Origin of the sequence: Sphingobium sp. PNB (genome assembly GCF_019873065.1) — a bacterium.
Classification (GTDB): domain Bacteria; phylum Pseudomonadota; class Alphaproteobacteria; order Sphingomonadales; family Sphingomonadaceae; genus Sphingobium; species Sphingobium fuliginis.
On record NZ_JAINEZ010000026.1, the window covers coordinates 1 to 56,224 of the forward strand.

Annotated in this window: 53 protein-coding genes (1 of these 53 cut by a window edge); 32 read left to right on the forward strand and 21 right to left on the reverse strand. The window is 66.5% G+C overall.

What is annotated here, in order from left to right:
• Positions 1-74: 74 nt before the first annotated feature.
• Positions 75-755 carry an EI24 domain-containing protein gene (locus tag K7W03_RS10910; RefSeq protein ID WP_061939873.1) on the reverse strand — a complete coding sequence of 227 codons (681 nt, stop codon included), beginning with the start codon at positions 753-755 and terminating at the stop codon, positions 75-77.
• Between the two features lie 110 nt (positions 756-865).
• Between K7W03_RS10910 and K7W03_RS10915 the strand changes: the two genes are divergently transcribed.
• Positions 866-1,867 carry an adenosine kinase gene (locus K7W03_RS10915; RefSeq protein ID WP_222886321.1) on the forward strand — a complete coding sequence of 334 codons (1,002 nt, stop codon included), beginning with the start codon at positions 866-868 and terminating at the stop codon, positions 1,865-1,867.
• Positions 1,868-1,906: 39 nt separating this feature from the next.
• Here K7W03_RS10915 and K7W03_RS10920 read toward each other — a convergent pair whose 3' ends face one another.
• From K7W03_RS10920 to tsaD, 3 genes are all read right to left on the reverse strand, one after another.
• Entirely contained in the window at positions 1,907-3,427 is a 1,521-nt protein-coding gene (locus K7W03_RS10920) for a lipopolysaccharide biosynthesis protein (RefSeq protein WP_371873103.1), read from the reverse strand.
• 63 nt (positions 3,428-3,490) lie between these two features.
• A complete protein-coding gene (locus K7W03_RS10925) occupies positions 3,491-4,477 on the reverse strand; it encodes an NAD(P)H-dependent glycerol-3-phosphate dehydrogenase (RefSeq protein ID WP_226870055.1) in 987 nt (328 codons plus the stop codon).
• Complete coding sequence (tsaD, locus tag K7W03_RS10930; protein ID WP_222886322.1) at positions 4,474-5,508, reverse strand: tRNA (adenosine(37)-N6)-threonylcarbamoyltransferase complex transferase subunit TsaD; 1,035 nt, start codon at positions 5,506-5,508, stop codon at positions 4,474-4,476. Before tsaD ends, K7W03_RS10925 begins: the two co-directional genes overlap by 4 nt.
• Positions 5,509-5,553: 45 nt before the next feature.
• On the opposite strand from tsaD, the gene hemC reads away from it, so the two are divergent.
• From hemC to K7W03_RS10950, 4 genes are all read left to right on the forward strand, one after another.
• Positions 5,554-6,492: a hydroxymethylbilane synthase gene (gene hemC, locus K7W03_RS10935; protein WP_222886323.1), complete on the forward strand. Its 939-nt coding sequence runs from the start codon at positions 5,554-5,556 to the stop codon at positions 6,490-6,492.
• Positions 6,489-7,157 carry a uroporphyrinogen-III synthase gene (locus K7W03_RS10940; protein WP_222886324.1) on the forward strand — a complete coding sequence of 223 codons (669 nt, stop codon included), beginning with the start codon at positions 6,489-6,491 and terminating at the stop codon, positions 7,155-7,157. Before hemC ends, K7W03_RS10940 begins: the two co-directional genes overlap by 4 nt.
• A 10-nt stretch (positions 7,158-7,167) precedes the next feature.
• Positions 7,168-8,052 carry a hypothetical protein gene (locus tag K7W03_RS10945; protein ID WP_025548244.1) on the forward strand — a complete coding sequence of 295 codons (885 nt, stop codon included), beginning with the start codon at positions 7,168-7,170 and terminating at the stop codon, positions 8,050-8,052.
• A 123-nt stretch (positions 8,053-8,175) separates the two neighbouring features.
• Positions 8,176-8,925, forward strand: coding sequence for an esterase/lipase family protein (locus tag K7W03_RS10950; RefSeq protein ID WP_222886325.1), 750 nt, complete (start codon positions 8,176-8,178; stop codon positions 8,923-8,925).
• Positions 8,926-9,084: 159 nt separating this feature from the next.
• Here the strand turns inward: K7W03_RS10950 and gltX are convergent, their stop codons facing one another.
• Positions 9,085-10,413 carry a glutamate--tRNA ligase gene (gltX, locus tag K7W03_RS10955; protein ID WP_222886326.1) on the reverse strand — a complete coding sequence of 443 codons (1,329 nt, stop codon included), beginning with the start codon at positions 10,411-10,413 and terminating at the stop codon, positions 9,085-9,087.
• A 5-nt stretch (positions 10,414-10,418) separates the two neighbouring features.
• Positions 10,419-12,080 (reverse strand): NAD+ synthase, encoded by a 1,662-nt coding sequence (locus K7W03_RS10960; RefSeq protein WP_140042793.1) that lies wholly within the window; start codon positions 12,078-12,080, stop codon positions 10,419-10,421.
• A 131-nt stretch (positions 12,081-12,211) separates the two neighbouring features.
• Between K7W03_RS10960 and K7W03_RS10965 the strand changes: the two genes are divergently transcribed.
• Positions 12,212-13,147 carry a ribose-phosphate pyrophosphokinase gene (locus K7W03_RS10965; RefSeq protein WP_025548240.1) on the forward strand — a complete coding sequence of 312 codons (936 nt, stop codon included), beginning with the start codon at positions 12,212-12,214 and terminating at the stop codon, positions 13,145-13,147.
• Positions 13,148-13,240: 93 nt separating this feature from the next.
• Here K7W03_RS10965 and K7W03_RS10970 read toward each other — a convergent pair whose 3' ends face one another.
• Both K7W03_RS10970 and K7W03_RS10975 read right to left on the reverse strand, forming a co-directional pair.
• Entirely contained in the window at positions 13,241-13,477 is a 237-nt protein-coding gene (locus K7W03_RS10970) for a hypothetical protein (RefSeq protein ID WP_025548238.1), read from the reverse strand.
• 55 nt (positions 13,478-13,532) lie between these two features.
• Entirely contained in the window at positions 13,533-13,961 is a 429-nt protein-coding gene (locus K7W03_RS10975; RefSeq protein ID WP_222886327.1) for a VOC family protein, read from the reverse strand.
• 127 nt (positions 13,962-14,088) lie between these two features.
• On the opposite strand from K7W03_RS10975, the gene hisN reads away from it, so the two are divergent.
• Positions 14,089-14,874 (forward strand): histidinol-phosphatase, encoded by a 786-nt coding sequence (gene hisN, locus K7W03_RS10980; protein WP_025548235.1) that lies wholly within the window; start codon positions 14,089-14,091, stop codon positions 14,872-14,874.
• A 116-nt stretch (positions 14,875-14,990) separates the two neighbouring features.
• Here hisN and K7W03_RS10985 read toward each other — a convergent pair whose 3' ends face one another.
• Entirely contained in the window at positions 14,991-17,186 is a 2,196-nt protein-coding gene (locus K7W03_RS10985) for an AsmA family protein (protein ID WP_222886328.1), read from the reverse strand.
• A 158-nt stretch (positions 17,187-17,344) separates the two neighbouring features.
• On the opposite strand from K7W03_RS10985, the gene rpmI reads away from it, so the two are divergent.
• The 7 genes from rpmI (at position 17,345) to K7W03_RS11020 (ending at position 23,397) form a co-directional block, all read left to right on the forward strand.
• Positions 17,345-17,548: a 50S ribosomal protein L35 gene (rpmI, locus tag K7W03_RS10990; RefSeq protein WP_007689506.1), complete on the forward strand. Its 204-nt coding sequence runs from the start codon at positions 17,345-17,347 to the stop codon at positions 17,546-17,548.
• 14 nt (positions 17,549-17,562) lie between these two features.
• A complete protein-coding gene (gene rplT, locus K7W03_RS10995) occupies positions 17,563-17,925 on the forward strand; it encodes a 50S ribosomal protein L20 (RefSeq protein ID WP_022682430.1) in 363 nt (120 codons plus the stop codon).
• 199 nt (positions 17,926-18,124) lie between these two features.
• Positions 18,125-18,745: a LysE family translocator gene (locus K7W03_RS11000; protein WP_222886329.1), complete on the forward strand. Its 621-nt coding sequence runs from the start codon at positions 18,125-18,127 to the stop codon at positions 18,743-18,745.
• Positions 18,746-18,805: 60 nt separating this feature from the next.
• Entirely contained in the window at positions 18,806-19,153 is a 348-nt protein-coding gene (locus K7W03_RS11005; protein WP_140042790.1) for a GIY-YIG nuclease family protein, read from the forward strand.
• Between the two features lie 22 nt (positions 19,154-19,175).
• Positions 19,176-20,279 carry a phenylalanine--tRNA ligase subunit alpha gene (gene pheS, locus K7W03_RS11010; RefSeq protein WP_025548230.1) on the forward strand — a complete coding sequence of 368 codons (1,104 nt, stop codon included), beginning with the start codon at positions 19,176-19,178 and terminating at the stop codon, positions 20,277-20,279.
• A complete protein-coding gene (gene pheT, locus K7W03_RS11015) occupies positions 20,276-22,690 on the forward strand; it encodes a phenylalanine--tRNA ligase subunit beta (protein ID WP_222886330.1) in 2,415 nt (804 codons plus the stop codon). Before pheS ends, pheT begins: the two co-directional genes overlap by 4 nt.
• Positions 22,687-23,397, forward strand: coding sequence for a DUF4386 domain-containing protein (locus K7W03_RS11020; RefSeq protein WP_137709661.1), 711 nt, complete (start codon positions 22,687-22,689; stop codon positions 23,395-23,397). Before pheT ends, K7W03_RS11020 begins: the two co-directional genes overlap by 4 nt.
• Here the strand turns inward: K7W03_RS11020 and K7W03_RS11025 are convergent.
• On the reverse strand, positions 23,345-23,869 hold the full coding sequence (locus K7W03_RS11025) for a hypothetical protein (protein ID WP_025548227.1): 525 nt from the start codon (positions 23,867-23,869) through the stop codon (positions 23,345-23,347). The two genes, K7W03_RS11020 and K7W03_RS11025, sit on opposite strands and share 53 nt — an antisense overlap.
• Before the next feature lie 160 nt (positions 23,870-24,029).
• Between K7W03_RS11025 and K7W03_RS11030 the strand changes: the two genes are divergently transcribed.
• A complete protein-coding gene (locus K7W03_RS11030; RefSeq protein ID WP_137709662.1) occupies positions 24,030-24,914 on the forward strand; it encodes an aldose 1-epimerase family protein in 885 nt (294 codons plus the stop codon).
• A 66-nt stretch (positions 24,915-24,980) separates the two neighbouring features.
• A complete protein-coding gene (locus K7W03_RS11035; protein ID WP_044661177.1) occupies positions 24,981-26,546 on the forward strand; it encodes a peptide chain release factor 3 in 1,566 nt (521 codons plus the stop codon).
• A gap of 58 nt (positions 26,547-26,604) precedes the next feature.
• Here the strand turns inward: K7W03_RS11035 and K7W03_RS11040 are convergent, their stop codons facing one another.
• The 5 genes from K7W03_RS11040 to K7W03_RS11060 all read right to left on the reverse strand — a co-directional run bounded on the left by K7W03_RS11040 (position 26,605) and on the right by K7W03_RS11060 (position 31,965).
• Positions 26,605-28,437 (reverse strand): ABCB family ABC transporter ATP-binding protein/permease, encoded by a 1,833-nt coding sequence (locus K7W03_RS11040; protein WP_222886331.1) that lies wholly within the window; start codon positions 28,435-28,437, stop codon positions 26,605-26,607.
• Positions 28,438-28,592: 155 nt separating this feature from the next.
• On the reverse strand, positions 28,593-29,432 hold the full coding sequence (gene dapD / locus K7W03_RS11045) for a 2,3,4,5-tetrahydropyridine-2,6-dicarboxylate N-succinyltransferase (RefSeq protein ID WP_099186397.1): 840 nt from the start codon (positions 29,430-29,432) through the stop codon (positions 28,593-28,595).
• Positions 29,429-30,100: a pyrimidine 5'-nucleotidase gene (locus K7W03_RS11050; protein WP_222886332.1), complete on the reverse strand. Its 672-nt coding sequence runs from the start codon at positions 30,098-30,100 to the stop codon at positions 29,429-29,431. The genes dapD and K7W03_RS11050 overlap by 4 nt, the downstream gene beginning before the upstream one ends.
• A gap of 103 nt (positions 30,101-30,203) precedes the next feature.
• Entirely contained in the window at positions 30,204-31,082 is an 879-nt protein-coding gene (locus K7W03_RS11055) for an LOG family protein (RefSeq protein WP_025551839.1), read from the reverse strand.
• A gap of 187 nt (positions 31,083-31,269) precedes the next feature.
• Positions 31,270-31,965 (reverse strand): extensin family protein, encoded by a 696-nt coding sequence (locus K7W03_RS11060; RefSeq protein ID WP_044661234.1) that lies wholly within the window; start codon positions 31,963-31,965, stop codon positions 31,270-31,272.
• Between the two features lie 161 nt (positions 31,966-32,126).
• Between K7W03_RS11060 and K7W03_RS11065 the strand changes: the two genes are divergently transcribed.
• The 3 genes from K7W03_RS11065 to K7W03_RS11075 all read left to right on the forward strand — a co-directional run bounded on the left by K7W03_RS11065 (position 32,127) and on the right by K7W03_RS11075 (position 36,221).
• Positions 32,127-33,299, forward strand: coding sequence for a phosphoserine transaminase (locus K7W03_RS11065; RefSeq protein WP_222886333.1), 1,173 nt, complete (start codon positions 32,127-32,129; stop codon positions 33,297-33,299).
• A gap of 129 nt (positions 33,300-33,428) precedes the next feature.
• The gene (serA, locus tag K7W03_RS11070; protein WP_025551844.1) at positions 33,429-35,009 is read left to right on the forward strand and encodes a phosphoglycerate dehydrogenase; all 1,581 of its coding nucleotides are present in this window, start codon (positions 33,429-33,431) and stop codon (positions 35,007-35,009) included.
• An 81-nt stretch (positions 35,010-35,090) separates the two neighbouring features.
• Positions 35,091-36,221, forward strand: a complete 1,131-nt coding sequence (locus tag K7W03_RS11075) for an ATP phosphoribosyltransferase regulatory subunit (RefSeq protein WP_222886334.1) — start codon at positions 35,091-35,093, stop codon at positions 36,219-36,221.
• Here the strand turns inward: K7W03_RS11075 and K7W03_RS11080 are convergent.
• A complete protein-coding gene (locus K7W03_RS11080) occupies positions 36,215-37,018 on the reverse strand; it encodes an alpha/beta hydrolase (protein WP_226870064.1) in 804 nt (267 codons plus the stop codon). The genes K7W03_RS11075 and K7W03_RS11080 overlap by 7 nt on opposite strands.
• A gap of 327 nt (positions 37,019-37,345) precedes the next feature.
• Here K7W03_RS11080 and K7W03_RS11085 point away from each other — a divergent pair, with 327 nt between their 5' ends.
• Positions 37,346-38,635, forward strand: a complete 1,290-nt coding sequence (locus K7W03_RS11085; protein ID WP_044661237.1) for an adenylosuccinate synthase — start codon at positions 37,346-37,348, stop codon at positions 38,633-38,635.
• Positions 38,636-38,869: 234 nt separating this feature from the next.
• Positions 38,870-39,052 carry a hypothetical protein gene (locus K7W03_RS11090; RefSeq protein ID WP_222886335.1) on the forward strand — a complete coding sequence of 61 codons (183 nt, stop codon included), beginning with the start codon at positions 38,870-38,872 and terminating at the stop codon, positions 39,050-39,052.
• Between the two features lie 88 nt (positions 39,053-39,140).
• Here the strand turns inward: K7W03_RS11090 and K7W03_RS11095 are convergent, their stop codons facing one another.
• Both K7W03_RS11095 and pdxH read right to left on the reverse strand, forming a co-directional pair.
• On the reverse strand, positions 39,141-40,472 hold the full coding sequence (locus K7W03_RS11095; RefSeq protein ID WP_025552151.1) for a dicarboxylate/amino acid:cation symporter: 1,332 nt from the start codon (positions 40,470-40,472) through the stop codon (positions 39,141-39,143).
• A 174-nt stretch (positions 40,473-40,646) separates the two neighbouring features.
• Positions 40,647-41,222 (reverse strand): pyridoxamine 5'-phosphate oxidase, encoded by a 576-nt coding sequence (gene pdxH / locus K7W03_RS11100; RefSeq protein WP_222886336.1) that lies wholly within the window; start codon positions 41,220-41,222, stop codon positions 40,647-40,649.
• 123 nt (positions 41,223-41,345) lie between these two features.
• Here pdxH and K7W03_RS11105 point away from each other — a divergent pair, with 123 nt between their 5' ends.
• From K7W03_RS11105 to K7W03_RS11130, 6 genes are all read left to right on the forward strand, one after another.
• Positions 41,346-42,284 (forward strand): DnaJ C-terminal domain-containing protein, encoded by a 939-nt coding sequence (locus K7W03_RS11105; RefSeq protein WP_137709620.1) that lies wholly within the window; start codon positions 41,346-41,348, stop codon positions 42,282-42,284.
• A 14-nt stretch (positions 42,285-42,298) separates the two neighbouring features.
• A complete protein-coding gene (locus K7W03_RS11110; protein ID WP_061940081.1) occupies positions 42,299-43,270 on the forward strand; it encodes a YihY/virulence factor BrkB family protein in 972 nt (323 codons plus the stop codon).
• On the forward strand, positions 43,267-44,073 hold the full coding sequence (gene fabI, locus K7W03_RS11115; protein ID WP_025552145.1) for an enoyl-ACP reductase FabI: 807 nt from the start codon (positions 43,267-43,269) through the stop codon (positions 44,071-44,073). Before K7W03_RS11110 ends, fabI begins: the two co-directional genes overlap by 4 nt.
• Positions 44,074-44,162: 89 nt before the next feature.
• Positions 44,163-45,251, forward strand: a complete 1,089-nt coding sequence (gene aroC, locus K7W03_RS11120; RefSeq protein ID WP_222886337.1) for a chorismate synthase — start codon at positions 44,163-44,165, stop codon at positions 45,249-45,251.
• Between the two features lie 327 nt (positions 45,252-45,578).
• A complete protein-coding gene (locus K7W03_RS11125; RefSeq protein ID WP_222886338.1) occupies positions 45,579-47,357 on the forward strand; it encodes an SLC13 family permease in 1,779 nt (592 codons plus the stop codon).
• Positions 47,358-47,468: 111 nt separating this feature from the next.
• Positions 47,469-48,257, forward strand: a complete 789-nt coding sequence (locus K7W03_RS11130) for a PhzF family phenazine biosynthesis protein (RefSeq protein ID WP_044661243.1) — start codon at positions 47,469-47,471, stop codon at positions 48,255-48,257.
• 75 nt (positions 48,258-48,332) lie between these two features.
• Here the strand turns inward: K7W03_RS11130 and K7W03_RS11135 are convergent, their stop codons facing one another.
• Complete coding sequence (locus K7W03_RS11135) at positions 48,333-49,454, reverse strand: serine hydrolase domain-containing protein (protein ID WP_222886339.1); 1,122 nt, start codon at positions 49,452-49,454, stop codon at positions 48,333-48,335.
• 38 nt (positions 49,455-49,492) lie between these two features.
• Here K7W03_RS11135 and K7W03_RS11140 point away from each other — a divergent pair, with 38 nt between their 5' ends.
• The 4 genes from K7W03_RS11140 to K7W03_RS11155 all read left to right on the forward strand — a co-directional run bounded on the left by K7W03_RS11140 (position 49,493) and on the right by K7W03_RS11155 (position 53,384).
• Positions 49,493-49,807 carry a hypothetical protein gene (locus tag K7W03_RS11140; protein WP_025551869.1) on the forward strand — a complete coding sequence of 105 codons (315 nt, stop codon included), beginning with the start codon at positions 49,493-49,495 and terminating at the stop codon, positions 49,805-49,807.
• A gap of 84 nt (positions 49,808-49,891) precedes the next feature.
• Positions 49,892-51,664, forward strand: a complete 1,773-nt coding sequence (gene recQ / locus K7W03_RS11145; RefSeq protein ID WP_222886340.1) for a DNA helicase RecQ — start codon at positions 49,892-49,894, stop codon at positions 51,662-51,664.
• A gap of 107 nt (positions 51,665-51,771) precedes the next feature.
• Positions 51,772-52,200, forward strand: a complete 429-nt coding sequence (locus K7W03_RS11150; RefSeq protein WP_025551865.1) for a TIGR01244 family sulfur transferase — start codon at positions 51,772-51,774, stop codon at positions 52,198-52,200.
• Positions 52,200-53,384, forward strand: a complete 1,185-nt coding sequence (locus tag K7W03_RS11155; RefSeq protein ID WP_222886341.1) for an NAD(P)/FAD-dependent oxidoreductase — start codon at positions 52,200-52,202, stop codon at positions 53,382-53,384. Before K7W03_RS11150 ends, K7W03_RS11155 begins: the two co-directional genes overlap by 1 nt.
• Positions 53,385-54,169: 785 nt before the next feature.
• Here K7W03_RS11155 and dmeF read toward each other — a convergent pair.
• Both dmeF and K7W03_RS11165 read right to left on the reverse strand, forming a co-directional pair.
• Positions 54,170-55,153 (reverse strand): CDF family Co(II)/Ni(II) efflux transporter DmeF, encoded by a 984-nt coding sequence (dmeF, locus tag K7W03_RS11160; RefSeq protein ID WP_140042832.1) that lies wholly within the window; start codon positions 55,151-55,153, stop codon positions 54,170-54,172.
• Positions 55,150-55,422 (reverse strand): metal/formaldehyde-sensitive transcriptional repressor, encoded by a 273-nt coding sequence (locus tag K7W03_RS11165; RefSeq protein ID WP_025552137.1) that lies wholly within the window; start codon positions 55,420-55,422, stop codon positions 55,150-55,152. Before K7W03_RS11165 ends, dmeF begins: the two co-directional genes overlap by 4 nt.
• A gap of 75 nt (positions 55,423-55,497) precedes the next feature.
• On the opposite strand from K7W03_RS11165, the gene crtY reads away from it, so the two are divergent.
• Positions 55,498-56,224, forward strand: the 5' portion of a protein-coding gene (gene crtY, locus K7W03_RS11170; RefSeq protein ID WP_222886342.1) for a lycopene beta-cyclase CrtY. 434 nt of this gene lie beyond the right edge of the window; 727 of the gene's 1,161 nt are visible here — the first part of the coding sequence; it begins with the start codon at positions 55,498-55,500; the stop codon falls past the right edge of the window.

Genomic DNA, 56,224 nt, shown 5'->3' on the forward strand with positions numbered 1-56,224 from the left:
GGGCGGCGGCACGACGCCTCCGCAAGCGGCGAGGGTCAAGAGCGAAGCCAGGACGAACGCCGGATGAGGACGAGTCATGGCATGTTCCTTCGGGCACCGTGCAGCATGTGGACCGCCATAGCCGCGCTCCAGATCGGTGCAAGCAGGTTGAGCAGCGGCACGAGGAAGATCAGCGCCGAAGCGAGGCCCATGAGCCACCGGCTGCCGCGCGGGATCGGCGGCAGGTCGGGATGGCGGGGCTCGACCATGTCGGCCATGTCCCGGCCCAGCAGGGCGGCGTTCAGGATCAGGAACAGGCCCAGCGTGCCGATGCCCGTCACCAGCAGCAGCAGATAGGCCGGCAGGGCAAGCAGGTTCCAGCCGACGGTCCGCAGGATGGAGCGCAGCGCGAAACGAAGGCTGCGGCCCCAGCCGACCGGCCGGGCGCGGGCTGCCGCCGCGGGGTAGCTGTCCCGTTCTACGGCAATGACGATGTCGTCGGCAAACAGGCTCATGATCGCCATGGCGGTGGCGCGGAACAGCAGCCAGCCCGCGGCGATCACGCCGATGGCGGTCGCGGTCGCCTCCGCCAGCCCGCCCCAGCCCGCGCCCGGCAGCCAGCCATAATGCAGGCGGGCGGCGTGGATGCCGGTCCACAAGGCGGCGGCGAGGACCGCGAAGGCGAGCAGGGTCAGGAGCAGCGTCCTGAACAGCAGCCGGAGGGCGGCACCGTGGAAGATGGAAGGGAATGCGCGAAGGACGGCGGCAAGGACCATGACACCGCTATTCCCGCCCTGGCGCGCAGCGTCAATCAGCGCCGTTGCGCAGCGCGCCCCGGATCGGTAGAGACGGCGGGATTTTTCCCCTTATTCACGAAGGATTTTGCGTGACCGCTGCTGCCCCCACGCTTGATGTTGTCGCCATCGGCAATGCCATTGTCGACGTGCTCGCCCGGAGCGACGACGCTTTCCTGGCCGAACATGCGCTGACCAAGGGCGGCATGCAGCTGATCGACGCGGAAACGGCGGAAAGCCTTTATGCCGACATGGGCGCGGGCAAGGAGATCAGCGGCGGATCGGCGGCGAACACGCTGGCGGGGCTGGCCGCGCTGGGCAAGAAATGCGGCTTCATCGGGCAGGTCAATGACGACCAGTTGGGCGCCGTCTTCGCCCATGACGTGCGCGCGCTCGGCATACGCTACGATACGCCGGCGATGCAGGGCGACGTGCCGACGGCCCGCTGCCTGATCCTGGTGACGCCCGATGCGCAGCGGACGATGAACACCTTCCTGGGGGCGTCGCAGTTCCTGCCCGAGACGGCGCTGGACCTGGACCTTATCCGTTCCGCGTCCATCCTCTATCTCGAAGGCTATCTCTGGGATCCGGAGCAGCCGCGCGCGGCGATGCGCGCCGCCATCGACGCGGCGCGGGGCGCGGGGCGGAAGGTCGCCTTCACCCTGTCGGACAATTTCGTGATCGACCGCCACCGCGCCGACTTCATCAACCTGATCGACCAGGGGCTGATCGACATCCTCTTCTCCAATGAAGGCGAAATCCAGTCGCTGGCCGGGGTGCATGATTTCGACGCCGCCGTGGCCGCCATCGCCGCGAAAGTGCCGATGCTGGTCTCGACCCGCAGCGAAAAGGGCGCGATCGCCATGGTCGACGGCGTGCGGTACGAAGCGCATGCGGCGCCGGTGGCCGAAGTGATCGACACGACCGGTGCGGGCGACCTGTTCGCGGCGGGTTTCCTGGCGGGCCATCTGGAGGGGCTGGAGGTCGAGAAGTGCCTGAAGCTGGGGGCGGCGGCGGCGGCCGAAGTGATCTCCCACTGGGGCGCGCGGCCGGAGGACGACCTGAAGGCGATCCGGGCGAAGACGCTGGAGTAAGATGGGAGGCCGGGCGAAAGTCCGGCCTTTTCCTTTGCGTCAGGCCGGCTTCTGCTTTCGGAACAGCGCGCGGTCGTCGGGGCCGAACCCCCAGCGCCAGATGACGAAGCCGTAGACGCCGAGAATGGTGAAGACGCCGAAGACAAGCTCCACCCACTCGAAATGAGGTGGCAATGCGACGAAAGCCGCGCCAACGATGCAGGCGACGCCGGAAGCGCTGAGCAACGGCCAGCGCCAGGCGTTGACCCTGGCGCCCAGCAGGTTCGACAGCAGGCGCGCCTTGACCAGCGCACTGACGCCCAGCGCTATGCTGAGCGCCAGCGCCGGCGCGGCGGCGATGGCCATGTCGTGCAGGCCCAGGCGCCGCGCCACGAAGATCAGAGCGAAGCTGAGCGCCGCCTGAAGCCCGATCATCAGCAGCGAGATCATCAGATTGCGGTGCCGCGCGATATAGACCAGCGCCGATTCGCTGACCACGGCGGTCGCCGCCACGACTTCGGCCAGCAGCAGGAAGGCGAGCGCGCCCGTTCCGCCGACGAAATGCGGACCGACCAGCCCCATCACCGCTTCGCCCGGAATGCCGAGCGCAAGCGCGATGCCCGCCTGCGCCGCGATGATCCAGAAGCCGACCTGGCTCACCTGCCGCGCTATGGCGGTGAGATTGCCCTCCGAAAGATTGCGGGTGATGACCGGGCCCAGGATCGGGTCGAAGCTGGTCTTCAGTTTCTGGGGCAGGGAGGCGACCTGTTGCGCCACATAATAGATGCCGACCACGGCGGGGCTGACGAACAGGCCGAGGATCGCCATGTCCAGCCGGCGCGACCCCCATTCCACGCCGTCCGCCGCCGCCAGCGGCAGATTGCGGCGCGCCAGCCGCCACAGCCGTCCGAAATCCGGGCGCCAGCCATAGGGAATGCCGTAATGGCGGGTCATCGGAATGATCGAGGCGACCAGCGCGGCGATCATCGAGACCACATAGGAGAGGATCAGGCCGTCGCGGGTCGAATAATAAGCGAAGCCGAAGGCGCCGATGCTGATCGCCCAGGGTTCGATGATGGACCGGGCCCGCACCGTGGCGCCGATGTCGAAGCGATAGGCGCAGGCGGCCAGCGCCACGTCGGACCCGGCGACCGCGATCACGATCAGGGCGAGCAGGCGGTCGAGGCCGTTGATGCCGCTGTTCGGGAACATGGCCTGGGGGAAGGCGACCAGGAGCGCGCTGCCGATCAGGGAGGCGATCAGCGTCACCACCATGGCGTCGGTCACGACATGGCTGTGCGGCCGCTCGGTCTGGGCGAGCGCGCCCGCGAGGCCGCGTTTCAGGCCGAGCGTCGCGAGCTGGGCGACGAACTCCACCACCAGCACCGCATAGGCGAAGCGGCCCAGCGCGTCGGCGCCATACCAGCGGCCGGCGATGAACAGGAACGGCAGGCGCGCCGCGAGGCGGAGCAGGAAACCGAACACATTGGTCCGTCCACCCTTGGCGAGCGCCGCAATATCGTCCTGCTGCGCGGGAGAGGCCCCTTCAGCCGCCAAAGAATTATGATCCCCCTGTGACATCAATGCTGTCGCGTCATTTTGTGGAGCCGGACTGTAGCAACAAATGATGATAGGGCGATGAATTTATTCGGCGCGCAGCGGACGGGCGAGCAGCGCATCCATCACCTGGGCGAGCGGCGCGGCATCTTCCAGCAGGGCGCAGACCGCCTCGACCACGGGCATTTCGACATGGGCGGCGCGGGCGGCTTCGCGCAGCACGGGCGCGGTAAAGGCCCCTTCCGCGACGGTCCGGCGGTTGGCCAGCAGGTCGCTGGCAGCCCGCCCCTCCCCCAGCCCCTTGCCGAGCGAGAAGTTGCGGCTGTTGGTCGAGGAACAGGTAAGGACGAGATCGCCCAGTCCGGAAAGTCCAGCCAGCGTTTCGGCGCGGGCGCCCCTGGCCAGACCGAAGCGGGTCATTTCGGCAAAGCCCCGGCTGATCAGCGAGGCGCGGGCATTGAGGCCCAGGCCCGCGCCCTCCGCGACGCCGCAGGCGATGGCGAGGACGTTCTTCACCGCCCCGCCAATCTCCGCGCCGACGACATCGTCGGACAGATAGGGGCGGAAGGCAGGGCGCGCGATGCGGCCCGCAATCTTCGCGGCAAGAGCGGCGTCGGCGCAGGCGAGGGTGATCGCGGTGGGCAGGCCCCTGGCGACCTCATGCGCGAAGGTCGGCCCCGAAAGGACGGCGATAGGCGAGGTCGGCTGCGCTTCCATCGCCACCTCGGACATCAGCAGGCTGGTGCCCGCCTCGATCCCCTTGGAACAGAGGACGAGCGGCGTGCCCGCCGGCGCCTGCGCCACGACGGTGCGCAGATGCTGGGCAGGGCTGACGATCAGCAGCAGATCGCGGTCGGCCATGGCGGCCATGTCGCCGGTCGCCTCGATCGAGGCGCTAAGCGGGATATTGGGCAGGTAGAGCGGGTTCTGGCGGTCGCCGTTGACCGCGGCGACGACTTCGGGTTCCAGCGCCCAGAGGCGGACATGCCGGCCGTCCGCCGCCAGCGTCTGGGCCAGTGCGGTGCCCCAGGCGCCTGCTCCGATGACGCCTGCCTTCAGGGAGGGAGCCTTCATGCTTTCACTCCTGCGCCGCGCGCCTTTTCCGCGCCGGGGTCCAGCGGCCAGCGCGGGCGCGCCGGAACGGTGAGGTCGTCGATAAGGCCCGCCGCATAGCGTTCCGCCCCGGCCCATGCGATCATCGCCGCATTGTCCGTGCAGAGCCAGAGCGGCGGCGCGACAAAGGGCAGATCGTGCTTTGCGGCGAGCGCTTCCAACGCGGCGCGGATCGACTGGTTGGCGGCGACGCCCCCCGCGACGACGAGGGCGGTGATGTCCTGAAGGCCCGCCAATTGCCGCTCGGTGCGGTCGATCAGGCAGTCGATGACGGCCTGCTGGAAGCTGGCGGCGATGTCCTCGGTCGAATATTGCCCGGACTGGGCCGCGCGCATGACCGCGCTCTTGAGGCCAGCGAAGGAGAAATGCGGCTCGGCGGTGCCGACCAGCGGGCGTGGCAAGGGAACGGCCCCCGGATTGCCATCGGCGGCGGCTTTCTCCACCGCCGGCCCGCCGGGATAGCCCAGTCCGAGCAGCTTGGCGGTCTTGTCGAAGGCCTCGCCGCTGGCGTCATCGATGGTGGTGGCCAGGCGGGCATAGTCGCCCGGCCCCCGCACATGCAGCAACTGGCAATGGCCGCCCGACACCAGCAGCAGCAGATAGGGGAATTGCAGCGTCGGATCGGCCAGGCGCGGCGAAAGGGCATGGCCTTCCAAATGGTTGACCGCGATCAGGGGCTTGTTCGCGGCATGGGCGAGCGCCTTGCCGGTGACGAGGCCGACCATCACGCCGCCGATCAGGCCGGGGCCGGCGGTGGCGGCGATCACGTCCACATCGGCAAGCGTGAGGTCGGCGTCCTTCAGCGCCGCCTCTATCAAGGGCGAAAGCGCCTCGACATGGGCGCGGGCGGCGATTTCCGGGACGACGCCGCCATAGGGGCGATGCGCCTCCTCCTGCGTGGCGAGGCGGTGGGCCAGGATCTTGCCCTCCGCCGTCACCAGCGCCGCCGCGGTTTCGTCGCAGCTTGATTCCAGGCCGAGGATGATCGTCATTGCCGCTTCCATCTAATGCCCGCGATCATTAGAGCAAGCGGGATCATGCAAAAGCCTTCCCGTCCGCCCCACACGCCCCTTCGCCTTGGCACGCGTGGCTCCCCGCTCGCGCTGGCGCAGGCCCATATGACGGTGGCGGCGCTGCGGGCGCGCCACGGCTGGGACGAGGGCGCGGTCGAGATCGTCGTGGTGCAGACCAGCGGCGACCGCATTCAGGACCGGGCGCTCGCGGAAATCGGCGGCAAGGCGCTTTGGACCAAGGAGCTGGACCGCGCGCTGGCCAGTGGCGAAATCGATTTCGCCGTCCATTCGATGAAGGATGTGGAGACGATCCGGCCCGCCGAAATCCGCATCGCCGCCATGCTGCCCCGCGCCGATGTGCGCGACCGCCTTGTGGGCGCGGACAGTTTCGCGGCGCTCCCCGAAAGGCCGCTGGTGGGCACCAGCTCGCCGCGCCGGGCGGCGCAGGTCAGGCGGCTTCGGCCCGACGCGGAGGTCATCCTGTTCCGCGGCAATGTCGCGACGCGGCTCGCCAAGCTGGAAAGGGGGGAGGCGCATGCCACCCTGCTGGCGGCGGCCGGGCTCGACCGGCTGGGCCAGGGCGATGTGGGCGTCACCATCCCCGTCGAGGTCATGCTGCCCGCGCCGTCCCAGGGCGCCGTGGGCATCGAGACGCTGAGCGACAATGAAACGGTGCTCGATCTGCTGGCGTCGATCAGCGACGCCGACACCTTCGATTGCGTGATGGCGGAGCGCGCAGTGCTGGCCGGGCTCGGCGGCACCTGCCATTCGCCCATTGCGGCGCTGGCCCGGCTGGAGGATGGGCGGGTCCATCTGCGGGCCGAGATCATCAGCCCCGACGGGCAGGAGACGGTCAGCGATGCGCTGCGGATCGGGCGGGGCGATGCCGCCGCCGCGGAAAGGATGGGACGCGCTTTGCTGGACAGGGCCAGTCCGACGCTGCGGGCTTTGTTCGAGGCGTGAGGCCTCTCGTCATCCTGCGGCCTGAACCGGGGGCGGGCAAGACCGCGGCGCGGGCGGCGGAACTGGGGCTGAAAACGCGGGTCTTTCCGCTGTTCGCGCCCCGGGCGCTGCAATGGGAGGCCCCTGCCCCGGAAAGATTCGACGCCCTGTTGCTGACCAGTGCCAATGCGGCCCGGCTGGCGGGGGAAGGGCTGGCCCGCTATCGGAAGTTGCCCGTCTATGCGGTCGGACAGGCGACGGCGAAGGCGCTGGAGGAAGCCGGATTCGCAGATGTCGTCGCCGGGGATGGCGACGGCACCGCCATTGCGCGGCGGATCGCGGCGGACGGGCATGGCGATGTGCTGCATCTGGCGGGGCGGACGGTGGCGCCGATCGACGCGGGCGCGCTGCGGATCGAGCGGGTCGTCGTCTATGAAATGCTGCGGACCGGCGATGAGGGATGGGCAGAGCGGCTGGAGGCCGGCAGCGTCCTTCTGGTCCACTCCCCGCGTGCCGGCGAATTGCTGGCGCGCCATGTGGGTCCGGGGCTGCGCAGATCACTCCACCTGATCGCCATCAGCCCTGCGGCGCTGGTCGCCTGCGGCACCGGATGGGCCAGCGCTCAGGCGCCCGATAAGCCCGATGATGAGAGGATGCTGGCCCTTGCCGTCGGATTATGCGAATGATTCGCCTCATATGGAAGAAAAGCCCTTGATGAGCGACACGGATGGCCCGTCCGGCGGCGTTGCGGCGCCGCCCCCGGCGCGACGCGGATCCTGGCTGCTGGTGCTGCTGGTCTTGCTCGCCTTTGCGGTCGGGGTCGTGCTGACCGTCCTCGCCCTGCCGCGCATCCAGCGGTGGAATGCACCGCAACGGCCGTCGGTGCTGAGCGATCCGTTGCTGAATGCCGCCGCGCCGGGCGTGCCGATGCGGCCGCTGTCCGCCGATGCCGGGCAGATGCTGGACGCGCGCGTCGTGCAACTGGAGGAACGGCTCAACCGCATCACGGTGGAGGCGCAGGCGGCGTCGGGCAACGCGGCGCGCGCGGAGGGCCTGCTGGTCGCCTTCGCGGCGCGGCGGGCGCTCGATAGCGGGACGCCGCTCGGCTATATCGAGGGCCAGTTGCGCCTTCGTTTCGGACAGGCGCAGCCGCGCGCGGTGGCGACCATCATCAACGCCGCGCGGGAACCGGTGACGCTGGCCGACCTGCGCGCCGGGCTGACGGCCCTGGCCGACCGGGTCACTGTCCCGCCCGCCGACGCGAGCTGGTGGGAAGCGCTGGAACATGAGGCGCGGGAGATCATCACCATTCACCGGGCGTCCACCCCCTCTCCACGGCCGCAGGCAGCGCTGGACCGGGCGCTGCGCTATCTGGACGGATCGCAGGTCGGCGCGGCTCTGGCCGAGGTGGAGCAGATGCCGGGGCGCGCGGCGGCCGACCGCTGGATGCAATATGCGCGGCGCTACATGGAAGCGCGGCGGGCGCTGGACCTGATCGAAACGGCCGCGATATTGGAGCCGCGCCAGTTGCGGGCGGCCGACGGCGCGCCGGTGGCGCAGACCTCTCCATTGGCGCCCTGATCCTTCCATAAGCCGCTGTCACAAACGGCGAACCGTTCATGCCCGTGGACAAATCTCCATGGACTCGGGAGCCTGTGTCATGAGAATGTCATTTTTCCTGTTGGAAGAAGGAAAGACATTTTCGTGCCGCCCTATGCCGACGCCATTGCCAGTTTCTGGAAGAGCCGCCTGGCCAGCGGATCTCGCGCGGCCGAGCGGCCGTCGCTCCAGCATCTGTTGGGCAATGCATCGGTGCCTTTCGATCTGGCGCGGACACGGGCGCAGGCCGCCCAACTGGCGCGGGCCATCCATGGCGACGGACGGCAGGTCCTGCTGATCCCGGGCCTGCTCGCAAGCGAGCAGCGTATGGAGCCTTTACGCGCCGTGCTGAACGCGGCGGGTTATGAGGCGCATGGCTGGGGCATGGGCCGCAATTTCGGACCCAAGCCGGACAGTCTGGAACAGATCGACCACCGGGTGGACGCCATAAGGCGTGAGACCGGAGCGCCCGTAACTCTGGTGGGCTGGAGCCTGGGCGGGCTGTTCGCGCGGGAATATGCTAAATTCGCCATGCATAAGGTCGGCGGCGTCGTGACGATGGGTACGCCCTTTTCCGGCGATCCCCGCGCCAATCATGCGTGGCGGCTCTACCAGCTCGTTTCCGGATTTCCGGTCGACCGGCCGCCCTTCACCTGCCGGCGTGAGGAAAAACCGCCGGTGCCGACCGTGGCGCTCTGGTCGCGTCGGGATGGCGTGATACTGCCCCAATGCGCCAAGGGGCGCGTCGGCGAGCGGGATCGGGCAATCGAGGTCGACTGCACCCATATGGGCTTCGCAGCCGCGCCGGAAGGAATTTTGGCCGTTGGCCGGGCGCTGGAGCTTATACAGCGGTAGGGCTTTCGGAGCGCCGGGATAGTGGCCCGGGTGGAGAGCGGACAGGCCTGCTTTCTCTCACCGGTCTTGCTTGGGACTGTGGCGCAAAAACAGGCATAAAGGGCTTCGACAAGCTCGGCCCGAACGGTCTTCTGGTCCGCTCCTCGCCAAATCTCCCGATCAGACCGACAGACGCGCCAAGGCTTCTTCCCGCCCGATCAGTGGCAGGAGCTGGCCCATGTCCGGTCCATGGTCCAGTCCGGTCAGTGCCCGGCGCAGCGGCAGGAACAGCGCCTTGCCCTTGCGGCCGGTTTCCGTCTTCAGCGCTTCGGTCAGGGTTCGCCAGATGGCGGCATCGAAGCTCGCCTCCGCCAGCCGGGCATGCGCCAGGGCCAGGAAGTCGCGATCTTCGTCCGCCGGGAATGGCGCGTCGATCGGGCCGGTGACGATCCGCCACCAGTCAGCCGCCCCCGCCACGGTTTCCAGATTGGGGCGGATGGCGTCCCAGGCCGCTTCGTCCATGCCCTGAGGCAAACGATCCGCAACAGCCGCATAGGGCAGCAGGTGGACGATCTTCTGGTTGAGGCTCGCCAGTTCCCCTTCATCGAAGCGTGCTGGCGCCCGGCCGAAATGGGCGAAGTCGAAGCTGTCGATCAGCGGTTGCAGGTCCGTAAAGGGTTCCACCGGCATGGAACTGCCCAGCCGCGCCAGCAGGGAGGCGATGGCCATCGGTTCAAGACCGCTCTCGCGAAAATGCGCGACGCCAAGCGATCCCAGACGCTTGGAAAGCTTGCCCTCGCTCCCGGTCAGCAGCGCTTCATGGGCGAAGGCGGGCAGTGTCGCGCCCAGCGCCGCGAACATCTGGATCTGCGTCGCGGTGTTGGACACATGGTCTTCCCCGCGCAGAACATGGGTGATGCCCATGGCGATGTCGTCGATCACCGACGGCAGCATATAGAGCCAGCTTCCATCGGCGCGGCGGATCACCGGATCGGACAATAGTTTCGGGTCGAAGCGCTGGTCGCCGCGGATCAGGTCGGTCCAGCCGATGGGCAGGTCATGATCCAGTCTGAAGCGCCAGTGCGGCCGACGCCCTTCGGCTTCATAGGCCGCAATCTGGTCCGCGCTCAGGGACAGCGCCGCCCGGTCATAGACCGGCGGCAGGCCACGACCCAGCAGCACCTTGCGGCGCAGGTCCAGTTCCTGCGCGGTTTCATAGGCCGGATAGACATGGCCCGACGCCTTGAGCGCTTCGAACTTTTCCTCATAGAGGGCGAAGCGGTCGGACTGCTTCTCCTCCCCGTCCCAATGCAGGCCGAGCCAGTTCAGGTCCGCCTTGATGCCGTCGGCATATTCGGGGCGCGAGCGTTCGAGATCGGTGTCGTCGAGGCGCAGCAGGAACTGGCCGCCATATTTGCGCGCGAACAGCCAGTTGTGCAGCGCGGCGCGGATATTGCCGACATGGAGGTTGCCGGTGGGCGACGGAGCGAAGCGGGTGATGACTGTCATGCGGTTTACAGCGTGCGGAAGGCGTTGGTGATCGGGTAGCGGCGGTCGCGGCCGAAATTGCGGATGCCAAGCTTCACGCCCGGGGGCGACTGGCGGCGCTTATATTCCGCGACATAGAGCAGCCGTTCGATACGGGCGACCGTGTCGCGTTCGAATCCGCGGGCGACCAGTTGCTCGACCGACAGTTCCTCCTCCACCAAACCGTAGAGGATGGGGTCCAGCACCTCATAGGGGGGCAGGCTGTCCTCGTCCTTCTGGTTGTCGCGCAATTCGGCGCTGGGCGGCTTGGTGATGACGCGCTCGGGCATGACGGGGCCATGGGGGCCGAACCCCTCGCCCAGCGACGGAACATTCTCGTTGCGCCAGCGGCAAAGGTCGAACACCGTCGTCTTATAGGCGTCCTTCAGCACCGAATAGCCGCCCGCCATGTCGCCATAGATGGTGGCATAGCCGACCGACATCTCGCTCTTGTTGCCGGTGGTGAGCAGCATATGACCGAATTTGTTGGACAGGCCCATCAGCGTCACGCCCCGGATGCGGGACTGGATATTCTCCTCCGTCAGGTCGCGCTGGCGGCCGGCGAAGACGTCGGCCAGCATCGCATCGAAAGCCTCCACCGCGGGTTCGATGGGGATGCTGTCGTAGCGGACGCCCAGCAGGCGGGCGCATTCGATGGCATCGTCCAGGCTTTCCCGGCTGGTGAAGCGCGATGGCATCATCACGCACCACACCCGGTCGGCGCCCAGCGCGTCCACCGCGACGGCAGCGGAAAGGGCCGAGTCGATGCCGCCCGACAGGCCAAGCACGACTCCGGGAAAGCGGTTCCCGTTCACATAGTCGCGCAGGCCCAGGACCATGGCGTTGTAGATGTCGGCGGGGCGATCATCGAGCGCGTGACGCTCGCCGGGAAGGCAGACCCACTGGCCTTCCCATTTTTCCCAGTGCGTCAGGACCAGCGCCTCTTCCCAGTCGGGAAGCTGGTGCGCCAGGCTGAGGTCGCCGTTCATGACGAAGGAGGCGCCGTCGAACACCAGTTCGTCCTGCCCGCCAACGCGGTTCAGATAGACGAGCGGCAGGCCGGTTTCACGAACCCGGGTCCCCGCGACGGCGTTGATGCGGCGGTCGTCCTTGTCGACCTCGAACGGGGAGCCGTTGGGGCTGATCAGGATTTCCGCGCCTTCCGCCCGCAAATGGGCGGTGACGAAGGGAAACCAGATGTCCTCGCAGATCGGGACGCCGATGCGAACGCCCCGGAAGTCGATGGGCGCGGGCAGCGGACCGGGGGCGAACAGGCGCTTTTCGTCGAAGGTGCCGTAATTGGGCAATTCCCGCTTCTGCCGGATGGCGGTGACCGCGCCATTCTCCAGCAGGGCGACGACGTTGAACAGGACGCCTTGCGACGCCACGACCGTGCCCACCAGCATGGCGGGGCCGCCGTCGGCGGTCGCCTGCGCCAGCCGGTCCAGCTCATGATTGGCCCGGTCCACCAGCGCGGGCTTCAGCACCAGATCCTCGGGCGGATAGCCGATCAGTTGCAGTTCGGGATAGACGATGAGGTCCGCTTCCATCGCCCGCGCACGCCATTCCAGCATCGCGTCGGCATTGGCGGACAAGTCGCCCACCGACTGCGTCATCTGGGCCAGGGCTATCACGAGTTTGTCGGTCATGGTCCGCGCCCCTAGAGCATTTTGCAGCAGCGCGCAAAAGCGCCTTTTCAGGAGGGGCCTCCGCCGCTAAAGGGGCCGCGTTCCGACAGCGTCACCAATTTGTCACGCCATTTAGTTCTAGGGGTTTGGCCATGAAGCTCATGACCGGCAATTCCAACAAGCCGCTCGCGGCCGCCATCGCCGACTATATCGAGATTCCCCTGACCGACGCGAGCGTCCGCCGCTTCGCCGACGAAGAGGTTTTCGTGGAAATTCACGAGAATGTCCGCGGCGAGGACGTGTTCGTGATCCAGTCGACCAGCTATCCGACGAACGACAATCTGATGGAGCTGCTGATCATGATCGACGCGCTGAAGCGCGCGTCGGCCAAGCGAATCACGGCGGTGGTCCCCTATTTCGGCTATGCCCGGCAGGATCGGAAGCCCGGCCCCCGCACGCCGATCTCGGCCAAGCTGGTCGCCAATCTCATCACCACCGCAGGCGCCAACCGCGTGCTGTCGGTGGACCTGCACGCCGGGCAGATTCAGGGCTTCTTCGACATTCCGACCGACAATCTGTTCGGCGCGCCGGTCATGTCGGCCGACATCCAGGCGCGCTTCGGCGACCGCAACCTGATGGTCGTGTCGCCGGACGTGGGCGGCGTGGTGCGCGCCCGCGCCCTTGCCAAGCGGCTGGACAACGCCCCCCTCGCCATCGTCGACAAGCGGCGCGAGCGCGCAGGCGAATCGGAGGTCATGAACATCATCGGCGACGTGAAGGGCCGCTTCTGCGTGCTGATCGACGACATCGTCGATTCGGCGGGCACGCTCTGCAACGCCGCAGCCGCGCTCAAGGCGGCGGGGGCTGAAGAGGTGGCCGCCTATGTCAGCCATGGCGTGCTGTCGGGCGGCGCGGTGGCGCGGGTCGAGGCGTCGGAACTCAAGGAACTGGTCATCACCGACTCGATCCAGGGTACGGATGCGGTCTGCGGCGCGAAGAGCATCCGCCATCTGCCGATCGCTCCCCTGTTGGGCGAGGCGATCAAGCGCATCGCGGACGAAAGCTCCGTTTCCAGCCTGTTCGACTGAGATCGCCGCGAGGAAGCCGAAAAAAGGCTGCCGATGGTCCCATCGGCAGCCTTTTTCATGTCCGTTCGGCAAAGTCGCGCGGCGCGACTTTGCTCAGTTGCGCGGAAACAACAGCAACGGCAGGCTGCACACCAGCGCCATCGCCAGGAAGATGCGCTGGCTGAGTGAAATGCCGAGCGGCTTGTCGCGCCACAACCAGGGGCAGGTCAGCAGGGCCAGCATGAACAGAATGTTCGCCAATGCGGGCGAACCGTCGGCCGGCAGATCCTGCCACAGCGCCAGCCCTCCGAACAGGGCCATGAAACTTACAATCCAGCCGACCAGCGCCACCAGCAACTCCTTCGAGACATGTCGAAGGGATAGGACGGCGCGAACCGGCGGAAGTTTAGGCGGAATGCGCCCAGGGGTCGTAAGTGCCGAAGCTCCAGACATTGCCCTCTGGATCGAGCGCTTCATAGCCGCGACCGGGATAGCCGTCATTGTCGTGCGGCTCGCTGACCACGACGGCGCCTTCATTCCGTGCGTGAAGGCAGTGGGCGTCGGCGTCGGGCACGACCACATAGATGCAGGTGGTGACGCCGCCCAGTTCCCTGGGCGTGCTCCAGCTATAGAGCGATTCCGTCGCTCCGTCGCGGACGCTGCCCAGCATGACCATGCCCTCCCCCAGCACCAGCTGGGCATGATGGACGATGTGCGGGTCGTCCACATCTTCGTAGCTGGCCTGCACTTCGAAACCAAAAGCCCGGCAGAGAAACCGGATGGCGGCGGGCGCATCGGCATAGCGCAGGCCGGGGATGACGGAAGAACCGGGCATCACATCCCTCCTTCAGGGAATCGGAGAGACCCAGCCTATCCTTTAACTTCGCCCGTCGCGACAGTCCTTTGCATTTTCCCGGCGGTCGACCGTTCCGCCAGGCGGGAAAATGCTCTAGGCCCATGGCATGACGACCCGCGACGATCTGGCCCTTGCCAACCGCCTTGCCGACGCCGCCCGCGCGGCGATCCGCCCCTTTTTCCGCGCGCGCTACGACATGGAATTCAAATCCGACAAGTCCCCCGTGACGGAGGCGGACAGGGCCGCGGAGGCAGCAATCCGCGCGATCCTGGAGAAGGAACGGCCGCAGGACGGCATCATCGGGGAGGAATATGGCGCGAGCCGCGAGGATGCGGAACGGGTATGGATCCTCGATCCCATCGACGGTACGCGCAGCTTCATCGCCGGGCGGCCGATCTTCGGCACGCTGATCGCGCTGACCCAGGCGGGTTGGCCGACCGTCGGGATCATCGACCAGCCCATTGCGGAGGAACGCTGGGCGGGAATGATGGGGCAGCCGACGACCTTCAACGGAAAGCCGGTGACCACCCGCGCCTGCCGCGCCCTGGACGAGGCGATCCTGGCCTCCACCGCGCCGCAGCTTTTCCCGGGCTGCAGCGGCGAGCATTTCTCACGCCTTGCGGGGCAGTGCCGCGACACCGTCTGGGGCGGGGACTGCTATAATTATGGGCTGGTCGCGTCGGGTCATGTCGACATCGTGGTCGAGGCGGGTCTCAAGCTGCACGATCTGGCGGCACTGGTGCCGGTGGTGGAGGGCGCGGGCGGGCGGATGTGCGACTGGACCGGCGAACCGCTCACGCATGACAGCGACGGTCAGGTGATAGCGCTGGGCGACGCCGCGCGGCTGGATGACGTGCTGGAGGCATTGGCCGAAGGGCATGAGGGTCATTAGGGCGCTAATTATTTCAGGTGGGTGTATTACTCGTCCAGCCCAGACGGCGATCTGTTAGCTGGGAAATTAGCCTGTCGCCGCTCAGCACCCCGCGATTGGTGCAGGGCGCCAGTGCATCAGAAGATGCCCAGGAATTTCTTCTTCTGGCTCTTATTTTCGCGGGCATTGCCCTTGCCGGCTTCATCCTTGGCCGTGGTGCCGCGGCCGACATCGTCGCGGGGCTTGCCGCCCTTGGTGCGCTGGGCGGCGGCCGTCGCGCCGGCAAGGACCGGACCGCAGGCGGCGCTCTTCGCATCCCCGACATCGACGAAGGCAAGCACCGAGGCAAGCGGCGTGGCGGCTATGCCGAGCGCCGCCGCCGCGCCGCCGCGCGCGACCAGTTCGGGGCTGATCACGTCGATGCCCGGCCTGGCGAAATATCCGGTGATGCCGACGGGCGACTGACCCGAGAACAGGCTGAACTTCTTGCCGTCGGCGCGGAAGGCGAGGTCCAGGCTTTCGTTGCGGAAGGAGAAGCCGCCCCGGCCCAGCATCACATTCTTGCGCGTGTCGATGATGATCGGATCGGCGGCGGCCACGCCGTTGCGCACGGTGAAGGCGATCAGGCCGCAATTGATCTCCACCGGGTCCTTCAGCTTCTTCTGGAACATCTTGGTGATGAAGGTGCCGATGTCGAGTTCCGCCAGTTGGACGTTGCGCGCCCACATGGAGCCCGCCGGCAGGATCACGGCGATGCGACCGTTGGACGTGCTGAGCGAATCGTGCAGCGTGTTGCCGAGGCCGGTCATCTGGACGCGCGCCTTGATCGTGCCGGTGGTGCCGGATTCCTCCACGCCCCAGCGGGAAAGCAGCTTGCCCATAGGCGTGGGCGACAGTCGGATGTCGTAGCTGGTGCGAACGGGTTCTGTCCGGGCATTGATGCTGATGTCGGAACTGACATGACCGCCCGACATGTCGAATGTCAGCGGCGACAGCCTGAGCAGGCTGCGGTCGAGCGAGAGCGTCAGGCCGATATTGGACACCGGCAGATTGTCGGCGCGGACCCGGCGGACGTCATAGCGGACGCGCGCATCGAAATTGCGCAGCGCCTCCACCCGCAGCGGCGCGTCGGGCAGGACGCGCGGCGTGCCGCCCACCGTCTGGATCGCGCCCGCCTTGCCCTGCCTCTCCAGCCGCTGGGGGTCATAGCCGATGAAGGGGCCGACATCGACGATGTCGAGGCTTTGGGTGGCGAGGTCGGCCTTCAGCAGCAGGCGATCGTCGGGCAGGGACACGGTCATGCGCCCCGCCAGGTCGCTGTCGCCGAAACGGCCCTTGAGATGGGTGAACCGCCACTCCTCGCCAGCCTTGGTCAGCGCGGAGGTGAAGCGATAGGCGCGCGTTTCGGGAATGGCGACGCCCAGGAAATCGAACAGCCGCGCAAGATTGGGGCCATGGGTGAGCAGGCGCAGGTCCGCCCCCTCGATCTCGGTCGCGCCGGGAAGCGTGCCGCTGACCTCCAGCACGGTCGCGCCAGCCTCGGCCCGGAGGGCAAGCCTGTTCCGGCCGCCCGTCACCGTCTGGTTGGGCGAGAGCAGGCCGCCGCGCAGCCTGAAGGGGCGGCCCCGCATCGTGCCGGTGCCGGAAAAGCGCACGTCGCTGGCAAAGCGGGTGTCCTGCGCCTTCACCGTCTCGAATCCGATGTCGGCGTCAAGCTGCATGCGGGGGTCGCGATAGCGCAGCGTCGTACCGGCCAGGAGGGCGCGGCGGATCAACGGCAGGTTGAGCGGCTCGCCCTTCCTGCCGGGATCGCCGAAGGTCCATGTGTTGCTCCTGCCGTCGCGCGACCATTCCAGATCGGCGGCGGCATTGCGCAGTTCGAGCCAGCGGACCTTGTACTTGTCCCCGAAGAGAAGGCTGAGGGGCGCGATCCGGCTATCGATCAGGTCGGCGCGGAAAAAGGCGGGCCGGCTGGCCCAGGGCGTATTGGCGACGGCGATATGCTCGGCGCGGAACTTGATGGTGATTGGGTCGAAATAGAGCTGGAAGTCGCCGCCGACGCGCACGGCGCGTTCAAGGCGGTTGCCGAGCATCCGTTCGAAGGGATGCTTGAGGAAGCGGCCCTTGGTGATGAAGAGCATGAGCCAGAGCGCGAAGAGAATGCCGACGATCCAGAGCAGGATGCGCACCGGCAGGGGGAGCCTTCGCCAGCCCCCTCTGGCGCGCTGGACATAATGGCCCGTGCCGCGGGGGCGCGGCATTTCGCTTGTCGGCCTATCCGGCCGATCGGGGCTTGCCGGCATGTCCGGCCGGAGGGGATCGGCGTCGGCCATGGCGGTTCAACGCCGATCCGCCTTTTTGGGTCCGAATCGCTTGCGTTCGGGGATGCTTCCGACTATGGGCCGCCCTTCGCGATATTTGGAAGGACCGCCCGGCTAACTAGGGCTGCCGTGGCTGCCCGTAATCGTCGCGCTTTGAAAAGGAGACGAAAATGCCCAAGCTCAAGACCAAGAGCGGTGTGAAGAAGCGCTTCAAGTTCACCGCTTCCGGCAAGGTCAAGCACGGCGTCGCTGGCAAGCGTCACCGCCTGATCAGCCACAATGCGAAATATATCCGCCAGAATCGCGGCACCTCGGTCATGTCCGACGCCGACGTGGCCCATGTGCGCCTCTGGGCGCCCTATGGCCTGAAGTAAGGGAGGGCTGACCAATGGCACGTGTCAAGCGTGGTACGACCACCAAGGCGAAGCATAAGAGGATATTGGATCAGGCGAAGGGCTATTATGGCCGTCGCAAGAACACGATCCGCATCGCCCGTCAGGCCGTCGAAAAGGCCGGCCAGTACGCCTATCGCGACCGCAAGGTCAAGAAGCGGACCTTCCGTGGCCTGTGGATCCAGCGCATCAACGCCGGTGTCCGCGCCGAGGGCCTGACCTATTCGCAGTTCATGCACGGCCTGAAGCTGGCCGGCGTGGATCTGGACCGCAAGGTCCTGGCCGACATTGCGATGCACGAAGGCGAGGCGTTTAGCGCCATCATCGCCCAGGCGAAGGCTGCGCTGCCCGCGGCCTGAGCTTAGAACGGTCGCAAGATCGTCCAAAGGGGCGCCGGGGCAGATGCCTTCGGCGCCCTTTTTGATTGGCGTGAACCCCCATCTCCGCTCACCCTGGGCGAAGTCGAAGGTTCTGCTGAGCCGCAGGCGAACGGTTTCGCCAGGCTCAAGCGCTGCTTCGGCTTCGCTCATCCCGAACGGTATTGAAGGAATATCCCTCATGTCGCTGTATGTCTGGTGGCTTTATGTCACGGCGGTTTTCCTGATCTCGGCCACGCCGGGACCGAACATGCTGCATGTGATGACGCAGAGCATTCATCATGGCCCGCGTCGGGCGCTTGCCACCATGGCCGGGCTGATGAGCGCGATCCTGCTGTGCCTGATCGCCTCCGCGCTGGGGCTGGGGGCGTTGCTGAAAGCCTCTCCGCGCCTGTTCGACGGGTTGCGCTATGCAGGTGTCGCCTATCTGATCTGGCTGGGCGTCAAGGCCTGGCGCGCGCCGGTGGGTGAAGCAGGCGAGGTGGGCGCCACGCGGGCGCGATCGCTGCGGGCGCTCTATGGCACCGGGTTGCTCACCGGCCTCAGCAATCCCAAGCTCATCATCTTCGCGGCCGCGCTGTTTCCGCAGTTCATCGATACCGATCGGCCCTTTGCGGTGCAGCTGGGCATATTGGTGGCGAGCTTCGTCGCCATCGAGTTCGGCTGGCAGTGCGTCTATGCGCTGGGAGGCATGAAGCTCGCCCGCTGGCTGGCGCCCGCGAACCGGCAGCGGTTGTTCAACCGGGGAACGGGGTTGATGTTCATCGGCTTCGGCGGGGCGTTGCTGGGGGCGCGGGCGTAAGTCCCCGCTTTTCCACCTCGTCATTCCCGCGAAAGCGGGAACCCATCTCCCGAGGAATGCATGAAACGCGAAATCAGCCCAATGGTCTACATATTGGCGAGCCGCCGAAATGGGACGCTGTACACCGGCGTTACCTCCGACCTTGTAAAGCGTCTATACGAACATCGAAACGGCTTGATTGAAGGCTTCACGAGCGACTACGGCGTCAAGCGCCTTGTCTGGTTCGAAATGCATGACGCGATCGATGGCGCGATATTGCGGGAAAAGCGGATCAAGAAATGGAACAGGCAATGGAAGATCGAGCTGATCGAGGCTGGAAATCCCGAATGGGATGATCTGGCCCTGGCTTTCGGCTTTGAACCCCTCCGCGAGAGGGCAGGAGATGGGTTCCCGCTTTCGCGGGAATGACGGGAAAGTGGAACGACGTTCGATGACTGAGATTGCCAATCTGAAAGCCGGCTTGATCGCGGATATTGCCGCCGCCGACACGCTCGACGCGCTGGAGGCGCTGCGGGTCGGCGCCTTGGGCAAGAATGGCGTGGTGACGGGGTTGCTCAAGACGCTGGGCCCGATGAGCCCGGAGGAGCGGCTGGAGAAAGGCCCCCCGATCCAGGATTTGCGGGAGAGCGTGACGGCGGCGCTGGCGGAAAGGAAGGCGGCGCTGGAGCAGGCGGCGCTCGATGCGAAGCTCGCGGCCGAGAAGATCGACATGACCCTGCCCGCCGACACCGGTCCACAGGGGTCCGTGCATCCGGTCAGCCAGGTGATGGATGAACTGGCGGAGATTTTCGCCGATCTGGGCTTCTCCGTGGCGACGGGGCCGGAGATCGAGGACGACTGGCATAATTTCACCGCGCTCAACATTCCGGAGACGCATCCGGCGCGGGCGATGCACGACACTTTCTACTTCCCCGACACCACCGATGGGAATGGGGACGGGAAGAAGATGCTGCTGCGCACCCACACCTCCCCCGTGCAGATCCGGACCATGATGAACGGCGAACCGCCGATCCGCATCATCGCGCCGGGCCGCGTCTATCGGTCGGACAGCGACGCGACGCATACGCCGATGTTCCATCAGATCGAGGGGCTGGTGATCGACAAGGGCATCACGCTCGGTCATCTCAAATGGACGCTGGAGACTTTCCTGAAGGCCTTTTTCGAGCGCGACGACATCGTCCTGCGCCTGCGGCCCAGCTATTTCCCCTTCACCGAACCTTCGGTGGAGGTCGATGTCGGCTATACGCTGGTGAACGGCCAGCGGGTGATCGGGGGCGACGGCGACGCGCCGGGCGGCGGCTGGCTGGAGGTGCTGGGCAGCGGCATGGTCAACCGGCGGGTGATCGAGGCCTGCGGGCTCGATCCGGATGAATGGCAGGGCTTTGCCTTCGGGACGGGCGTCGACCGGCTCGCCATGTTGAAATATGGGATGAACGACTTGCGCGCTTTCTTCGACGGCGATCTGCGCTGGCTGAAACATTATGGCTTTTCGGCGCTGGATGTACCCACTTTGAGCGGGGGAGTGGGCGCATGAAGTTCACGCTGAGCTGGCTCAAGACGCATCTTAATAGCGATGCCGACCTGCCGACGATCCTCAAGGGGCTGACGAACATCGGTCTTGAGGTCGAGGGCGTGGAGAATCCGGCGGAGAAGCTGGGCGCCTTCCGCATTGCGAAGGTGCTGACGGCGGAGCGTCATCCGCAGGCGGACAAGCTGCAGGTGCTGACCGTGGATGCGGGCGACGGCCCGTTGCAGGTGGTCTGCGGCGCTCCCAATGCACGCGCCGGCCTGGTCGGCGTGTTCGGGACCGAGGGCGCGGTGGTGCCGGTCAACGGCATGGTGCTGAAAAAGACCGCCATTCGCGGCGTCGAATCCAACGGCATGATGTGCTCGTTCCGGGAACTGGAACTGGGCGAGGATCATGACGGGATCATCGAACTCAGCGCCGATGCGCCGGTGGGAAGGGTCTATGCGGAATGGGCGGGGCTGGACGATCCGGTCATCGACGTGTCGATCACGCCCAACCGGCAGGACTGCATGGGCGTGCGCGGCATCGCGCGCGACCTGGCGGCGGCGGGGCTGGGCACGCTGAACGCGCTGATCGTGCCGACGATCGAGGCCGCCGGGCCCGGGCCGGACGTGCGGATCGAGGATGCGGAGGGCTGCCCCGCCTTCTTCGCCCGGACGGTGCGCGGCGTGAAGAACGGCAGTTCGCCCGAATGGATGGCGAAGCAGTTGAAGGCCATCGGGCAGAAGCCGATCAGCACGCTGGTCGACATCACCAATTACATCATGATCGATCTGGGCCGGCCGCTGCACGTCTATGACATGGCGACGCTGAAGGGCGGGCTGGTGGCGCGGCGCGGCAGGCCGGGCGAGCAGGTGCTGGCGCTGAACGGCAAGACCTACACGGTCGATGAGAGCATGACCGTGATCGCCGACGACGAAGCGGTGCACGACATTGGCGGCATCATGGGCGGCGAGCATTCGGGCGCCACGGAAGCCACGACCGACGTCCTGATCGAATGCGCCTATTTCACGCCGGAACGGATCGCGATGACGGGGCAGAAGCTGGGGCTGACCAGCGACGCGCGCGGACGGTTCGAGCGTGGGGTGGACCCGGCCTTCCTGGACGACGGCCTGTCGATAGCGACCTATCTGGTGACGCATCTCTGCGGCGGCGGCGCCAGCGAGGCGACGCGCGCCGGCAGTCCGCCGCTGGCCGTGAAGACCGTGACCTACGATCCGGCGCAATGCCTGGCGCTCGCCGGCGTCGACGTCGCGGATTCGGAGCAGAAACGCATTCTTGAAAGCCTGGGATTCGAGGTGGAAGGCAATGACGCCACCTTCGAATATCAGGACGGCGTGCCGGTCACGACCCCTGCCACATGGACCGTGACGGTGCCGAGCTGGCGGCGTGATGTCGACGGCTGGCCCGACATCGTCGAGGAGGTGGTGCGCATCGTCGGGCTGGATCAGGTGCCCTCCACCCCCCTGCCCCGCGCCCCCGGCGTCGCCAAGCCGACCGCCACGCCGGAACAGGCCATCGAACGGCGCGTGCGCCGGACTGCGGCGGCGCGTGGGCTGGCCGAAGCGGTCAACTGGTCCTTCATTTCGGAGAGGGAGGCCGCTGCCGTCGGCGGCGGGACATGGACCCTCGCCAACCCGATTTCGGAGGATCTGAAGGTCATGCGCCCCTCCCTGCTGCCCGGCCTGCTTTCGGCCACGCGGCGGAATGTGGACCGCGGCGCGGCTTCGGTGCGGTTGTTCGAACTGGGCCGCCGCTATCTGGCGGACAAGGAGCGGCCGACCGTCGGCTTCGTGCTGGCGGGCGAGAAGGTGGCGCGGGGCTGGCAGACCGGGAAGGCGCAGCCCTTCTCCGCCTTCGACGCCAAGGGCGAGGCGATCGCGCTGCTCACCGCCGCGGGCGCGCCCGTCGCCAATCTCCAGAGCTTCGGCGAGGCCTCGGGCGCCTATCATCCGGGCCAGTCGGGCACGTTGCGGCTGGGGCCGAAAACGGTTCTGGCGGAGTTCGGCGTGCTGCATCCCAGCCTCGCCAGGCAGTTCGGGCTGACCGGCGCGGTGGTCGCGGGCGAGATCTTCCTCGACGCGATCCCCGCCCGACGGGCCAGCGGCTTCATGCGCCCGCCCTATGCGCCGCCAGCCTTGCAGGCGGTGAAACGCGATTTCGCGTTCCTCGTCGATCAGACTGTCGAAGCCGACGCACTGGTCCGTGCGGTCAGGAACGCGGACAAGAAAGCGATCGTTGACGCGCGGCTGTTCGACGTCTTCGTCGGCCCCGGCGTGGATGAGGGCAAGAAGAGCCTTGCCGTCGAGATCACGCTGCAACCCGGCGACAAGAGCTTTTCCCAGGAAGAGCTGGACGCGATCAGCGCGGCCGTGGTGAAGGCGGCGGAAAAGCTGGGCGGCACTCTGCGGGGATGAGGCTGTTCGCCGGGATCGAGGGGAAAGCGCGGCTTGCCGGTCTCTTCCTTCTCGGCGGCATGGCGGCGCGCGGCGTGGGTGAGGCCATGATCCGCGCCGCTCTGGTCGTGCCCGGTTCCGGGCCGGAAACGGCGCGGAACATAAAGGACTTTCCCTGGGCCTATCGCGCGGCGGAGGCGACCGATCTGGCGATGGCCTGCGCCATGCTGGGGGCGACCGTACTGCTTTATGCGCTGTTCGCGCCGGGCGGGAGGCATGTTGCGCGGATGGCGGCTTTGCTTTCCGTCATCGGCATTGCGACGCTGGGGGCAGGCAGCCTTCTCTCCATCGCGCCGCTCATCCTGCTGGACTGGGCGCCGCATCCGGGCATCGGCATGGCGCAGACCTATTCGCTCGTGGAACTGGCGCTGCTGCTGCGGGATCAGGTTCAGCACGTCGCACGCATCTTCCTGGGGCTGTATCTGCTGCTGATCGGTCTGCTGGCTTTCCGCTCGCGGCGGTTTCCCCGCGCATTGGGCGCGGCGCTGATGTTCGGCGGCTCGGTACAGGCGGTGGCGCGCCTGATGGCGCTGATCGCGCCGGATCTGGCCGACGCGACGGTGATTCAGGCGGACATCGCGGCGGTGCTGGCGGAGGCTGTCTTCGCGCTATGGCTTATTTTTTCGGCTCGTCGGCCTTTTCCTGCGCCGTCGGCGGCGGACTCATGATCTTGCAACCCTTGGCGTCGGCCAGGCCGCGCAAATAGCCGCGCCGGGCTATGCCGGCGGTGACGGCGGCTTCCAGACGACGCTCGGCAGGGGCGGCGCCGCTGATCTCCCGCACGAGGCCGCGAAAGGGGATGATCGAATTGACGATCGTCTTGCCGACGGCTTCGGCTATCTTGCCGGTGCGGTTCTCATTCGCCTTCTGCCCCACGGTGAAGTCGGGGCCAAGCACCGCGTTGAGTTCGTCGAGCGAGGTCTTGAGCGCCTTGCAGCTCCGCAAGGGCGGGCGCTTATAGGGGTCTTCGACCGCCTGCTGGAGCACATCGGGAATCTTGTCCTTGTCGATGCCGACATCCCGCGCGGGCTGGGTCGCGATGGTGCCCGCCTTCTTCAACGTGTCGTCCTTCTTCTCCTGTTCCTGCGCCAGAGCGCCCGTCGAACAGAGCAGCAGCGCAGCCACGCCGATCCATTTCATCCGATTTCTCCCTGCTGCTTCTTCAACCCCTTGAGACTGGGCGTGGTTCCGCGCCGGCCTGGCCGCTCCGGACTCTTTCTTTTCCGCGATTTCCTGACCGGCGGTCGGTTCCGGTCGCCGGGAAATCGCTCTATGCCGGACGGCAAGGAGATTGCAGCATATGGCGGACGAATTCATCACCATCGGTTCAGGCGATCTGAGCGCCGTCGTCAACCCGCTGGGGGCGGAGCTCTGGTCGCTGAAGGACCGGCAGGGGCGCGAGTTGATGACCGATGCGGACCCGCGCTGGTGGACGGGACACGCGCCGTTGCTCTTCCCCTTCGTCGGGCGATCGCGCGGGGATGCCTATCGCTTCGAGGGGCAGGATTACGCGATGCCGCAGCATGGCTTTGCGCGGCGCAGGGCTTTCGCGCTGGTGGAGCGGAGCGGCGAGGCCGTGACCTTCCGGCTGGAGGCGGATGCGGAGACGCGGGCGGTCTATCCCTTCGACTTCCGGCTGGACATGCGCTTCGCGGTCGAGGGAGCGGCGCTGCGGATGAAGGCGACGGTGGCCAATATCGGCGAGGGCGACCTGCCCTTCTCCTTCGGCTATCATCCTGCCTTTGCATGGCCGCTGCCCTATGGCGGGGCGGCGGAGGATCACCGGGTGCTGTTCGAGAAGGCGGAACCCGCGCCGATCCGCAAGGTGGGGGACGAGCCGGGCCTGATCGCGCGGGAAAGCATTGCTTCACCCGTGGATGGCCAGGTGCTGGTGCCCACCCATGCGATGTTTGAGGGCGACGCGCTGGTCTGGGACCGGCTGGAGAGCCGCAGCCTGTTCTGGGGCGTGCCGGGCGGCAAGGGGCTGAGGATCGATTTTCCCGATACGCCCTGGCTGGGGCTGTGGCAAAAGCCGGGGGCGCATTATCTTTGCGTGGAACCCTGGGCGGGGATGGCCGATCCGGTGGGTTTTACCGGAGATGTTTGGGAGAAGCAGGGGATCATGCGGCTGGCGCCGGGGAAGGAACGGGCCTTCCGGATGGACGTGACGGTGGTGGGCGGCTGAATTCGAGTTGCCTTCCAAAAACGGCCTTACTGGCGCGGCGGCAAAGAATCGCTATATGGGCCGCCCATGAGCATTCCTTCCCGCCGTACCTTCGCCATCATCTCGCACCCTGACGCGGGCAAGACCACGCTGACCGAGAAGCTGCTGCTGGAAGGCGGCGCGATCCATCTGGCGGGGGAGGTCAAGGCGCGCGGGGCGAACCGGCGCGCGCGGTCCGACTGGATGAAGATCGAGCAGCAGCGCGGCATTTCCGTGACCAGCTCCGTCATGACCTTCGAACGCGACGGGGTGACGTTCAACCTGCTCGACACGCCGGGGCACGAGGATTTTTCCGAGGACACCTATCGCACGCTGACGGCGGTGGACTCGGCCGTGATGGTGATCGACGCCGCCAAGGGCATCGAGCCGCAGACGCGCAAGCTGTTCGAGGTGTGCCGGCTGCGCAACGTCCCCATCATCACCTTCGTCAACAAGGTGGATCGTGAAGGGCGCGACGCCTTCGCCCTGCTGGATGAAGTGGCGGACGCGCTGGCGCTGGACGTGTGTCCGATGAGCTGGCCGGTCGGCATGGGCGGCGAGTTCGAGGGGATTTACGACTTCGCCCGGAACCGCCTGCGCCAGCCTTCGGGCGCGAGCAAGGAATTTGAGGGGAAGGAAGCCTCCTTCTCCGGCATCGACGATGATGCTCTGGCCGGGCATCTGTCCGGACAGGGGCTGGCGCGGCTGCGGGAGGAGGCGGAACTGGCGGTGGGCGGCTATGCCGATTTCGACCTTGCCGCCTATCGCCATGGCGACCTGACGCCGGTCTATTTCGGGTCGGCGCTCAAGCTGTTCGGCGTGACCGAACTGATCGACGCGCTGGCCGCCCATGCGCCGCCGCCGCGTGCCCAGCCCGCCGAGCCTGCGCCCGTCGAGCCGGAGAATAGCGAAGTCACCGGCTTCATCTTCAAGGTCCAGGCCAATATGGACCCGCAGCATCGCGACCGGATCGCCTTCATGCGGCTCTGTTCGGGCAAGTTCCGGCGGGGCATGAAGCTGACGCCAAGCGGCAGCGGCAAGCCGATCGCCGTGCATTCCCCGATCCTCTTCTTCGCGCAGGACCGCGAGATTGCGGACGAGGCCTTTCCGGGCGACATCATCGGCATTCCCAACCATGGGACGCTGCGCGTCGGCGATACGCTGAGCGAGAAGGCCGGGGTCCGCTTCACCGGCCTGCCGAACTTCGCGCCTGAAATCCTGCGGCGCGTGGCGCTGAAGGACCCGACCAAGACGAAGCAGCTCCGCAAGGCGCTGGATGACCTGTCCGAAGAGGGCGTGATCCAGGTCTTCTATCCGGAAATCGGATCGAACTGGATCGTCGGCGTGGTCGGGCAGTTGCAGCTCGACGTGCTGATCTCCCGGCTGGAGGCGGAATATAAGGTCGCGGCCGGGCTGGAGGCTTCGCCCTTCGACACGGCGCGATGGATTTCGGGGGACGACGCCGCGATCAGGGACCTGGTGTCGTTCAACGGCGCCAATATGGCCAAGGATCGCGACGGCAACCTGGTCTTCATGGCGAAGAGCGCCTGGGACATCGGCTATCAGCAGGAGCGGCACCCCAAGGTCAAGTTCAGCGCGACCAAGGAGCGTTGAACGGGGTACGGCCGAATTTGGCCAATCCAAGACATTCCCCTCCCGTAAACGGGAGGGGTTAGGGGTGGGTGCGAGCGCAGCGAGCTTCTGACTTAGCCGTTGCAAAACAGCGCAGATGCCGCGCCCACATCGCCGCATAAAGCCCGTCCGCCCGCACCAGATCGCCATGCCGCCCGCGCTCGACCACGCGGCCCTTCTCCATGACGATGATCTCATCGGCATCGACCACGGTGGAAAGCCGGTGCGCGACGATCAGCGTCGTGCGCTTGCGCGCGATGCTGCGCAGCACGTCCTGAATCTCCGTCTCGGTCCGGCTGTCGAGTGCGCTGGTCGCCTCGTCCAGCACCAGCACCGGCGGGTCCTTCAGCAACGTTCGCGCAATCGCCACCCGCTGCTTTTCGCCGCCGGAAAGCTTCAATCCCCGCTCGCCCACCCGCGTCTCATAGCCCTGCGGCAGGCCCATGATGAAATCATGGATCGACGCAGCCTTTGCCGCCGCCTCGATCTCTTCCTGCGTCGCGCCCTCGCGCCCATAGCCGATATTATAGCCGACCGTATCGTTGAACAGCACCATGTCCTGCGGCACGATGCCGATCGCTGAACGCAGGGACTGCTGCGTCACCGCGGCAATATCCTGACCGTCGATGCTGATCCGCCCGCCCTGTATGTCGTAGAAACGGAACAGCAGCCGCGCGATGGTGGACTTGCCCGCGCCCGAAGGCCCCACAATCGCCAATGTCCTGCCGGCGGGCACGGTGAAGCTCACCCCGTGCAATATCTCCCGCTCCGGATCATAGCCGAAATGCACATGGTCGAAGCGCACCTCGCCCGCCTCCACATGCAGCATCGGGGCGTCCGGCGCGTCGCCGATCTCCGCCTGCGTGTCGATCAGCCTGTACATCGCCTCCATGTCGATCAGCCCCTGGCGGATGGTGCGATAGACCATGCCCAACAGGTCGAGCGGCCGGAAAAGCTGGCTCAGCAGCGTGTTCACCAGCACTACGTCGCCGGTCGAGAACTGCCCGTGGCTCCACCCCCAGACGGTGTAGCCCATCGCCCCCGCCATCATCAGGTTGGTGATCAGCGACTGGCCGATGTTAAGCCACGCAAGGCTGTTTTCCGACTTCACCGCCGCGTCGGCGTACCGCCGCATCGCCTTGCCGTAACGGGTGGCTTCGCGCTCCTCCGCGCCGAAATATTTGACCGTCTCGAAATTCAGCAGGCTATCGACGGCATGGGCGACCGCATTGGTGTCCATGTCCACCATGTCGCGCCGAAGCTGGTTGCGCCATTCGGTGATGGTCCGGGTGAACCAGATATAGAGCGCCACCATCGCCAGCGTCGCCGCGACCAGCCCAGCTCCGAACTTCACGAAGAAAATGACGCAGACCGCCGCCAGTTCCAGCACCGTCGGCGCGATGTTGAACAGCAGGAAATAGAGCATCGTATCGATGCTCTTGGTGCCGCGCTCCACGATCTTGGTGACGGCGCCGGTACGCCGGTCGAGATGGAAGCGCAGCGACAGCCGGTGCAGGTGGACGAACACATCGTCGGCCAGCCGCCGTCCGGCTTCCTGCCCGACCCGCTCGAAAATGGCGTTGCGCAGATTGTCGAACAGCACGCTGCCGAAGCGCGCGCCCGCATAGGCGACGACCAAGGCGATGGCGAGGCCCGCGCCGGATTCCATGCCCGGCGCCATGCGGTCGATCGCGCCCTTATAGGCGAAGGGCATGGCAAGGCTGACGACCTTCGCCACCAGCACCAGCGCCATGGCAACGGCGACGCGCCGCCGCAGGGCCGGGGCGTCGGCCGGCCAGAGATAGGGAAAGAAGCGCCGCATCGTCGCCCAGACGGGCGGCAGAGGCGAATTGTCGGGCGTGGATGGCGGCATGGGGGCTTATTTAGGCGTTCATGCCACTTCTATCCAGAGAGTCTAAAGGGACGTCGCCATTTCGTTCAGATGGAGCCGAGAAGCGTGATTTCCGAGCACCGGCGCGCAGGAAATCGCGCTTCGCAGGCCCGCCTGGGCGGAATGACGATGTGCCTTCAATCCCGCAGCAGCTCGTTGATCCCGGTCTTCGACCGCGTCTGCGCGTCGACCCGCTTCACGATCACCGCGCAATAAAGGCTCGGCCCCGGCGTCCCGTCGGGCAGGGGCTTGCCGGGCAGCGAGCCGGGCACGACCACCGAATAGGGCGGCACTTCGCCGATGAACACTTCGCCCGTGGCGCGGTCGATGATCTTGGTGGACATGCCGATGAACACGCCCATCGACAGCACCGAACCCTTGCCGATGCGCACGCCCTCCACGACTTCGGACCGCGCGCCGATGAAGCAGTCGTCCTCGATGATCACCGGATCGGCCTGCAACGGCTCCAGCACGCCGCCGATGCCGACCCCGCCCGACAGATGGACATTCTTGCCGATCTGCGCGCAGCTTCCCACCGTCACCCAGGTGTCGACCATCGTGCCCTCATCGACGAAGGCGCCGATATTCACGAAGCTCGGCATCAGGATCACATTCCTGGCGATATGCGCGCCCGCGCGGGCGAACGAGCCCGGCACCGCGCGGAAACCGGCGGCGCGAAAGGCCGCCTCGTCCCAACCCGCGAACTTGCTCGGCACCTTGTCCCACCAGTGGCCCGCGCCCGGCCCGTTGTCGATCATGACATTGTCGTTGAGGCGGAAGGACAGCAGCACCGCCTTCTTCGCCCATTGATTGACCTGCCAGCCTTCAGCGGCCGGCTCCGCCACGCGCAGTTCGCCCTTGTCCAGCAGGGCAAGCGCCCTGTCCACCGCCTGACGGACCTCGCCCTGCGTCTGGAGATTGACATTGGCCCGGTCCTCCCAGGCGGCGTCGATGGTCGCGATCAGTTCGTTGCTCATGGCTGCTCCCCAAAAATATCCGCCAGAAACGGCGTCAGATGGTCGGTTTCGAAGTCGATGAAGTCGGGATGATGCTCGTGATTGCCCGCCTCGGACCCGTTATTGACCCAGATGGTGGTCATGCCGATCGCCTTGGCCGGGCGCAGGTTGCGGGCCATATCCTCAAAAAAGGCGGCGCGGCCCGGCTCCACATGGTGCACCCGGCACAGTTCGGCATAGCCCGACGGATCGGGCTTGGGCACATATTGGCAGGCATGGATGTCGTGGATCAGCTCGAACGCGCCGGTCAGGCCCAGCTTGTCGAGCACCCGCGTCGCATAGGCGCCGTCGCCATTGGTGAAGATCAGCCGCCGCCCCGGCAGCGCCGCGATATGGGCGTTCAGCGCCTCGTCCACCTCCAGCCGGTCCATGGAAATGTCGTGGACATAGTCCAGAAAGGCGTGCGGCTCGATCCCATGATGGTGCATCAGGCCGGACAGGGTGGTGCCATGCTCCAGGAAATAGCGCTTCTGCGTTTCCTTCGCGACGACCGGATCGCAGCCGAGCAGGCCCTGGATGAACTCGCCCATCTTCACGTCGATCAGCGCGAAAAGGTCCGCCTTCGCCGGGTAGAGCGTGTTGTCCAGATCGAAGATCCAGGTGTCGACATGGGCGAGATCGGCGCGCATGGCCGGGCCCTAGTCCCGTGCGGCGGGCAGGGCAAGGGCCATGGCCTACTTCCCGACAGCCAATCCCGACCACGCTCCTGCGCGCGCAGGAGCGCGACGCGCATCACCCGCAGCCCGGCGCTTCCGAATCCTGGTAAAAGCTCTGCACCGCTTTCCACGCTTCCTCGGCCGTTTCCACCCAGGTCAGCAGGTTGAGGTCCGACGGAGAGATCACGCCTTCGTCCGCCAGCGCCTCGAAATCCACCACGCGCGTCCAGAATTCGCGCCCGAACAGCAGGATCGGGATCGGCTTCATCTTGCCGGTCTGGATCAGCGTCAGCAGTTCGAACATCTCGTCGAACGTGCCGAAGCCGCCGGGGAACACCGCCAGCGCCCGCGCCCGCAGCAGGAAATGCATCTTGCGCAGCGCGAAATAGTGGAACTGGAAGCTCAGCTCCGGCGTGACGAAGCGGTTGGGCGCCTGTTCATGGGGCAGCACGATGTTCATGCCGATGGTGGCGGCGCCCACATCGTCGGCGCCGCGATTGGCCGCCTCCATGATCGAGGGGCCGCCGCCCGAGCAGACGACGAAATGGCGGCATCCCGCCTCGTTCACCGGATATTGCGCCGCGATCCGGGCCAGCTTGCGCGCCTCGTCATAATAGCGCGCCTTTTTGCCCAGATTTTCCGCGATCCGCCGCTGTTCGGGCGTGGTCGCGGCGTCGATGCGCGCCTGCGCCTGCTCCGGTTCGGGAATGCGCGCCGATCCGTAGAAGACGAAGGTCGATTCGATCTTCGCCTCGTCCATCAGCAATTGGGGTTTCAGCAATTCCAGTTGGAACCGCACCGGCCGCAAATCCTCCCGCAGCAGGAATTCGGTGTCCTGAAAGGCCAGGCGGTAGGCGGCGCTGCTGGTCTGCGGTGTTTCCACCCCCTTGCGGGCGTCGGCGGCTTCCTGACGGGCGGGGCGGAATTTGCGTTCTTCGATTTCTTTTCTGGTCATTTTCACCAAGGTAGGCGGCCAAGGCGGCAAAGCCAAGGCGGTTAAGATTAAATGCAGTTAAGTTCGGCCCGCTTCTTCCGCCCGCCCAGCGGCAAAAGCCGCCGCGTGCCTGTTTCCGCTTAGCGGCAAAAGCCGCCGCGTTCCCGTTTCCGCTCAGCGGCAGAAGCCGCCGCGTGTCTGTTTCCGCTTAGCGGCAGAAGCCGCCGCGGCCGCCCATGTCGAAGTGAAAATGGTCGTGATGGGCGGCGTTGTAATCGGGGCTCAGCACCGTGCGGAACCGCTTGCAGGCGCTGGCGTGGATGATCTCCAGAAACTGGCGGACGCGCCGGTCGCCGTTCCAGTCGTTCTGGATGGTGATGCGCCGCCCGTCGCTCAGCACGAATCCCGACACGTCGACCGCATTGCTGTGGGCATGTTCGCTCAGCTTGCCGCTGCCCGCGATCGGCCGGCAATTATAGGTGCCGAACGTCTCGATCTTCTCGACCTCCGCCCCCAGGATCAACCGGGCGGCAGGCTGCACGCCGAAGCGGGCCCAGGCCGCGAAATTGGCCGCCAGATTGCAGGTCATCGCCCCCAGATTGGTCGCGGGCACGCCGATGTCGAGCAGCTTGACGCTGCCATAGGCGCTGCACCCGCCGCCGAAATTCTGGTCCGGAAGGGGCGTGAAGAGGACGGATTGCGATTGCAGCTTCGCCATGCACTGCCGCACTTCCATGGGCGGCGGGGCGGCCGGCCGGGCGGTCTTCGCGGGCCTTGCCGGGCGTTCCACCCGGCCGCGCGGGACGAGGTCGCCGCCGCAGCCTGCCAGCGTCAGCGCGGCAGCCGCTGCGGCCGCCAGCGCCAGGCCGCGAAAAATCGCTTTCCCCCTAACCCGCTCGATCATGACGGGACCATTTACCACGTCCGGCTGGCCCAAGGGTTAACGGCATGCTCGGTTCATCGCGTCCAGACATTCAACTTGACTCTTTGGCCGGAGACTTTAGGGCGGCCAGCGGGCCACGCGGTCCCAACGCCGCGCGTGCTCTCTGTAAGGAGACGCATTACATGACTGACCTGACTGCCGTTGACGCCACCCTTGCGCCTGCTGAAAAGCCCGCCAACCGTCCGGCCAAGAAACCCGAGCGCCCCTATTTCTCTTCCGGTCCCTGCGCCAAGCCTCCGGGCTGGAGCGCCGACAAGCTGAGCGCCGACTCCCTCGGCCGCTCGCACCGCGCCAAGATCGGCAAGACCCGCCTCGCTTATTGCATCGACCTGATGCGCGAGCTGCTGAACCTGCCCGAAACCCACCGCATCGGCATCGTCCCCGGTTCCGACACCGGCGCCTTCGAAATGGCGATGTGGACGATGCTGGGCGCCCGCCCGGTGACGACGCTCGCCTGGGAAAGCTTCGGCGAGGGCTGGGTGACGGACGCCGCCAAGCAGTTGAAGCTCGATCCGACGATCATCCGCGCCGACTATGGCCAATTGCCCGACCTGAACGGTGTGAACTTCGCGCATGACGTGCTGTTCACCTGGAACGGCACCACCTCCGGCGTGCGCGTGCCGAACGCCGACTGGATTCCGGCCGACCGCGAAGGCCTGACCTTCGCCGACGCCACCAGCGCGGTCTTCGCCTATGAGATCGACTGGACCAAGATCGACGTCGCCACCTTCTCCTGGCAGAAGGTGCTGGGCGGCGAGGGCGGCCATGGCGTGCTGATCCTCGGTCCCCGCGCGGTCGAGCGCCTCGAAACCTATACCCCCGCCTGGCCGCTGCCCAAGGTCTTCCGCCTGATGGCGAAGGGCAAGCTGGCCGAGGGCGTGTTCAAGGGCGAGACGATCAACACCCCCTCCATGCTGGCGGTCGAGGATGCGATCTTCGCGCTGGAATGGGGCAAGTCGATCGGCGGCCTTTCCGGGCTGATCGCGCGCAGCAACGCCAATGCGGCGGCGCTGAACAGGATCGTCGAGGAACGCGACTGGCTTGGCCATCTCGCCGCCGATCCCGCCTCCCGCTCGACCACCAGCGTCTGCCTGACGGTCGAGGGCGCCGACGAAGCCTTCATCAAGAGCTTCGCGGCCCTGCTGGAGAAGGAAGGCGCCGCCTATGACGTCGCGGGCTATCGCGACGCCCCGGCGGGCCTGCGCATCTGGTGCGGCGCGACGGTCGAGACCGCCGACATCGAAGCGCTGGGGCCTTGGCTCGACTGGGCCTACGCCACGGTCAAGGCTGCTTGATCTCTATTTGAAGCCGTCATTCCCGCGCAGGCGGGAACCCATCTCCTGAACGTCCCGCTTGACGCTTCTTATGGGAGATGGGTCCCCGCTTCCGCGGGGATGACGGGCATATTTCCAAAGGAAACACAGATGCCCAAGGTACTCATCAGCGACAAGATGGACCCCCGCGCCGCCGCGATCTTCCGGGAGCGCGGCGTCGAAGTCGACGAAATCACCGGCAAGACCCCGGACGAGCTGAAGGCGATCATCGGCCAGTATGACGGCCTCGCCATCCGCAGCTCGACCAAGGTGACGAAGGACATTCTCGACCACGCCACCAATCTGAAGGTCATCGGCCGCGCCGGCATCGGCGTCGACAATGTCGACATCCCGGCCGCCTCGTCCAAGGGCGTGATCGTCATGAACACGCCGTTCGGCAATTCCATCACCACCGCCGAACACGCCATCGCGCTGATGTTCGCGCTGGCCCGCCAGCTGCCCGAAGCCAATGCCCAGACGCAGCAGGGCCTGTGGCCGAAGAACGGCTTCATGGGCGTGGAAGTCACCGGCAAGACGCTAGGCTTGATCGGCGCGGGCAATATCGGTTCCATCGTCGCCAGCCGCGCCCTGGGCCTCAAGATGAAGGTCGTCGCCTTCGACCCCTTCCTGACCCCGGAACGCGCCGTCGAAATGGGCGTGGAAAAGGCCGATCTGGACACGCTGCTGGCGAAGGCGGACTTCATTACCCTGCACACGCCGCTGACCGACCAGACCCGCAACATCCTGAGCAAGGAAAATCTGGCCAAGACGAAGAAGGGCGTGCGCATCATCAACTGCGCGCGCGGCGGCCTGATCGATGAAGCCGCGCTCAAGGAAGCGCTGGATTCGGGCCATGTCGCTGGCGCCGCGCTCGATGTGTTCGTGACCGAGCCGGCGAAGGAATCGCCGCTGTTCGGCACGCCGAACTTCATCTGCACCCCGCATCTGGGCGCGTCGACCGACGAAGCGCAGGTCAATGTCGCGCTCCAGGTGGCGGAACAGCTCAGCGACTATCTGCTCGACGGCGGCATCACCAATGCGCTGAACGTGCCCAGCCTGTCGGCGGAGGAAGCGCCGAAGCTCAAGCCCTATATGGCGCTGGCTGAAGAACTGGGCAGCCTTGTGGGCCAGCTTGAGGGCGACCGCATCCAGAGCGTCTCGGTCGAGGTCGAGGGCCATGCCGCCGAACTCAACCAGAAGCCGATCACCGCCGCGGTGCTGGCCGGGCTGATGCGCGTCTATTCGGACACGGTGAACATGGTCAACGCGCCCTTCCTGGCGAAGGAACGCGGCCTCGACGTGCGCGAAGTGCGCCATGACCGTGAGGGCGACTATCAGACGCTGGTGCGCGTGACCGTGAAGACCGAAGGCGGCGACAAATCCGTCGCCGGCACGCTGTTCGGCAATGCGCAGGCGCGCCTGGTCGAACTGTTCGGGATCAAGGTCGAGGCGGATCTTGCGGGGCACATGCTCTACATCGTCAACCAGGACGCGCCGGGCTTCATCGGCCGCCTGGGCTCTACTCTGGGCGAGGCGAACGTCAACATCGGCACCTTCCACCTTGGCCGCCGCAACCAGGGCGGTGAAGCCGTGCTGCTGCTGTCGGTCGACGGCGTGGTCAATGAAACCGTCCTCAACGACATCTGCAAGCTGGCAGGCGTCAAGACGGTGAAGCTCCTCCGCTTCGCCTGACACCGGTTCGGGCCTGACACCGGTTCGGGCCTGATATGGTTCGGGCTGGCCTTGCGCGCATAATCCGCTAAAGGCCAGCCCATGACCACGATCCCGCCCGGCCTTCTTCCCGAAGGACTTTCCGACCGCCTGCCGCCGCAGGCAGAGGCTTCCGCGCGTCTTGCGCGCCGCGTGCTCGATACCGTCGCCGCCCATGGATATGAGCGGGTGATGCCGCCGATCGCGGAGTTCGAGGATTCGCTGGTCGGCCGCCTGAAATCGATGAAGGCGCAGGATCTTGTCCGCGCCATTGATCCCGTATCCCAGCGCAGCCTGGCGCTGCGTCCGGACATGACCGCGCAGGTGGGCCGCATCGCCGCCACCCGGCTGGCTGCCGCACCGCGTCCGCTGCGCCTGTCCTATGCCGGGCCGGTGATCCGCCTGCGCGCGAATCAGCTTCGGCCGGAACGGGAGCGCTTCCAGGTCGGCGCCGAACTCATCGGCAGCGACAGCGTCGCCGCAGCCGTGGAGATCGTGAACGTCGCCATCGAAGCGCTGCAGGCGGCGGGCGTCACCGGCATCACCATCGACTTCACCTTGCCGGACCTGATCGACACGCTGGCCGCCGGTCCGCTGCCTCTCGCCCCGGAAGAGATAGAAGCCGTCCGCGCCGAGCTGGACGCCAAGGATGCGGGCGCGCTCGCGGCGATCAGCCCGGCTGCCGCCGCCTATCTGCCGCTGATAGAGGGCACCGGCCCCTTCCACGCGGCGATGGAGCGTCTGGAAGCGCTCAACGCGGAACTGGGCGGCGCCATCGACAGCCGGATCGCCGGCCTGCGCGCCATCGCCAGGCCCATCGGCTGGGACATCATCCTGACGCTTGACCCCACCGAGCGTCATGGCTTCGAATATCAGAACTGGTTCGGCTTCTCGATCTTCGCGGACGGCTTCACCGGAGAGATCGGCCGGGGCGGCAGCTATGCGATCATCCGCGCCGACGGGTCGGAGGAACCGGCCATGGGCTTCTCCCTCTATCCCGATCCGTTGATCGATGCGGGCTTCGGCGGCCAATCCCCCAAGCGCCTGTTCCTGCCGCTGCACCATGACGCGGCGCGCGCGGCGCAGTTGCGCGCCGAAGGCTGGCAGACCATCGCCGCGCTGACGGGTGAGGAGAATGGCGAAACGCTGCGCTGCTCCCACTGGCTCGACGGCGCAGAACCCCGGCCTTACTGACCGAAGCGGCGGCTCAGATATTGGTTGACGATGGCGGTTCCGGGATAACCGGGATCGCCCATCGCCCGGTTGATCTGCATATGCCCGCGCAGGCCCCGGCCCGCCAGCGCAGTCATCTCCACCGGCGTTCCCGCCTTGCGCAGCGCCGCCGCCAGCGCCTCCGACTGCGCCGTGCCGTCCGCGCGGTCGACATGCAGGATCAGGAAGCCGGGCGCATTGGGTTGCCCGGCATGCAATGTCGGCGACAGCGCCTTCTGCCGCGCCGGATCGGTGCCGAAGGCCTGTTCATAGGTGCCCGCCATGAAACGCCCGCCCTCCGCCATTTGCCTGCCGACATCATAGGCCGCGCCGTCCAGCAGGATCACCCCACGCACGGCATCCGGCCTCAGCCCCGCCTTGGCGAAATAGCGCATGTCCGTCCCCACCAACGCGGCGAGATGCGCACCCGCGCTATGTCCCATCAGCACGATCCGGTCCGCATCGAAGCCCAGGTCCATTGCCTTCGCTCGCAGGAAGGCCAGCGCGTCGGCCACGTCCTGCGCCTGTTGTTCCACCGTCGCGTTCGGCACCAGCCTGTAGTCGACGGAGGCGAAGGCATAGCCAAGCCCATGATAATGTTCGGCCTTGGCGGCTCCGGTGGCATTGTCCTTGCTCCCGCGTTTCCACCCGCCGCCGTGCACGAAGACGACCAGTGGCGCCTTTTGCGATTGGGCGGGCCAATAGTCCAGAACCTGCAGGCCATCCTTGCCATAGGCCATGGTCTGTCCGCCCGGCGCATTCTGCTGCCCCTCCGCCATCCGCGCCCGCCAGCGTTCGCGCAGGCCCTGCGCCTCGCTGCCCGATGCGACCAGCATCAGGGCCAGCATCGCTCCCGTCGTCAATTGCCGCATTCAGCCGCCCTTTCGCGTTCCCGAGCGGAAGCTTGCCAGACCGGCCGGCCGCGTAAAGCCATCCCGCTGTATCAAAGTGTAACCCCTTCGCCTTGACGCGCCCGCCATGCCCCGCTAACGCGCGCCCCGCACAGGACGGCCATCGTCAACCGGGGCGTCCACCCTATCCCACCGGCATGCCGAGTCCCGTCGAAGGGCATGGCCGGTCCGCGCGGCGGGCGGAGGACTGTAACTGTGGCAAATGTGACCGTGATCGGCGCCCAATGGGGCGACGAAGGCAAGGGCAAGATCGTCGACTGGCTGTCGGAACGCGCCGACGTCGTCGCCCGGTTCCAGGGCGGCCACAATGCCGGCCACACGCTGGTCGTGGGCGAGAAGGTGTACAAGCTCTCCCTGCTCCCCTCCGGCATCGTGCGCGGCACGCTGTCGGTGATCGGCAATGGGGTGGTGCTGGACCCCTGGCACTTCCGCGACGAGGTCGCGAAGCTGAAGGGGCAGGGCGTGGAGATCACGCCCGACAATCTCCAGATCGCGGAAACCTGCCCGCTGATCCTGCCTTTCCACCGCGACCTGGACGGCCTGCGGGAGGATGCTTCGGGCGCGGGCAAGATCGGGACCACCCGCCGCGGCATCGGCCCGGCCTATGAGGACAAGGTCGGCCGCCGCGCCATCCGCGTCTGCGACCTCGCTCATCTGGACGATCTGGGCCCGCAACTCGACCGCCTGACCGCGCACCACGACGCGCTGCGCGCCGGGTTCAACGAAGCGCCGATCGACCGCGACGCCCTGATGGCGGAGCTGCGCGACATCGCCGGCTTCATCCTGCCCTTCGTCAAGCCCGTCTGGCTGACGCTGAACAAGGCGAAGGCGGAAGGCAGGCGCATCCTGTTCGAAGGGGCGCAGGGCACGCTGCTCGACATCGACCATGGCACCTATCCCTTCGTCACCTCGTCCAACACGGTCGCGGGCACGGCGGCGAGCGGCACCGGCCTTGGCCCATCGGGCGCGGGCTTCGTGCTGGGCATCGTCAAGGCCTATACCACCCGCGTCGGCTCCGGTCCTTTCCCGACCGAGCAGGAAAATGACGTCGGCCAGCGTCTGGGCGAACGCGGCCATGAATTCGGCACCGTCACCGGCCGCAAGCGCCGCTGCGGCTGGTTCGACGCCGTGCTGGTGCGCCAGTCGGTCGCCGTATCGGGCGTCACCGGCATCGCCCTTACCAAGCTGGACGTGCTGGACGGTTTCGAGGAACTGAAGATCTGCGTCGGCTACAGGATCGGGGACCAGAGCTTCGACTATCTGCCCGCCCATGCGCAGGACCAGGCCAAGGCGGAACCGGTCTATGAGACGATCGAAGGCTGGCAGGACACCACGGCAGGCGCCCGGAGCTGGGCCGAACTGCCTGCCCAGGCGATCAAATATATCCGGCGGATCGAGGAACTGATCGGCTGCCCGGTCACGCTCGTCTCCACCAGCCCTGAGCGCGAGGACACCATCCTCGTCCGCGATCCTTTCGCGGATTGACGTCTTTTGCGGTTTCAGCGAGGCTGAAACCGTTCGGCTCCGGCCCGCTCCCCCACCCGGCCACACATAGGATACTGCCCTTGGGTGGCCGGGTGGGAGCGGGCCGGAGCGGTCACCTAGAGCGTTTTCCAAGCAGATGGAATCATCTGCTGACTCGGAAAACGCGACAAAACAAAAACTTAGAGCAGTCGAGCCGATGCAATCGGATCGGAATCTGCTCTAGAAGGAAATCCGATGGCCGGCGACCGCTTCGAGCGTCACAAGCAACCCTGGACGGCGGACGAGCTGCAAAAGCTCCACACGCTGGCGAAGAAGGGCGTGGCGCTGAAAGCCATCGCCAAGGCCCTGACCCGCAGCGAGGAATCCGTGAAGGCCCGCGCCAAGCAGGATGGGCTGAACATCGCGAAGTTGCGTTAATTCAGCCAAGGACCATGCCGTGTTCCCGCAAGCGCGGGCGCACGGCACGCCTTATGGCAGCAACGGGCCCGATTCAACGCAGCGCGCCCTAGCCCTTTTCCTCTTCCTCCACCATGTCGGGCGCCAGTTCCAGCCCGGCTCGGCCGTGCGCGGCGGTATGCGCCGGCGCCTTGGGGTGGGGCACATATTCGGGTTCCTCGACCTCCAGCATGCCTTCCCATTTGGTGATGACGGATGTGGCGATGGCATTGCCCAGCACGTTGGTCGCGGTGCGGCCCATGTCCATGAAATGGTCGACGGCCAGGATGAAGGCCACGCCCTCCACCGGCAGGTCGAACTGCCCCAGCGTCGCCGCGACCACCACCAGCGACGCGCGGGGCACGGCGGCGATGCCCTTGCTGGTCACCATCAGCACCAGCAATATGGTGATCTGCGTCGCGATCGGCAGGTCGATGCCATAGGCCTGGGCGATGAAGATCGTCGCGAAGGTCGAATACATCATCGACCCGTCCAGATTGAAGCTGTAGCCCAGCGGCAGCACGAAGCTGTAGATGCGGCGCGGCACGCCGAAGCGGTCGAGCTGCTCCAGCATCTTGGGATAGGCGGCCTCCGACGAGGCGGTGGAGAAGGCGATCAATATCGGCTCGCGCACATAGCGGATCAGCTTCACCATCCGCTTCCCCAGGAAGATCGATCCCGCCGCGAACAGCAGCAGCCAGAGCGCGATCAGCGACAGGTAGAATTCGCCCACCAGTTCGCCGAAGGTCTTGAGCACGCCCAGCCCCTCGGTCGTCACCACCGACGCCAGCGCGCCGAACACGGCGAAGGGGGCGACGCGCATGACATAGCCTGTCACCTGCAGCATCAGCTCCACCATCGCCTCGATCACGGTGACGACCGGCTTGCCCTTCTCACCGATGGCGGTCAGCGCGATGCCCACGAACAGGGAGAAGACGACGATCTGCAGGATCGAATTTTCCGCCATCGCCCCGACCATGGAGGTCGGGAAGACATGCAGGATGAAGTCGCGGAAGTTGAGCGCCTCCGTATTCACGCCCGAATCCGCGCCCGACCGGACGAGGTTCAATCCCTCGCCCGGCGCGAAGAAATTGACGAAGATGAGGCCGAGCGTCAGCGAGATCAGGCTGGCGATGATGAACCAGGCGAGCGCGCGCCCGCCGATCCGCCCCAGCGCGGCGCTGTCGCCCATATGCGCGATGCCCGCCACCAGCGTGGAGAAGACCAGGGGCGCGATGATCATCTTGATCAGATGCAGGAAGATGTCCGCCAGCAGGTGGTAATAGCCCGCCACATCCTTCGCCAGCGCCTTGTCGCCACCCACCCAGATATTGGTGGCAAAGCCCACGATCACCCCCAGAACCATGCCCGTCAGGATGAACGCCGTCAGTCGATTTCGCATCTCGTTCCTTTAACCGGCGCGTGGGCGCACCGCATTCATGGTCTGTCCCAAATGGTGGCTACACCTAACAGCCACCCGCAGCGCCCGCAATCGAAGGCGCGCGCCTGCCGTCATCGGGTTAGACGAATGAGGAATCATATTCCGCGCCCCGTCCGGCGCCGGAAAAGCACGGCCTCAGGGGTAGAGCAGCCCCTCGCGCCAGCCGTCGCCGGTCCGTTCGAACAGGCGGCGCTCATGCAGGCGATGTTCGCGATCCTGCCAGAATTCGATTCGTTCGGGGATGAGGCGGAAGCCCGACCAATGCGGGGGACGCGGCACCGGCCCGCCCTCGAAGCGCAGGCTGACTTCCTCATATCGCGCCATGAACACGTCGCGCGATTCCAGCGGGCGCGACTGGTCGGATGCCCAGGCGCCCAACTGGCTGTCACGGCTGCGCGTCGCGAAATAGGCGTCGGCCGCGGCTTCCTCCACCGGGCCCACCGCCCCCTCGATCCGGACCTGCCGCCGCAGCGACTTCCAGTGGAACAGCAGCGCCGCATGGGGATTGACGTGCAGCTCCTCCGCCTTGCGCCCCTCGAAATTGGTGTAGAAGATGAAGCCGTCCGGCCCATGCCCCTTCAGCAGCACCATCCGCACCGAAGGCCGCCCGCGCGCATCGGCGGTGGCCAGCGCCATGGCGTTGCTGTCGTTGATCTCGGTTTCGCGCGCCTCGACATACCAGGCATCGAACAGGACGAAGGGATCGGTCATGCGCGGTGATGTACGCCCCTCATAAAGCCATGTCGATAAGGCTTTCCCACGCTTGAACGACGCCGCGCCTTTCGCCACATAAGGCGCAAACGGTTTTTCATGCAAAAGGATATGTTGGCGGCAATGGCTGATCCCTACTCCACCCTGGGCGTCGCGCGCAGCGCGAGCGAGGCAGAGATCAAATCGGCCTATCGGAAGCTCGCCAAGGAACTGCATCCCGACAGGAACAAGGACAATCCCAAGGCGGCGGAGAAATTCTCCGCCGTCACCAGCGCCTACGACCTGCTGTCGGACAAGGACAAGCGCGCGCGCTTCGACCGGGGCGAGATCGACGGCGAGGGCAATCCGACCGCGCCCTTCGGCTTCGGCGGCGCTGGGGCGGGCGGCTTTCGGGGCCGGCCGGGTCAGGGCGGCGGGTTCGAGTTCCAGGAAGGCGGCGCCGATTTCGGGGACATATTCGAAGGCCTGTTCGGCGGCGGCGCAGGCCGCCGTGGCGCGGCGGGCGGGGGCTTTGGCGGTTTCGGCCGTGGCGCGCCGCCGCAGAAGGGCGCGAACGTCACCTATCGCCTCGCCGTCCCGTTCGTCGACGCCGCGACGCTCGCGCCCCAGCGGATCACGCTCCAGGACGGCAAGACCATCGACCTCAAGCTCCCCGCGGGGGTCGAGACGGGCACGCAGATGCGGCTTTCCGGCAAGGGGCAGCAGGGTCCCGGCGGCGCCGGCGACGCGATCGTCACCATAGAGGTGAAGCCGCACCCCTTCTTCAACCGCGACGGCGACAATGTGCTGCTCGACCTGCCCATCACCCTGGACGAGGCGGTGCAGGGCGCGAAGGTCAAGGTGCCGACGGTCGACGGCCCGGTGATGCTGGGCGTCCCCGCAGGCGCATCCTCCGGCAAGACGCTCCGCCTGCGCGGCAGGGGCTTCACCGGCAGGAACGGCCAGCGCGGCGACCAGCTCGTCACCCTGCTGATCGACGTGCCCGCCGACGATCCGGCGATCAAGGCGCTGGTGGAAGGCTGGCGGGACAGCCGCGCCGTGCGGACCCATCTGGGCGTTTGAGGGGTTAGGGGGGAATGCCGCAGCCGTCCCCCTATTCACCGGAGTCCCGTCGCCAGCGGCTCACCGAAGAAGCCCGCACCAAGTTCCACCGCCAGATCGCCCGGGTGCGCCCCGGCAGCCATGCCTTCGAAATCGCGAAGCGGGTGGCGGTCGGCACCTATAGCGACGGTTTCATCCATGCGGGGAACCTTGCCTATCTCTCGCTGATGACTTTGTTCCCTTTCTTCATCGTGGCGGCGGCGGTGGCGAGCATCTTCGGCCGGTCGCAGGACGGGCTGGCGGCGGTCGGGGCCTTTCTGGAAACGGTGCCGCCCGGCGTCGCGGAGGTGGTGCGCCAGCCGATCGTCGATGTGCTCAACGCCCGCACGGGGCCGCTGCTCTGGCTGGGCGGGCTGGTCGGGCTGTGGACCGTCGGCAGCCTCATAGAGACGATCCGCGACATATTGCGCCGCGCCTATGGCACCAGGAGCACGCGCCCCTTCTGGCATTATCGCCTGACCGCCATCGGCATCACCCTGGTCAGCGTGTTCGCGGTGATGTTCGCCTTCTCCATGCAGGTGATCATCACCGGCATTGACCAGTTCCTGCACCAGATCCTGCCCTTTGCCGACCAGGCGATACAGATCGTCGGCCTGACCAAGCTTGCGCCCATGGCGATCCTGTGCGTCGCGCTCTATTATCTCTATGTTTCCCTTACCCCCAGCCTGTACAAGGATCCGCGCTTCCCGAAATGGCCCGGCGCCATCGCCACGGCGCTCTGGTGGTACGGCGTCACCCTGCTGCTGCCGGTCACGCTTTCCATGCTCGGCGGCTATGACATGACCTATGGCAGCCTGGCCGGCGTGATGATCACCCTCATTTTCTTCTTCCTTGTCGGGCTTGGCGTGGTAATTGGCGCGGAATTGAATGCGGCGCTGGCGGAGTTCCCGGAAGAGGAAGCCGCGGCCGCCGCGCAGGCCGACAAAGGGAATGGGACGACGAAATGACAGGCTTGATGGCGGGAAAACGCGGTCTGATCATGGGGCTGGCGAACGACAAGTCGCTGGCCTGGGGCATATCGAAGGCGCTGCACGCCCAGGGGGCGGAACTGGCCTTCTCCTATCAGGGCGACGCGCTGGCCAAGCGGGTCAGGCCGCTGGCGGAGGAACTGGGTTCCGACTTCCTGATCGACTGCGACGTGTCGGACATGGAAAAGCTCGACGCCGCCTTCGAAGAGGTCAGGGCGAAGTGGGGCAAGCTGGATTTCGTGGTCCATGCCATCGGCTTTTCCGACAAGAACGAGCTGCGCGGCAAATATGTCGACACCAGCCTGGAGAATTTCCTGCTGACGATGAACATTTCCGCCTACAGCTTCGTCGCCGTCGCCAAGCGCGCGCGGGCGCTGATGGCGGAGGGCGGCAGCCTGCTGACGCTCAGCTATTATGGCGCGGAAAAGGTCATCCCGCATTATAACGTCATGGGCGTGGCCAAGGCGGCGCTGGAAACCAGCGTCAAATATCTGGCGATGGACCTGGGCCCGGAAAATATCCGGGTCAACGCCATCTCCGCCGGACCGATCAAGACGCTGGCGGCGAGCGGCATCGGCGATTTCCGCTACATCATGAAGTGGAACGAGCTGAACAGCCCGCTCCGCCGCAATGTGACGATCGAGGATGTGGGCGGCGCCGGCCTCTATCTCCTCTCCGACCTGGCGGCGGGCGTGACCGGCGAAGTCCATCATGTCGACGCGGGCTACAATGTCATCGGCATGAAGGCCGAGGACGCCCCCGACATCGCGCTGGACAAGTAACAAAACCCTCTCCCGTCGGGAGAGGGAGGGCCCCGGCGCGAAGCGCTGGGAGGGTGAGGGCGAACCACCTCACCCAAAGGGCAGGGATCATGAGCTTCAACACATTCGGCCGCGTCTTCCGCTTCTCGACCTGGGGGGAGTCCCACGGTCCCGCCATCGGCGCGATGGTCGACGGCTGCCCTCCGGGCCTGTCCCTCAGCGAAGCCGACATCCAGCCCTTCCTCGACAAGCGCAGGCCCGGCACCTCCAAATTCACCACCCAGCGCCGCGAGCCGGATGAGGTGCGCATCCTCTCCGGCGTGTTCGAGGGGTGGACCACCGGCACCCCGATCAGCCTGATGATCGAGAATACCGACCAGCGTTCCAAGGATTATGGCGAGGTCGCCAAGGCCTATCGCCCCGGCCATGCCGACTATGCCTATGACGCCAAATATGGCTTCCGCGACTATCGCGGCGGCGGGCGATCGTCGGCACGGGAAACCGCCAGCCGCGTGGCGGCGGGTGCGGTGGCGCGGCTCGTCATCCCCGATGTCGACATCTTCGCCTATGTCAGCGAGATTGGCGGCGACGCCATCGACTATGGCCGCTTCGACGCGCGCGAGATCGACAGCAACCCCTTTTTCTGCCCCGACCCGGAAGCGGCGAAGCGTTGGGAGAAACTGGTCGATGACGCCCGCAAGGACGGCTCGTCGCTCGGCGCGGTGGTCGAATGCGTCGCCAGCGGGGTTCCGGCGGGCTGGGGCGCGCCGCTCTATGCCAAGCTGGACAGCGAACTGGCTGCCGCGATGATGAGCATCAATGCGGTCAAGGGCGTGGAGATCGGTGACGGTTTCGCCGCCGCCCGCCTGCGCGGCGAACAGAATGCCGATCCGATGCGGCCCAATATGGACGGGGGCAATGACGGCAACCCCGTCTTCCTCGCCAACCACGCGGGCGGCATTGCGGGCGGCATCTCCACCGGGCAGCCGGTCAAGGTCCGCATCGCCTTCAAGCCGACCAGTTCGATCCTGATCCCGGTCGAAACCGTCACCCGCGAAGGCGTGGCGTCGGAGATCATCACCAAGGGCCGCCACGACCCCTGCGTCGGCATTCGCGGCGTGCCGGTGGTGGAAGCGATGATGGCGCTGGTGCTCGCAGACCAGAAGCTGCTCCACCGCGCGCAATGCGGTGAAGGCTGAGTCAGGCGTCGCCCTGCTCCTGCAAGGGCAGGAGCCCGCAGGAGAACCGCGTTCACCGCCGCAATATAACGCGCCGAATCGAGCCATTCTTTCGATAAAGGCAGGATTTGCGCGAGACGACTCAGCCAATCTGCAGTAACATCACCGTCACAGATCGCCCGCGGGAGGGCGAGCGGCAGTGCGTAAGCCTGGGGAGCGTCACCATGGTTTCCATGGATTGACGGTCAAAACGTCCCCTTCAGCCGCGAACACGGGCCAGCCATGCAACCATGGCTGGCCCATTTCGTTCAGGCAGGACGCGAAAACGCGATCCGGGGCACAAGACGCATGCATTTCATCACCGCGCTGATCGGCATCTATCGCGCGGAAATCGGACTTCTCATCCTCGCCCTGATGTTCGTCGCCTTCGTGCGCGAACGCTATTCGCCCACGGTCGTCTCCGTGGTCGGCGCGTGCGCCTTCGCGGTGCTGGGCCTGCTCGACGAAAAGGACCTGTTCTCCGTCTTCTCCAACAGTGCGCCGCTGACGGTGGGCGCGATGTTCGTGCTTTCCGGCGCGCTGATCCGCACAGGGACGATCAATCGCGTTGCCGATCTGGTCATGGCCCGCGCCCAGCGCCACCCGCGTCTGGCGCTGGCCGAAGTCACGCTCGGCACGGTCATCCTCTCGGCCTTCCTCAACAACACGCCCGTGGTGGTGCTGCTGATCCCGATCATGTTCAAGCTGGCGCAGGCGACCGGCTATCCGGTGAAGAAGCTGCTGATTCCGATGAACGCCGTTGCCGTGATGGGCGGTTGCGTGACGCTGATCGGCACATCGACCAACCTGATCGTCGCGGGCATCGCCGCCGATCAGGGCATGGCGCCCTTCGGCATATTCGACATCACGCCCTATGGGCTGGCGGGGGTCTTGGCCGGCGTCGCCGCGCTGGCCGGCCTGTCCTTCCTGCTTCCCGGCGATCCGCCCTCCATCGCGGGGGAGGATGGCGGCAATGTGCAGGATTATCTGACCGAACTCACCCTGTCGCGCGACAGCGACCTCGTCGGCCGCACGGTCGGCTCCCTGTCGATCATCGGCCGCTCCGCCAGCCTGCTCGGCCTCAAGAGGGCTGGGGAGATACGGCGCCGGGGGATAGAGGAAGAGGAACTGCACGCCGGCGACCGCCTGCTGGTCCATGCCGACGGCGCGACGATCATGACCCTGCGCGAATCCGGCGATTTCGAAATCGGGCTGGCCGCGGCGTCGGAGACTCCGGGCAGCGGCACCGTCATCGAAGCGATGATCGCGCCCAGCCATCCGTCCATCGGGGAACGGCTGATCGACATTCCCTTCCTGCACGCGCTGCGGGTGCGGATCATCGGCATCCACCGGGCGCGTCACCTGCCGGGGCCGGACCTCAGCGAAACCCGCGTGCGCGGCGCCGACCGCCTGCTGATCGCGGGCAGCGACGACAGCATCCGTTCGCTCAAGGACAATTCCCATCTGATCGGCGTCGACATCAGCCGCACCCGCGCCTTCCGCCCGCGAAAGGCATGGATCGCCATTCTTGCCCTGACGGCGGTGGTGCTGCTCTCGGCCGTCGATCTCATCGGCATCGGCCTTGCCGCCTTCATCGCCGTGGGCGTGATCCTCGTCACCCGCTGCATCGACCCGGAGGAAGCCTGGGCCGCCATCGACGGCGACGTGCTGATCCTGATCTTCGCCATGCTCGCGGTCGGGCTGGCGCTTGAACAGGCGGGCAGCGTCGCGCTGATGGTCGGCTGGATCGAGCCGTTGCTCGCCGCCGCTCCGGCATGGACGCTGGTGTTCCTCATCTATTTCTTCGCGCTTCTGCTGTCGGAACTGCTCAGCAACAATGCGGTCGCGGCGCTGCTCACGCCGCTCACCATCGCGCTCGCCCATCAACTCGGCGCCGATCCGCGTCCGCTGGTGATCGCGCTGATGATCGGCGCGTCGGCCTGCTTCGCCACGCCGATCGGTTATCAGACCAACGCCCTTGTCCATGCGGCGGGCGACTATCGCTTTTCCGATTTCGTGCGCATCGGGATTCCGCTCAACCTGATCGTCGGGCTGGCGGTCTGCACCACGCTCACCCTCCTGGCTTGAGGAGCGGGCCTGGCCTGAGGAGCGGGGCGACGCCAAGCCATTTTCGGCGGACCGGCCCTGTCCCCGCACCGAACGCATCGTCATGATGGCCCGAAAACCAAAGGATTGCCCGTGACCAGCCTGCCCATCATTCAGGTCGACGCCTTCGCCGACGCTCCCTTCACCGGCAATCCGGCCGCGGTCATGCCGCTCGGCCGATGGCTGGACGATGCGACGCTTCAGGCGATAGCGGCGGAAAATAATCTGTCCGAAACCGCCTTCACCGTGCCCACCCCCGACGATCCGGAGGCGGACTATGCGCTACGCTGGTTCACGCCCGCCGTGGAGGTCAAGCTCTGCGGCCACGCCACGCTGGCGAGTGGCCATGTGCTGATGGGCGGGCGTACCGCCGTCCGCTTCCGCACGCGGGAAGCGGGCATCCTGACCGTGTCGCGGGACCGCGACGGCTATGGCCTCTCGCTCCCGGCCTGGCCGACCGCGCCCAGCCCGCTGCCGGAGCTGGCGGCGGCGATGGGCGGGGACGTCCTCGAAACCCAGTGGCGCGAGGGCGGCTTCGCGATCTTCGTCTATCGCGATGCCGCCGCGATCCATGCGCTGGAACCGGACTTCGCGACGCTGAAGAAGGCGGGGCCGCTGCTGCTCATCGCCACCGCACCCGGCGAGGACAGCGACATGGTGAGCCGCGTCTTCGTTCCCGGCGCGGGCATAGACGAAGACCCGGTGACCGGCTCCGCCCATTGCCTGCTCACGCCCTATTGGGCGAAGCGGCTCGACAAGATCAGGCTGACGGCATTTCAGGCATCGCAGCGCGGCGGGCGCTTAACGTGCCGGCTTTCAGGCGACCGGGTGATCCTGACGGGCGCCTGCCGCACGGTGATCGAAGGCAATTTCCTGCTTTGAGAGGTGGCGATGGCTGAGGCCGTCCGGCCAATTCCAGCCAACCAGCGACCCTGCGCAAAGAAAATAGAGGTCAGTTCACCGCGAATAAAGCCCGACGAGCTTCGCCAGCCCCGTCTTCAGCGCATCGCGCTCCGCCTTCGTGGGCGACATGCCCAGCCGCACGACCGTCAGGCGCTGCGACGGCGAGACCAATATATATTGCCCGCCATGCCCGACGCAGCCGAACAGGCTGCGCGGCGCCCGCCCCGGCATCAGCGCGCTGTCCTCGCTGTCCCGGTTCAGCCACAGATGCGCGCCATAGGCGGCATTGCGGGGCGAGGGCGCGCGCATATAGTCGATCCACTTTTCCGGCACGATCTGATGCCCCGCCACGCCGCGCCCGTGATTGCGCAGCAATTCCCCGAAGCGGGCATAATCCCGCGCCGTCATATGCATGAAGCTGCCGCCGATCATCGTCCCGGCCGCATCATATTCCACCGCCAGGCTGTCGAGGCGCGCCGGAATCTTCAGCCGCCCGTCGATGAACATCTGCATCGCCCGCCGCCGCACGTCGGGATCGGTGCTGTTGGTCAGCATCCGCGCCATCAGGTCGGCCAGGATGACGCTGTTGCCGGTCGAATAGGAAAAGGCGGTCCCAGGCGTATGGGCAAGCGGCTTGGCCTCCGCAAAGGCGCCCATGTCCTGCGCTCCGTCGGTGAACAGCATCCTTATCGTGTCGGCCTCCGCCAGCGGTTCCCTGTCCTCGACATGATCGAGGCCCGACGTCATGGCCAGCAACTGCCGCAGGGTGATGCGCCCTCGCGGATCGCCCGGCTGCCCCCAGGCCGCGACCGGCACCGGCGAATCGAGCGCCAGCCGCCCGTCCGACACCATCAGCCCGATCAGCACCGCCGTCACGCTCTTGGCCGTGGACCAGGACGGCAGCTTCGTCCGCGGCCCATAGCCCGGCGCGTAGCGCTCCGCCACGATTTCGCCATCGTGCATGACGACCAGCGCCCGGGTCTCGCCCACCGCATCCTCGAACAAAGGATCGATGGCCGCGCGCAGGGCGGCGGCGTCCGCGTCCGAATCGCCAGCGACATGGTAGACCGGCTCCGGCCCGGCGGCGCGCACTGTCCACAACCCGGCCACGGCCAGAATCGCCAAAATCCCGCCCGGCATGCCAAGGCGCTTTACGCTGTTCCGCTCAAGCCTCATAAGCCGCGGCCTTAGCATGGAGCGCGGGAAAGGGGAGCATGTCCGGTCGCCGGAAATGGATTTATGGGGTTTTGGCGGTGGCCCTGCTGCCGCTGGCGCTGCTGGCGTGGAACTGGAGCGCCCTTCGCGCCCATGCCCAGGTCGGCGCGGGCTTCGGCGCGCGCGTCACCTGCTCCTGCCGCTATGTGGAAGGCCGGTCGATGGAAAGCTGTCATGGCGACAAGGAACCCGGCATGTGGGCCGTGTCGTTGAAGGACATGCCCGAATCGCAATCGGTCAACGCGGCGGTTCCGTTGCTTGCTTCGCGCACGGCGCGCTATCGCAAGGGCTGGGGCTGTCTGCTGGAGCCTTGAGCTTCCATGGTCATCCCGGCTTTCGCTGGGATGACCATGTGGGAAGCTGGCCCCAATCCCCTCAAAGCGCTACAGCCCCTTCCCATGCGTCCCGACATCCCGACCCTCCTCCACGATGTTTTCGGCTTTCCCGGCTTCAGGGGCGTGCAGGAACAGGTGGTCAGCCGCATCATGGCGGGGCAGGCGACGCTGGCGATCATGCCGACCGGCGCGGGCAAGTCGCTCTGCTACCAGCTTCCCGCCGTCGCGCTCGAAGGCTGCTGCGTCGTCATATCGCCGCTGATCGCGTTGATGCACGACCAGCTTCGCGCCGCGCAGGCGGTCGGCATCCGTGCCGCCAGCCTCACCAGCGTCGACGCCGACTGGCGCGAGACGCAGGACCGGCTGCGCAATGGCGATCTCGACCTGCTCTATGTCGCGCCCGAACGCGCCAGCGGGGAGGGGTTCCGCAACCTCCTGCGCGCCGCGAAGATCGCCCTCTTCGCGATAGACGAAGCCCATTGCGTCTCCGAATGGGGCCATGATTTCCGCCCGGACTATCGCCTGCTGCGCCCGCTGCTCGATGAATTTCCGGACGTTCCCCGTCTCGCGCTGACCGCGACCGCCGACCACCACACCCGCGACGACATCCTCGTCCAACTTGGCATTCCCCGCGAAGGCCTGATCATCGCGGGCTTCGACCGTCCGAACATCCGCTACGCCGTCCATCCCCGCGATGGCCTGCCCCGCCAGCTTTCCGATCTGATCGCCGGCCAGACCGGCCCCGGCATCGTCTACGCCCCCACCCGCGCCGCGACCGAGAAGCTGGCCGAAACCCTCAGCAAGACCGGCCGCCCGACCCGCGCCTATCATGCCGGGCTCGACCCGCAGGTCCGCGCCGCCAACCAGGCCGCCTTCATCGCCAGCGAGGATATGGTGATGGTCGCGACCATCGCCTTCGGCATGGGCATCGACAAGCCCGACGTCCGCTTCGTCGCCCATGCGGCGCTGCCCAAGTCGATCGAGGGCTATTATCAGGAATCGGGCCGTGCAGGCCGCGACGGAGAACCCGCCGAAGCGCATCTTTTCTGGGGCGCCGACGATTTCGCCCGCGCCCGGCAGCGCATCGGCGAGCTCGATCCCCTGCGCCAGCAGGGCGAGCGCGCCCGCATCACGGCGCTGGGCGGGCTGGTCGAAACCGGCACCTGCCGCCGCGCCATATTGCTCCGCCATTTCGGGGAAGATCCCCCGCCGGGCTGCGGCAATTGCGACAATTGCCTCAATCCCCCGCCCAGCATCGACGCGACTCAGACCGCGCGCAAATTCCTGTCCGCCGTCTACCGCACAGGCCAGAGCTTCGGCGTCGGCCATATCGAGCAGGTGCTGACCGGCGCCGTCACCGACAAGATTCGCGAGCGCGGCCATGACAGGATTTCGGTCTATGGCATCGTCGACGGAGAGGAGACGGCGCTGCTGCGCCCCGTCTCCCGCGCCCTGCTGGTGCGCGACGCGCTCCAGACCAACGAGCATGGCGGGCTGGAATTCGGCCCCAATGCCCGCCCGATCCTGCGCGGGGAGGAGGAGGTCAGCCTGGTCCTCCCGCCCCGCAGGGAACGCCGCCGCAAGAGCGCCCGCAACGGCAGCGCTGAAAATCCGGTGGGCGATCCGCTGTTCGACGCCCTGCGCGCCTGCCGCCGCGCACTGGCGCAGGAGGCGGGCGTGCCGCCCTATGTGATCTTCCACGATTCGACCCTGCGCGAAATGGCGGAGCAGCGCCCGACGAGCCTCACGGAACTCGGCCACATCAGCGGCGTGGGACAGCGCAAGCTCGACGCCTATGGCGACGCCTTCCTCGCGGCGATCCGCCCTTATCTTTAGAACGGAGGAATTGACCTGCTCCTGCGAAGGAGCATGTTGCTCTGTGGCCTACCCTCTTGAATCCCGCCGCCCACAAGCGCAAGGAGACCCGAAAAGGAGTCCCGCCCATGTTCCGCCAGCTCACCAAAAGCCTCTACGTCTCTCCGCAGATCAGCGTCGATCAGGTGGCGGAAGCCAAGGCGCTGGGCGTGACGGTGATCATCAACAACCGCCCCGACGACGAGGAGCCGGGCCAGACCAACGGCGCGGAGATCGAAGCCGCAGCCAGGGCCGCCGGCATCGCCTATGCCGCCGTCCCCGTGGCCCATGGCGGCTTCGCGCCCTGGCAGCTCGACGGCATGGCCGCCGCGCTGGAACAGGCGGGCGAGGGCAAGATACTCGCCTATTGCCGCTCCGGCACGCGCAGCACCTTGCTCTGGGCGCTGACCCGCGCCCGCGCGGGCGACCATCCGGCGGCGCTGACCGAGCAGGCCGCCTCCGCCGGCTATGACGTCACGCCCGTCCGCCAGATCATGGACGCGCTCGCCGCCGGTTGATGGCTTCCCCAGCGGAAACCTATGACGCCATCGTCCTGGGCGCTGGCGGCGCTGGCCTGATGTGCGCGGCCATGGCGGGCCAGCGGGGCAGGCGCGTCCTCGTCATCGACCATGCCGACCAGGCGGGAAAGAAAATCCTGATTTCCGGCGGCGGCCGCTGCAACTTCACCAATATCCACACCGCGCCCGACCGCTACCTGTCCGCCAACCCTCATTTCGCCAAATCGGCGCTGGGCCGCTATACGCCGCAGGATTTCCTCGGGCTTGTCGAACGCCACGGCATCGCCTGGCACGAAAAGACTCTGGGCCAGCTCTTCTGCGATCAGAGCGCGCGCCAGATCGTCGCCATGCTGCTGGCCGAATGCGAGGCGGGCGGCGTCACCATCCGGCTCGACCACGCCATCGCCGCCGTCACCCATGCCGATGGCCGGTACTGCGTCACCCATGGCGACAGGACCGCCACGGCCCCGGCGCTGGTCATCGCCACCGGCGGACCCTCCATCCCCAAGATCGGCGCAACCGCCCTTGCCTATGACCTCGCCCGCCAGTTCGGGCTCAAGGTGGTGGAACCCCGACCGGCGCTGGTGCCCCTGACCCTCGGCGGCGAAGAGCTGCTCTTCCGCTCGCTCTCCGGCGTCTCGACCGAGGTCATCGCACGCCATGGCAAGACCGCCTTCCGCGAAGCCGCGCTGCTCACCCACCGGGGCCTGTCCGGCCCCGCGATCCTGCAGATTTCATCCTATTGGCGGCATGGCGACTCCATCGCTCTCGACCTCCTGCCCGACCAGCCGCAAGGCTGGCTGACGGAGGCGAAGCGCGGCAGGCCGCGCGCCACGCTGATGCAATGCCTGCGCGGCCACCTGCCCGACCGTCTGGCCGACGCCCTGGCGGAGCGGCTGGCGCTTCCCGGCGACCTGGGCAACATCCCGGATCGCAAGCTGCAGGACGCCGAACGCCGCCTGTCGGCCTGGCCCTTCACGCCCAATGGCACCGAAGGCTTCGCCAAGGCGGAGGTCACAATCGGCGGCATTTCGACCGCGGGATTGTCCTCGCAAACGATGGAAGCGCGTCACCTCCCCGGCCTTTACGCCATAGGGGAAGCGGTCGACGTCACCGGCTGGCTGGGCGGCTATAATTTCCAATGGGCCTGGGCAAGCGGCTGGGTAGCGGCCCAATATCTCTAGAGCGCGCTGCGTTAAATTAGACGCAGGCCGCGCGCTCTAAGCTTTTGTTGTCGCATCGTTTAAGCGCAAAACCGGTTCCCACTTTTGCGCACGATGCTCTTAAAAAAGCAGCCCCGGCGCAAGGGAACGCCGGGGCCACAAAGAGGGATGTCCCGGCGGGAGGGGGGAGAAGGCCGGGACAAGAGGGAAATAGGAAGAGCTATTTCAGTTTCAAGATGCTACGGAGAATTTTCTTCGGGCTGGTGCGTCTACTTCGCGCCTCGCAATGGCTGATAGGGAACAGTCGCCATTCAAACCCTATCATGAGGATGGAGCCCGCGCCGGTCATCCCCGCCTTGGCTTCAACATCGACCGAGCGTCAGGATATCTCCCTATGCATTTCCGCCGGAGCCGACCCGAACGCCATCAGAGCCGCATTGATCATCTGCCGGTGGGCGTCGCTTCCCCTTGCCACATCCCGCCAATCCTGCCCGGTCATCGATCCATGACTGTCCTGCCAGATTTTGGAGGCGACCGAGTCCACTTCATCGGCGGTGGGCCTTCGCTGTTCAGCGAAACATTCCATCAAGAGGGCGTGAAAAACCTTTCCCGCAAAGGGCTTTGCAACCGGCATAAGGCCTCCTCTCCGACGGTATTTTATAGATTTCCGTAAGGGAAATTGAATGGCCGCCCGAGTCGAGTCAAGCCGTGCCGATCTGCCATCGTGGTGAATTGCCGCCTTAACCCGGCGGTTTCGCTGCTCTAACTCTTAAGGATTATCTCTTCGGTAAGGGAGTCTGCGACGGTTATCCGCACTCCACCGTCACATGCTCCATGCGCGGCAGGGCGCGGACCTGGCGGCGCACGGCGGCGACATCGGCGCCGGGAGCCAGGCTGACGATCGCGGCATGGGCATGCGGCCCGATGCGCCAGACATGCAGGTCGCGGATGGTCGCCCCTTCCGCCTCGGCCAGCGCCTTGATCCGCGCCATCAGCGCCGGTTCGGCCGTGTCGAGCAGGATCGCGGCGGTGTCCTTCATCAGCCCCCAGGCCCAGCGCGCGATCACCACCGCGCCCAGCAGGCCGACGGCGGGGTCCAGCCACCACCAGCCCATATAGCGCCCCGCCAGCAACGCCATGATCGCCAGCACCGACGTCAGCGCGTCGGTCAGCACATGCACATAGGCGGCGCGCAGATTATTGTCGGCATGGCCATGCCTGTGATCATGATCATGCCCGTGATCATGGCTATGGTCGTGTCCCAACAGCAGGGCGCTGATCAGGTTGATGACCAGGCCGATCACCGCGACCAGCGTCGCTTCGCCAAAGGCCACCTTCACCGGTTCGAAGAAGCGCATCACGGACTCGACGGCGATGAACAGGGCGGTGAAGGCCAGGATCAGCGCGGATGCGAAGCCGGACAGGTCGCCCACCTTGCCTGTCCCGAACGTATAGCGCGGGTTGCGCGCATGCCGCCGGGCATAGCCATAGGCGGCGGCCGCCACCGCCAGCGCGCCGGCATGGGTCGCCATGTGGAAGCCGTCGGCCAGCAGCGCCATCGACCCGGTCAGCCAGCCGAAGACGATCTCGACCACCATGGTCGCCGCCGTCAGCCACACCACCCAGATCGTCTTGCGGGCATTCTCATCATGTCCGCGCGTCAGGTAGATATGGTCGAAATAATGGCTTTCCTCGCCATCATCCGCATTGGCCACCGGAATGCCATGCACATGATCATGGCCCTCGGGATGATGGTGGCCGCCATGGCCATGGTCGTCGTGCATGCTCATTTCCCGTAGCGCCGGATCAGCGCCAGCATTTCCTCCGCCGCAGCCTCTCGCGCTGCGTCGCTGATACCCGGCCGGGCGACATGTTCGCGCATATGCTGCTCGATCAATTCTTCCATCAGGCTGCCGACCGCACCCCGCACGGAGGCGACGAGTTGCAGCGTTTCCGAACAACCCGCGTCGCCCGACAATTGCCGTTCTACGGCGCCGATCTGCCCCGCGATGCGCCGCACCCGCGCCAGCAGCTTGTCCCGATCCGCCACGATATGCATAGGGTACCCCCCTATACTATGCCGGTCTGAAAATCAATCCGTGCATTTCCCCGCGCAGCCCCTAACAAGGGTGCGATGGCGACCATGACCGATTGCGACGTAGCGATAGTGGGCGGCGGCCTTGCCGGCTGCCTGACCGCGCTCGCCCTCGCGGCGCGCCACCCGCATGTCTCCCTGAGGCTGCTGGAAAGCGACGATCGGCTGGGCGGCAATCATATCTGGTCCTTCTTCGACAGCGACGTTGACGCCGGGGACCGCTGGCTGGTCGAACCGCTGATCGCCCATCGCTGGCCGGAGGGTTATGAGGTCCGCTTCCCCGGCCACTGCCGCCAACTTGCCGTGCCTTATAACAGCATCACCTCGGCGCGCCTCGACGCCCACGTCCGGGAGCGGCTTGGCGATGCCGTGCTGACCGGCGCGCAGGCCACCGGGCTGACGCCCACCAGCGTCACCCTGTCCGACGGCCGCGTCGTCCGCGCCAAGGCCGTGCTCGACGCCAGAGGGGGCGGCGATCTTTCCGCCCTGCGCTGCGGCTGGCAGAAATTCGTCGGCCAGACCCTGCGCCTGCATGCTCCGCACGGCCTTTCCCGCCCAGTCATCATGGACGCCACGGTCGAGCAGATGGACGGCTATCGCTTCGTCTATCTGCTGCCCTGGGACGAACGGACCGTCTTCGTCGAGGACACCTATTATAGCGACACGCCGAACCTCGACGAGCCCATGTTCGGCGCCCGGATCGCCGCCTATGCGCGGGCGCGGGACTGGCAGGTGGAGGAGGTCGTTCATAGTGAGAGCGGCGTCC

Excerpts from the sequence above, each read along its gene's own strand:
- tsaD (WP_222886322.1), bottom strand. The coding sequence starts at position 5,508 with ATGACGATCATCCTCGGCCTGGAATCAAGCTGCGACGAAACCGCGGCG.
- K7W03_RS10960 (WP_140042793.1), bottom strand. The coding sequence starts at position 12,080 with ATGACCGACAAACTCGTGATAGCCCTGGCCCAGATGACGCAGTCGGTG.
- pheS (WP_025548230.1), top strand. The coding sequence starts at position 19,176 with ATGACTGAGATTGCCAATCTGAAAGCCGGCTTGATCGCGGATATTGCC.
- K7W03_RS11030 (WP_137709662.1), top strand. The coding sequence starts at position 24,030 with ATGGCGGACGAATTCATCACCATCGGTTCAGGCGATCTGAGCGCCGTC.
- pdxH (WP_222886336.1), bottom strand. The coding sequence starts at position 41,222 with ATGACCGATCCCTTCGTCCTGTTCGATGCCTGGTATGTCGAGGCGCGC.
- gltX (WP_222886326.1), bottom strand. The coding sequence starts at position 10,413 with ATGACAGTCATCACCCGCTTCGCTCCGTCGCCCACCGGCAACCTCCAT.
- aroC (WP_222886337.1), top strand. The coding sequence starts at position 44,163 with ATGAGCTTCAACACATTCGGCCGCGTCTTCCGCTTCTCGACCTGGGGG.
- K7W03_RS11090 (WP_222886335.1), top strand. The coding sequence starts at position 38,870 with ATGGCCGGCGACCGCTTCGAGCGTCACAAGCAACCCTGGACGGCGGAC.
- K7W03_RS10965 (WP_025548240.1), top strand. The coding sequence starts at position 12,212 with ATGAAGCTCATGACCGGCAATTCCAACAAGCCGCTCGCGGCCGCCATC.
- K7W03_RS10975 (WP_222886327.1), bottom strand. The coding sequence starts at position 13,961 with ATGCCCGGTTCTTCCGTCATCCCCGGCCTGCGCTATGCCGATGCGCCC.
- rplT (WP_022682430.1), top strand. The coding sequence starts at position 17,563 with ATGGCACGTGTCAAGCGTGGTACGACCACCAAGGCGAAGCATAAGAGG.
- K7W03_RS11000 (WP_222886329.1), top strand. The coding sequence starts at position 18,125 with ATGTCGCTGTATGTCTGGTGGCTTTATGTCACGGCGGTTTTCCTGATC.
- K7W03_RS11025 (WP_025548227.1), bottom strand. The coding sequence starts at position 23,869 with ATGAAATGGATCGGCGTGGCTGCGCTGCTGCTCTGTTCGACGGGCGCT.
- K7W03_RS11055 (WP_025551839.1), bottom strand. The coding sequence starts at position 31,082 with ATGACCAGAAAAGAAATCGAAGAACGCAAATTCCGCCCCGCCCGTCAG.
- recQ (WP_222886340.1), top strand. The coding sequence starts at position 49,892 with ATGCGTCCCGACATCCCGACCCTCCTCCACGATGTTTTCGGCTTTCCC.
- K7W03_RS11005 (WP_140042790.1), top strand. The coding sequence starts at position 18,806 with ATGAAACGCGAAATCAGCCCAATGGTCTACATATTGGCGAGCCGCCGA.
- K7W03_RS11125 (WP_222886338.1), top strand. The coding sequence starts at position 45,579 with ATGCATTTCATCACCGCGCTGATCGGCATCTATCGCGCGGAAATCGGA.
- hemC (WP_222886323.1), top strand. The coding sequence starts at position 5,554 with ATGCAAAAGCCTTCCCGTCCGCCCCACACGCCCCTTCGCCTTGGCACG.
- K7W03_RS11110 (WP_061940081.1), top strand. The coding sequence starts at position 42,299 with ATGCCGCAGCCGTCCCCCTATTCACCGGAGTCCCGTCGCCAGCGGCTC.
- K7W03_RS11140 (WP_025551869.1), top strand. The coding sequence starts at position 49,493 with ATGTCCGGTCGCCGGAAATGGATTTATGGGGTTTTGGCGGTGGCCCTG.
- K7W03_RS11155 (WP_222886341.1), top strand. The coding sequence starts at position 52,200 with ATGGCTTCCCCAGCGGAAACCTATGACGCCATCGTCCTGGGCGCTGGC.
- rpmI (WP_007689506.1), top strand. The coding sequence starts at position 17,345 with ATGCCCAAGCTCAAGACCAAGAGCGGTGTGAAGAAGCGCTTCAAGTTC.
- hisN (WP_025548235.1), top strand. The coding sequence starts at position 14,089 with ATGACGACCCGCGACGATCTGGCCCTTGCCAACCGCCTTGCCGACGCC.
- K7W03_RS10910 (WP_061939873.1), bottom strand. The coding sequence starts at position 755 with ATGGTCCTTGCCGCCGTCCTTCGCGCATTCCCTTCCATCTTCCACGGT.
- K7W03_RS10985 (WP_222886328.1), bottom strand. The coding sequence starts at position 17,186 with ATGGCCGACGCCGATCCCCTCCGGCCGGACATGCCGGCAAGCCCCGAT.
- dmeF (WP_140042832.1), bottom strand. The coding sequence starts at position 55,153 with ATGAGCATGCACGACGACCATGGCCATGGCGGCCACCATCATCCCGAG.
- K7W03_RS10925 (WP_226870055.1), bottom strand. The coding sequence starts at position 4,477 with ATGAAGGCTCCCTCCCTGAAGGCAGGCGTCATCGGAGCAGGCGCCTGG.
- K7W03_RS10945 (WP_025548244.1), top strand. The coding sequence starts at position 7,168 with ATGGAAGAAAAGCCCTTGATGAGCGACACGGATGGCCCGTCCGGCGGC.
- K7W03_RS11060 (WP_044661234.1), bottom strand. The coding sequence starts at position 31,965 with ATGATCGAGCGGGTTAGGGGGAAAGCGATTTTTCGCGGCCTGGCGCTG.
- K7W03_RS11075 (WP_222886334.1), top strand. The coding sequence starts at position 35,091 with ATGACCACGATCCCGCCCGGCCTTCTTCCCGAAGGACTTTCCGACCGC.
- K7W03_RS11165 (WP_025552137.1), bottom strand. The coding sequence starts at position 55,422 with ATGCATATCGTGGCGGATCGGGACAAGCTGCTGGCGCGGGTGCGGCGC.
- dapD (WP_099186397.1), bottom strand. The coding sequence starts at position 29,432 with ATGAGCAACGAACTGATCGCGACCATCGACGCCGCCTGGGAGGACCGG.
- K7W03_RS11035 (WP_044661177.1), top strand. The coding sequence starts at position 24,981 with ATGAGCATTCCTTCCCGCCGTACCTTCGCCATCATCTCGCACCCTGAC.
- K7W03_RS11105 (WP_137709620.1), top strand. The coding sequence starts at position 41,346 with ATGGCTGATCCCTACTCCACCCTGGGCGTCGCGCGCAGCGCGAGCGAG.
- K7W03_RS11095 (WP_025552151.1), bottom strand. The coding sequence starts at position 40,472 with ATGCGAAATCGACTGACGGCGTTCATCCTGACGGGCATGGTTCTGGGG.
- pheT (WP_222886330.1), top strand. The coding sequence starts at position 20,276 with ATGAAGTTCACGCTGAGCTGGCTCAAGACGCATCTTAATAGCGATGCC.
- K7W03_RS10920 (WP_371873103.1), bottom strand. The coding sequence starts at position 3,427 with ATGTCACAGGGGGATCATAATTCTTTGGCGGCTGAAGGGGCCTCTCCC.
- K7W03_RS11040 (WP_222886331.1), bottom strand. The coding sequence starts at position 28,437 with ATGCCGCCATCCACGCCCGACAATTCGCCTCTGCCGCCCGTCTGGGCG.
- fabI (WP_025552145.1), top strand. The coding sequence starts at position 43,267 with ATGACAGGCTTGATGGCGGGAAAACGCGGTCTGATCATGGGGCTGGCG.
- K7W03_RS11020 (WP_137709661.1), top strand. The coding sequence starts at position 22,687 with ATGAGGCTGTTCGCCGGGATCGAGGGGAAAGCGCGGCTTGCCGGTCTC.
- K7W03_RS11135 (WP_222886339.1), bottom strand. The coding sequence starts at position 49,454 with ATGAGGCTTGAGCGGAACAGCGTAAAGCGCCTTGGCATGCCGGGCGGG.
- K7W03_RS11150 (WP_025551865.1), top strand. The coding sequence starts at position 51,772 with ATGTTCCGCCAGCTCACCAAAAGCCTCTACGTCTCTCCGCAGATCAGC.
- K7W03_RS11065 (WP_222886333.1), top strand. The coding sequence starts at position 32,127 with ATGACTGACCTGACTGCCGTTGACGCCACCCTTGCGCCTGCTGAAAAG.
- K7W03_RS11080 (WP_226870064.1), bottom strand. The coding sequence starts at position 37,018 with ATGGCGGAGGGGCAGCAGAATGCGCCGGGCGGACAGACCATGGCCTAT.
- K7W03_RS11050 (WP_222886332.1), bottom strand. The coding sequence starts at position 30,100 with ATGCGCGCCGATCTCGCCCATGTCGACACCTGGATCTTCGATCTGGAC.
- serA (WP_025551844.1), top strand. The coding sequence starts at position 33,429 with ATGCCCAAGGTACTCATCAGCGACAAGATGGACCCCCGCGCCGCCGCG.